General features: G+C 72.7%; 52 protein-coding genes and 1 pseudogene (2 of these 53 running past the window's edge). 32 read left to right on the plus strand and 21 right to left on the minus strand.

Annotation, left to right across the window (positions count from 1 at the left end):
- On the minus strand, positions 1-130 hold the 5' portion of the coding sequence (locus tag OG618_RS26180) for a DUF3000 domain-containing protein (RefSeq protein WP_329489983.1). 533 nt of this gene lie to the left of the window's left edge; 130 of the gene's 663 nt are visible here — the first part of the coding sequence; its start codon is at positions 128-130; its stop codon lies beyond the left edge, outside the window.
- 144 nt (positions 131-274) lie between these two features.
- On the opposite strand from OG618_RS26180, the gene hemE reads away from it, so the two are divergent.
- On the plus strand, positions 275-1,390 hold the full coding sequence (gene hemE, locus OG618_RS26185) for a uroporphyrinogen decarboxylase (protein ID WP_442906867.1): 1,116 nt from the start codon (positions 275-277) through the stop codon (positions 1,388-1,390).
- 49 nt (positions 1,391-1,439) lie between these two features.
- On the opposite strand, the gene OG618_RS26190 is transcribed toward hemE, so the two are convergent.
- Entirely contained in the window at positions 1,440-2,465 is a 1,026-nt protein-coding gene (locus tag OG618_RS26190) for a DUF4349 domain-containing protein (RefSeq protein ID WP_329489984.1), read from the minus strand.
- A gap of 323 nt (positions 2,466-2,788) precedes the next feature.
- Between OG618_RS26190 and hemG the strand changes: the two genes are divergently transcribed.
- A complete protein-coding gene (hemG, locus tag OG618_RS26195) occupies positions 2,789-4,222 on the plus strand; it encodes a protoporphyrinogen oxidase (protein ID WP_329489985.1) in 1,434 nt (477 codons plus the stop codon).
- Positions 4,219-4,944 (plus strand): hydrogen peroxide-dependent heme synthase, encoded by a 726-nt coding sequence (gene hemQ / locus OG618_RS26200; protein WP_329489986.1) that lies wholly within the window; start codon positions 4,219-4,221, stop codon positions 4,942-4,944. The genes hemG and hemQ overlap by 4 nt, the downstream gene beginning before the upstream one ends.
- 66 nt (positions 4,945-5,010) lie before the next feature.
- Here hemQ and OG618_RS26205 read toward each other — a convergent pair whose 3' ends face one another.
- From OG618_RS26205 to OG618_RS26215, 3 genes and pseudogenes are all read right to left on the minus strand, one after another.
- A complete protein-coding gene (locus OG618_RS26205) occupies positions 5,011-5,793 on the minus strand; it encodes a TIGR04222 domain-containing membrane protein (RefSeq protein ID WP_329489987.1) in 783 nt (260 codons plus the stop codon).
- Between the two features lie 86 nt (positions 5,794-5,879).
- Entirely contained in the window at positions 5,880-6,935 is a 1,056-nt protein-coding gene (locus OG618_RS26210; RefSeq protein ID WP_329489988.1) for a TIGR04222 domain-containing membrane protein, read from the minus strand.
- 36 nt (positions 6,936-6,971) lie between these two features.
- A pseudogene (locus OG618_RS26215) lies at positions 6,972-8,269 on the minus strand (DUF692 domain-containing protein).
- Between the two features lie 362 nt (positions 8,270-8,631).
- Here OG618_RS26215 and OG618_RS26220 point away from each other — a divergent pair.
- From OG618_RS26220 to OG618_RS26255, 8 genes are all read left to right on the plus strand, one after another.
- Positions 8,632-9,555, plus strand: a complete 924-nt coding sequence (locus OG618_RS26220; RefSeq protein ID WP_329489989.1) for a GNAT family N-acetyltransferase — start codon at positions 8,632-8,634, stop codon at positions 9,553-9,555.
- 167 nt (positions 9,556-9,722) lie between these two features.
- Positions 9,723-10,469: a hypothetical protein gene (locus OG618_RS26225; protein WP_329489990.1), complete on the plus strand. Its 747-nt coding sequence runs from the start codon at positions 9,723-9,725 to the stop codon at positions 10,467-10,469.
- 197 nt (positions 10,470-10,666) lie between these two features.
- Complete coding sequence (locus tag OG618_RS26230) at positions 10,667-11,692, plus strand: MBL fold metallo-hydrolase (protein ID WP_329489991.1); 1,026 nt, start codon at positions 10,667-10,669, stop codon at positions 11,690-11,692.
- 69 nt (positions 11,693-11,761) lie between these two features.
- Positions 11,762-13,714 carry an ATP-binding protein gene (locus OG618_RS26235; RefSeq protein WP_329489992.1) on the plus strand — a complete coding sequence of 651 codons (1,953 nt, stop codon included), beginning with the start codon at positions 11,762-11,764 and terminating at the stop codon, positions 13,712-13,714.
- The gene (locus OG618_RS26240; protein WP_329489993.1) at positions 13,711-14,139 is read left to right on the plus strand and encodes a roadblock/LC7 domain-containing protein; all 429 of its coding nucleotides are present in this window, start codon (positions 13,711-13,713) and stop codon (positions 14,137-14,139) included. Before OG618_RS26235 ends, OG618_RS26240 begins: the two co-directional genes overlap by 4 nt.
- Complete coding sequence (locus OG618_RS26245; protein WP_329489994.1) at positions 14,136-14,489, plus strand: DUF742 domain-containing protein; 354 nt, start codon at positions 14,136-14,138, stop codon at positions 14,487-14,489. Before OG618_RS26240 ends, OG618_RS26245 begins: the two co-directional genes overlap by 4 nt.
- Positions 14,467-15,105, plus strand: coding sequence for a GTP-binding protein (locus OG618_RS26250; protein WP_380392916.1), 639 nt, complete (start codon positions 14,467-14,469; stop codon positions 15,103-15,105). Before OG618_RS26245 ends, OG618_RS26250 begins: the two co-directional genes overlap by 23 nt.
- Before the next feature lie 197 nt (positions 15,106-15,302).
- Complete coding sequence (locus OG618_RS26255) at positions 15,303-16,475, plus strand: cytochrome P450 (RefSeq protein WP_329492281.1); 1,173 nt, start codon at positions 15,303-15,305, stop codon at positions 16,473-16,475.
- Between the two features lie 51 nt (positions 16,476-16,526).
- Here OG618_RS26255 and msrB read toward each other — a convergent pair whose 3' ends face one another.
- From msrB to OG618_RS26275, 4 genes are all read right to left on the minus strand, one after another.
- The gene (gene msrB, locus OG618_RS26260) at positions 16,527-16,937 is read right to left on the minus strand and encodes a peptide-methionine (R)-S-oxide reductase MsrB (protein WP_329489995.1); all 411 of its coding nucleotides are present in this window, start codon (positions 16,935-16,937) and stop codon (positions 16,527-16,529) included.
- The gene (gene murC, locus OG618_RS26265; protein ID WP_329489996.1) at positions 16,934-18,370 is read right to left on the minus strand and encodes a UDP-N-acetylmuramate--L-alanine ligase; all 1,437 of its coding nucleotides are present in this window, start codon (positions 18,368-18,370) and stop codon (positions 16,934-16,936) included. The genes msrB and murC overlap by 4 nt, the downstream gene beginning before the upstream one ends.
- Before the next feature lie 133 nt (positions 18,371-18,503).
- Positions 18,504-18,965: an indole-3-glycerol phosphate synthase gene (locus OG618_RS26270; protein ID WP_329489997.1), complete on the minus strand. Its 462-nt coding sequence runs from the start codon at positions 18,963-18,965 to the stop codon at positions 18,504-18,506.
- Positions 18,966-19,094: 129 nt separating this feature from the next.
- Positions 19,095-19,895: a pyrimidine reductase family protein gene (locus OG618_RS26275; protein WP_329489998.1), complete on the minus strand. Its 801-nt coding sequence runs from the start codon at positions 19,893-19,895 to the stop codon at positions 19,095-19,097.
- 87 nt (positions 19,896-19,982) lie between these two features.
- Between OG618_RS26275 and zapE the strand changes: the two genes are divergently transcribed.
- The 4 genes from zapE to OG618_RS26295 all read left to right on the plus strand — a co-directional run bounded on the left by zapE (position 19,983) and on the right by OG618_RS26295 (position 25,248).
- Positions 19,983-21,065 (plus strand): cell division protein ZapE, encoded by a 1,083-nt coding sequence (gene zapE, locus OG618_RS26280; protein WP_442906868.1) that lies wholly within the window; start codon positions 19,983-19,985, stop codon positions 21,063-21,065.
- 36 nt (positions 21,066-21,101) lie between these two features.
- Positions 21,102-23,192, plus strand: coding sequence for an excinuclease ABC subunit UvrB (gene uvrB / locus OG618_RS26285; protein ID WP_329489999.1), 2,091 nt, complete (start codon positions 21,102-21,104; stop codon positions 23,190-23,192).
- Positions 23,193-23,438: 246 nt separating this feature from the next.
- Positions 23,439-24,020, plus strand: a complete 582-nt coding sequence (locus OG618_RS26290) for a TerD family protein (protein WP_329490000.1) — start codon at positions 23,439-23,441, stop codon at positions 24,018-24,020.
- Between the two features lie 247 nt (positions 24,021-24,267).
- Positions 24,268-25,248: a TerC family protein gene (locus OG618_RS26295; protein ID WP_329490001.1), complete on the plus strand. Its 981-nt coding sequence runs from the start codon at positions 24,268-24,270 to the stop codon at positions 25,246-25,248.
- Between the two features lie 98 nt (positions 25,249-25,346).
- Here OG618_RS26295 and OG618_RS26300 read toward each other — a convergent pair whose 3' ends face one another.
- Positions 25,347-26,000, minus strand: coding sequence for an MBL fold metallo-hydrolase (locus OG618_RS26300; protein ID WP_329490002.1), 654 nt, complete (start codon positions 25,998-26,000; stop codon positions 25,347-25,349).
- 130 nt (positions 26,001-26,130) lie between these two features.
- On the minus strand, positions 26,131-26,898 hold the full coding sequence (locus OG618_RS26305) for a maleylpyruvate isomerase family mycothiol-dependent enzyme (RefSeq protein WP_329490003.1): 768 nt from the start codon (positions 26,896-26,898) through the stop codon (positions 26,131-26,133).
- 271 nt (positions 26,899-27,169) lie between these two features.
- On the opposite strand from OG618_RS26305, the gene uvrA reads away from it, so the two are divergent.
- From uvrA to OG618_RS26360, 11 genes are all read left to right on the plus strand, one after another.
- A complete protein-coding gene (gene uvrA, locus OG618_RS26310) occupies positions 27,170-30,073 on the plus strand; it encodes an excinuclease ABC subunit UvrA (RefSeq protein ID WP_329490004.1) in 2,904 nt (967 codons plus the stop codon).
- A gap of 141 nt (positions 30,074-30,214) precedes the next feature.
- Entirely contained in the window at positions 30,215-30,676 is a 462-nt protein-coding gene (locus OG618_RS26315) for a Rieske (2Fe-2S) protein (RefSeq protein WP_329490005.1), read from the plus strand.
- A gap of 51 nt (positions 30,677-30,727) precedes the next feature.
- Positions 30,728-32,854, plus strand: coding sequence for an excinuclease ABC subunit UvrC (uvrC, locus tag OG618_RS26320; RefSeq protein WP_329490006.1), 2,127 nt, complete (start codon positions 30,728-30,730; stop codon positions 32,852-32,854).
- 124 nt (positions 32,855-32,978) lie between these two features.
- Positions 32,979-33,884 carry an RNase adapter RapZ gene (gene rapZ / locus OG618_RS26325; RefSeq protein WP_329490007.1) on the plus strand — a complete coding sequence of 302 codons (906 nt, stop codon included), beginning with the start codon at positions 32,979-32,981 and terminating at the stop codon, positions 33,882-33,884.
- Between the two features lie 224 nt (positions 33,885-34,108).
- Positions 34,109-35,080: a gluconeogenesis factor YvcK family protein gene (locus tag OG618_RS26330; protein WP_329492283.1), complete on the plus strand. Its 972-nt coding sequence runs from the start codon at positions 34,109-34,111 to the stop codon at positions 35,078-35,080.
- The gene (gene whiA / locus OG618_RS26335; RefSeq protein WP_329490008.1) at positions 35,071-36,051 is read left to right on the plus strand and encodes a DNA-binding protein WhiA; all 981 of its coding nucleotides are present in this window, start codon (positions 35,071-35,073) and stop codon (positions 36,049-36,051) included. Before OG618_RS26330 ends, whiA begins: the two co-directional genes overlap by 10 nt.
- 297 nt (positions 36,052-36,348) lie before the next feature.
- On the plus strand, positions 36,349-37,353 hold the full coding sequence (gap, locus tag OG618_RS26340; protein WP_329490009.1) for a type I glyceraldehyde-3-phosphate dehydrogenase: 1,005 nt from the start codon (positions 36,349-36,351) through the stop codon (positions 37,351-37,353).
- 153 nt (positions 37,354-37,506) lie between these two features.
- On the plus strand, positions 37,507-38,712 hold the full coding sequence (locus tag OG618_RS26345; RefSeq protein WP_329490010.1) for a phosphoglycerate kinase: 1,206 nt from the start codon (positions 37,507-37,509) through the stop codon (positions 38,710-38,712).
- 4 nt (positions 38,713-38,716) lie between these two features.
- A complete protein-coding gene (gene tpiA, locus OG618_RS26350; protein ID WP_329490011.1) occupies positions 38,717-39,502 on the plus strand; it encodes a triose-phosphate isomerase in 786 nt (261 codons plus the stop codon).
- Positions 39,503-39,589: 87 nt separating this feature from the next.
- Positions 39,590-39,826 (plus strand): preprotein translocase subunit SecG, encoded by a 237-nt coding sequence (secG, locus tag OG618_RS26355; protein WP_329490012.1) that lies wholly within the window; start codon positions 39,590-39,592, stop codon positions 39,824-39,826.
- Between the two features lie 205 nt (positions 39,827-40,031).
- Entirely contained in the window at positions 40,032-40,319 is a 288-nt protein-coding gene (locus OG618_RS26360; RefSeq protein WP_030308030.1) for an RNA polymerase-binding protein RbpA, read from the plus strand.
- A 75-nt stretch (positions 40,320-40,394) separates the two neighbouring features.
- On the opposite strand, the gene pgl is transcribed toward OG618_RS26360, so the two are convergent.
- The 5 genes from pgl to tkt form a co-directional block, all read right to left on the minus strand.
- A complete protein-coding gene (gene pgl, locus OG618_RS26365; protein WP_329490013.1) occupies positions 40,395-41,183 on the minus strand; it encodes a 6-phosphogluconolactonase in 789 nt (262 codons plus the stop codon).
- The gene (opcA, locus tag OG618_RS26370; RefSeq protein ID WP_329490014.1) at positions 41,180-42,283 is read right to left on the minus strand and encodes a glucose-6-phosphate dehydrogenase assembly protein OpcA; all 1,104 of its coding nucleotides are present in this window, start codon (positions 42,281-42,283) and stop codon (positions 41,180-41,182) included. Before opcA ends, pgl begins: the two co-directional genes overlap by 4 nt.
- Entirely contained in the window at positions 42,280-43,836 is a 1,557-nt protein-coding gene (gene zwf, locus OG618_RS26375; RefSeq protein ID WP_329492285.1) for a glucose-6-phosphate dehydrogenase, read from the minus strand. The genes opcA and zwf overlap by 4 nt, the downstream gene beginning before the upstream one ends.
- A 61-nt stretch (positions 43,837-43,897) precedes the next feature.
- Positions 43,898-45,037, minus strand: coding sequence for a transaldolase (gene tal, locus OG618_RS26380; RefSeq protein WP_329490015.1), 1,140 nt, complete (start codon positions 45,035-45,037; stop codon positions 43,898-43,900).
- Positions 45,038-45,130: 93 nt separating this feature from the next.
- Positions 45,131-47,230 carry a transketolase gene (tkt, locus tag OG618_RS26385; RefSeq protein WP_329490016.1) on the minus strand — a complete coding sequence of 700 codons (2,100 nt, stop codon included), beginning with the start codon at positions 47,228-47,230 and terminating at the stop codon, positions 45,131-45,133.
- 467 nt (positions 47,231-47,697) lie between these two features.
- Here tkt and OG618_RS26390 point away from each other — a divergent pair, with 467 nt between their 5' ends.
- Positions 47,698-48,639, plus strand: coding sequence for a heme o synthase (locus tag OG618_RS26390; RefSeq protein ID WP_329490017.1), 942 nt, complete (start codon positions 47,698-47,700; stop codon positions 48,637-48,639).
- A 53-nt stretch (positions 48,640-48,692) separates the two neighbouring features.
- Here OG618_RS26390 and OG618_RS26395 read toward each other — a convergent pair whose 3' ends face one another.
- Positions 48,693-49,334: a DUF2461 domain-containing protein gene (locus OG618_RS26395; RefSeq protein WP_329490018.1), complete on the minus strand. Its 642-nt coding sequence runs from the start codon at positions 49,332-49,334 to the stop codon at positions 48,693-48,695.
- A 72-nt stretch (positions 49,335-49,406) separates the two neighbouring features.
- Here OG618_RS26395 and OG618_RS26400 point away from each other — a divergent pair, with 72 nt between their 5' ends.
- Complete coding sequence (locus OG618_RS26400; protein WP_329490019.1) at positions 49,407-49,745, plus strand: hypothetical protein; 339 nt, start codon at positions 49,407-49,409, stop codon at positions 49,743-49,745.
- A gap of 57 nt (positions 49,746-49,802) precedes the next feature.
- On the opposite strand, the gene OG618_RS26405 is transcribed toward OG618_RS26400, so the two are convergent.
- Positions 49,803-50,783: a COX15/CtaA family protein gene (locus tag OG618_RS26405; RefSeq protein ID WP_380386699.1), complete on the minus strand. Its 981-nt coding sequence runs from the start codon at positions 50,781-50,783 to the stop codon at positions 49,803-49,805.
- Positions 50,784-51,037: 254 nt separating this feature from the next.
- Here OG618_RS26405 and OG618_RS26410 point away from each other — a divergent pair, with 254 nt between their 5' ends.
- Complete coding sequence (locus tag OG618_RS26410; protein ID WP_329490020.1) at positions 51,038-52,384, plus strand: choice-of-anchor A family protein; 1,347 nt, start codon at positions 51,038-51,040, stop codon at positions 52,382-52,384.
- A gap of 299 nt (positions 52,385-52,683) precedes the next feature.
- On the plus strand, positions 52,684-53,400 hold the full coding sequence (locus tag OG618_RS26415; RefSeq protein ID WP_329490021.1) for an LAETG motif-containing sortase-dependent surface protein: 717 nt from the start codon (positions 52,684-52,686) through the stop codon (positions 53,398-53,400).
- Positions 53,401-53,483: 83 nt separating this feature from the next.
- Here OG618_RS26415 and OG618_RS26420 read toward each other — a convergent pair whose 3' ends face one another.
- Positions 53,484-54,071 carry a maltokinase N-terminal cap-like domain-containing protein gene (locus tag OG618_RS26420; protein WP_329490022.1) on the minus strand — a complete coding sequence of 196 codons (588 nt, stop codon included), beginning with the start codon at positions 54,069-54,071 and terminating at the stop codon, positions 53,484-53,486.
- Between the two features lie 257 nt (positions 54,072-54,328).
- Here OG618_RS26420 and OG618_RS26425 point away from each other — a divergent pair, with 257 nt between their 5' ends.
- Together OG618_RS26425 and OG618_RS26430 are read left to right on the plus strand one after the other, a co-directional pair.
- Positions 54,329-54,709 (plus strand): TipAS antibiotic-recognition domain-containing protein, encoded by a 381-nt coding sequence (locus OG618_RS26425; RefSeq protein ID WP_329490023.1) that lies wholly within the window; start codon positions 54,329-54,331, stop codon positions 54,707-54,709.
- A gap of 197 nt (positions 54,710-54,906) precedes the next feature.
- Positions 54,907-55,764 (plus strand): YhjD/YihY/BrkB family envelope integrity protein, encoded by an 858-nt coding sequence (locus OG618_RS26430; RefSeq protein WP_329490024.1) that lies wholly within the window; start codon positions 54,907-54,909, stop codon positions 55,762-55,764.
- Positions 55,765-55,786: 22 nt separating this feature from the next.
- Here OG618_RS26430 and OG618_RS26435 read toward each other — a convergent pair whose 3' ends face one another.
- Entirely contained in the window at positions 55,787-56,506 is a 720-nt protein-coding gene (locus OG618_RS26435; RefSeq protein WP_329492288.1) for an ABC transporter permease, read from the minus strand.
- 47 nt (positions 56,507-56,553) lie between these two features.
- Positions 56,554-56,866 carry the 3' end of an ABC transporter ATP-binding protein gene (locus OG618_RS26440; RefSeq protein ID WP_329490025.1) on the minus strand. It continues 614 nt past the right edge of the window, so only the last 313 of its 927 coding nucleotides appear in the window; its start codon lies beyond the right edge, outside the window — the gene reads right to left on this strand; it ends in the stop codon at positions 56,554-56,556.

Below are 56,866 nucleotides of genomic sequence, written 5' to 3' on the forward strand. Positions count from 1 at the left end.
CGAGCTCGGGGCGCAGCCGCGCCGCCGTCAGAGCCTCGACCGCGGCCCGGAACTCGCTCGGCGCCGCCTCCCGACCCGTTCCGCCACCTGTTCCGCCACCCTGTGCGGGGTGCCCGCCGACCGCTGCCATGCCCCGAAGACTAGGTCGAAGGCCGGGGTAATCGCCGCAACTTCTGCCCGCGCGGCGTGCCGGGACGGCAAACCGACCAGATCTTGGAGGAACCGACGAGACCGGGCGGGGAGCCGGTCCGGGGCGCGTGCGAAGATTTGAACCGTGAGCGAGACAACGGCAGACACCACGGCAGTCACTCAGGCAGGCACCCCCACCGGTCAGCAGCCCTCCGTGCGACGCGGCGCCGCGCACGACTCCGCGTTCCTGCGGGCCTGCCGGCACGAGCCGGTGCCCCACACCCCGGTGTGGTTCATGCGCCAGGCCGGCCGCTCGCTGCCCGAGTACCTGAAGGTCCGCGAGGGCATCCCGATGCTGGACTCCTGCATGCGGCCCGAGCTGGTCAAGGAGATCACCCTGCAGCCGGTCCGCCGGCACAAGGTCGACGCGGCGATCTTCTTCAGCGACATCGTGGTGCCGCTCAAGGCCGTCGGCATCGACGTCGACATCAAGCCCGGCATCGGCCCGGTGATCGCCGACCCGATCCGCACCGCCGAGGACCTCCAGCGGCTGCGCCCGCTGGAGCCGGACGACGTCCCCTACATCACCGAGGCGGTCGGCCTGCTCGTCGACGAGCTCGGCGGCACCCCGCTGATCGGCTTCGCCGGCGCGCCCTACACCCTCGCCAGCTACCTGATCGAGGGCGGGCCGTCCAAGAACCACGAGAACACCAAGGCCATGATGTACGGGCAGCCCGAGCTGTGGGCCGCCCTGCTCGACCGGCTGGCCGACATCACCTCCGCCTTCCTGAAGGTGCAGATCGAGGCCGGCGCCTCCGCCGTGCAGCTCTTCGACTCCTGGGTGGGCGCGCTCGCCCCCGACGACTACCGCCGCTCGGTGATGCCGTCCAGCACCAAGGTCTTCGACGCGGTCGCCGGGTACGGCGTGCCGCGGATCCACTTCGGCGTCGGCACCGGTGAGCTGCTCGGTCTGATGGGCCAGGCCGGCGCGGACATCGTCGGCGTGGACTGGCGGGTGCCGCTGAACGTCGCCGCCGAGCGGGTCGGCCCCGGCAAGGGGCTCCAGGGCAACCTGGACCCGGCCGTCCTCTTCGCGCCCACCAAGGCGGTCGAGACCAAGGCCCGCGAGGTCCTGCACGCCGCCCAGGCGCTCGGTACCAGCGGCCACATCTTCAACCTCGGCCACGGCGTGCTGCCCAGCATGGACCCGGACGCGCTCAGCCGGCTGGTCGCCTTCGTGCACGAGGCCAGCGCGCGCTGACCGACGGCGTGGCGGGTCCCCGGGTGCCGGGGGCCCGCCACCGTCGTGCTCAGGCCTCCCGCCGTTGCGCCTCCTCCTCGTTCGCCGTCTCCCCGCTCTCCCCGCTCTCCCCGCGCCGCGGCGGCTCGGTGGGCTTCGGCGGCAGCGCGGGCGTCCGGCGCCGCCGGACCAGCCGGAGCACCGCCACCACCGGCACGAGCACCAGCAGGAACGGCGTCGCCGCCGCGACCGCGACCGCCAGTGCGCGCACGATCGCGACCAGGACGTCCCAGCCGCCGCCGAGGCCAGAGCCGACCGAGTGCCAGAAGCCGTCCTTCTTCGCCGGGGCGGCCTCCCCGTCCGGTGCCCTGGTCTCCGTCCTCTGCCGCACGTCCAGCGTGACCGTGGAGAGCGACGTCTTCGCCGACAACTCCTTCAGCTGCTTCTGCAGCGACTCCAGATCCGCCTCGCGGCGGCTCAACTCGCCCTCCAGGCTGGTGATCTCGGCCAGCGTCTTCGCCTGCGCCATCAGCGCCCGGACCCGGTCGACGCTCGCCTGCTGGGTCTGCACCCGGCTGCCGACGTCGGCGACCTGCTGGGTCAGGTCGTCCGCCTGGCTGCGGCGGGACAGCACCTCGCCCAGCCCGGCCAGCTGGTCCAGGGTCTGCTGGAACGCCGCCGACGGCACCTTCAGCGTCAGCTGACCGCTCTGCGGTCCGGCCACGCCGTCGGCGGGCTGCCCGCCGCTGCCGGTCACCGTCTCGCTCGCCACGTACCCGCCGGCGGCCAGCGCCAGCTCGCGCGCCCGCGCCAGCGCGGCGTCCGCCTTGGCCACCCGTACCGACAGCTGCGCGCTGTACGCGATCTGCCTGGTGTCCACCACCGGCACCGCGTCCGACGCCCCGGCGGCGGCGCCCGGAGCGGGCGCGGCCTTCGGCGCCGCCGACGCGGCCAGGCCCGGGGCCGCCGCATCGCCCGCCGGGGCCGCGGCCGACCTCTCCCTCGCCCCGCCCCCGTCCGCGCCGCACCCACCGGCCAGCACCGCCACCACGGCCACCGCCGCCAGTGCCCCCGCTCCGCGCCGTCCTCGTCCCACGACCCACCCCTCCCAGTCCTCGGTTGCGGCACCGCGTCCTCCGGCGCCCGGACCATTCGACGGCCGCCGCCCCCGATCGGACCCGCCCCGGAGGTCGCAGCTCGATCACGACTCGGCCGCACGCCGGTCAAGGCCCCGGCCCGCCGTCGCTCGTTCGGGTCAGCGGAGGGCCGCGGGCCGCCTCCCACACGCCGGCCGGGATCTTCCGGGGGCGGTTGCGGCGGCCGTGCCGTTCGCCGTCGATCTCGACCTCGACGGTCTCGTGCCTGTCCGGAAGTGGGCGGATTGAGGCATTGATGTAAGGACCTGCGAGACTGCGGGACATGTCGCAAGCACAGGTCGTCGTGATCGGTGGCGGTATCGCGGGGCTGGCCGCGGCCGCTTTTCTCAGCGGGGCGGCCGGCGGGGCCGCGCGGGCGCGGGTGACGCTGCTGGAGGCGTCCGACCGGCTCGGCGGGAAGCTGTACGGGGGAGAGGTCGGCGGGGTCCGGGTGGACCTCGGGGCCGAGTCGATGCTGGCGCGGCGGCCGGAGGCGGTCGAGCTGGCGCGGGCGGTCGGGCTGGGCGGCGAACTGGAGCCGCCCACCACCGCCAAGGCCGCGATCTGGACCAGGGGCGCGCTGCGGCCGCTGCCCGGCGGCCAGGTGATGGGCGTCCCCGGTGACCTGGTGGCGCTCGCCGCCTCCGGGGTGCTCAGCGCCGATGGCCTGGAGCGGGCCCGGCACGAGGGCGCCACCGAGGTCGGGGACGATGTCGCGATCGGGCGGTACGTCGCGGACCGGCTCGGGCGCGAGGTGGTCGACCGGCTGGTCGAACCGCTGCTCGGCGGCGTCTACGCCGGGCACGCCGACGAGATCTCGCTGCGCGCGGCCGTGCCCCAGCTGCTGGAGATCGCGCGCGGCGGGGGCTCGCTGGTCGAGGGCGTGCACGAGCTCGCCAACCGGCCGCGCACCGTCGGCACCCCCGTCTTCCAGGGCCTGCGCGGCGGTCTCGGCACGCTGCCCGAGGCGGTCGCCGAGGCCTGCGCCCGGGCCGGTGTCGAGCTTCGTACCCGTACCGCGGTGGAGGGGCTGCACCGGACCCCGGGGGGCTGGCGGGTGGTGACCGCCGGGGGCGGGGCGCTGGAGGCGGACGCCGTGGTGCTCGCGGTGCCCGCGCCCGCCGCCGCCCGGCTGCTGCGCGCGGACGCGCCGGGGGCGGCCGTCGAGCTGGACGCGGTCGAGTACGCGGGGATGGCACTGGTCACCCTGGCGTTCCGGCGGGCCGAGCTGCCCACGCCGCCGACCGGCAGCGGTTTCCTGGTGCCGCCGGTGGACGGCCGCCGGATCAAGGCGTCCACCTTCTCCTCCAACAAGTGGGGCTGGCTGGCGCGTTCGGCCCCCGACAGCTTCGTGCTGCGCACCTCGCTCGGCCGGCTGCGCGAGGAGCAGCCGCTGGAGCTGTCGGACGAGGAGCTGGTGGCGCGGTCGCTGGCCGATCTGGGCGAGGCGATCGGTCTGACCGCCCGCCCGTACGACACCGCGGTGACCCGCTGGCGGGCCGGCCTGCCGCAGTACCCCGTCGGCCACCTCGACCGGGTGGCCCGGATCCGGGCCGCGGTCGGCCGGGTGGGCGGGCTGGCCGTCTGCGGCGCGGCCTACGACGGCGTGGGCATCCCGGCCTGCGTCGCGAGCGCGCGGGCGGCCGTCGCCGCGCTCGACGAACTGTTGACCCCGGCGACCGGGGAGAACGTCACGGAGAGGACAATGGGCGCATGACTGAGACCGTTGAGCAGCAGCCGGAGCAGCAGCCCGAGAAGAAGAAGGCGCGCGACCTGAACCAGGTCATCCGCTACACCATGTGGTCGGTGTTCAAGCTCAAGGGCGAGCTGCCCGAGGACCGCACCGCGCTGGCCGCCGAGGTCGACGAGCTGTTCGCGCAGCTCGCCGCGAAGGACGTCACCGTGCGCGGCACCTACGACGTCTCCGGTCTGCGGGCGGACGCCGACATCCTGGTCTGGTGGCACGCGGCGGACTCCGACGACCTCCAGGAGGCGTACAACCGCTTCCGCCGCACCGGCCTCGGCCGGGTGCTGGAGCCGGTCTGGTCCAACATGGCGCTGCACCGCCCGGCCGAGTTCAACAAGTCGCACATCCCGGCCTTCCTGGCCGACGAGCGCGCGCGCGACTACGTCTGCGTCTACCCCTTCGTCCGCTCCTACGAGTGGTACCTGCTGCCGGACGCCGAGCGGCGCGCGATGCTCGCCGAGCACGGCCAGATGGCGCGCGGCTACCCGGACGTGCGGGCCAACACGGTCGCCTCGTTCGCGCTCGGCGACTACGAGTGGCTGCTCGCTTTTGAGGCGGACGAGCTGCACCGGATCGTCGACCTGATGCGCGACCTGCGCCCGTCCCGGGCCCGGCTGCACGTCCGCGAGGAGGTCCCCTTCTACACGGGCCGCCGCAAGCCGGTCAGCGAGCTGCTCAACGGCCTGGTCTGACGCCTCCGCCCGAGGGGCCGGCCGTTCCCGTCGAGGGGAGCGGCCGGCCCCTCGGCCGTCGGCGGGTCAGCTCCGGTGCGGGCGCAGGGCCGCGCGGAGGCGGGCGTCCGGCAGCGCGACGGAGCCGATCATCGCGACGGCGGTGAGCAGCTCGCGCTCGTCGTCGTCGGTGAGGCCGTGCTGGCGGGGCGGCCGGACCTCGCGCAGCACCTCCTGGCCGACCGGCGAGGCCCAGCGGGTGTAGGGGTAGACGTCGACCCGGGCCATCAGCAGCGTGCCCGCGGTCAGCACCAGCGGCAGGGAGAACCAGGCCAGCGGTGCCAGCGCGTCGCCGCCGGAGAAGCCGCCGACCGCCAGCGCGGCCGCCAGCAGCACCAGCGTGAGCAGCATCGCCTGCCGGACCTGGCGGATCACCAGGACGGTCTGCCGCTGCACCGGCGCCGGGGTGGCCAGACCGGCCAGTGCGAGGCGGCCGCCGATCTCCAGCACGGTCGGGTGGACGGACATCACCCGGCGCAGGTCGTCCGTCCGGCACTGGCCCCCGGGCCCGACGGCGGCGACCACCGCCCGCTCCAGGCGGCTGCGGCCCCTGGGGTCGACGACGGTGGTCCAGCCGGTGTGGGCGAGGTGCAGCCGGCCCCGGGAGGCCATCAGGACCAGGGCCAGTTCGACCACCCGGTCCGGGCCGCCCGCCAGGTAGGCCGTCTCGTACAGACCGATGCCGACCGCCTCGGGCGGCCGGGGCCCCTCCTGCCCGGCGAGCGCGTCGGCGGTGGCGGTCATCCGGACCAGCCGGATGCAGGAGAGCACCGCGCTGACGCAGGCCGGGATCAGGAAGAGCAACCACATGGGCCCGTTGTAGACCTGCCCCCGCTCCGGGCGGAACGCCTTTCCGGTGCGCGATATCGAACTGTGACTCGGGAGGGCGGTGGGCCTCAGGATCCGCAGCTGCTCCCGCCGCCGCAGCTGGAGGAGGATCCGCAGCTGCTGGAGCCGCCGCCGCAGCTCGACGAGGAGGAGCCACAGCTCGACGAGGAGGAGCCGCAGCTGCTGCCGCCGCAGCTCGACCCGGACGAGCCCGAGCCCGAATCGGAGCCGCTGCCGCACCAGGTGACGCCGCCGCAGGAAGTTCCGGAGGAGCCGGAGGAGCACGAGGTGTAGGTGGAGGACGAGGAACCGCCCGTCGCCGCGGCCTTGGCGGTCGCCAGGTCGGCCGCCGCCGCGGCGAGCATCGCCTCCTGGAGCTCCGCGTCGTCCAGCCCGGAGGCGGCCAGCCCGCTGAGCGCGACCGCGCCGAGCAGGACGCCGCCGGCCGCCCGCGGTGCCAGGCCGGCACTGGGCTTCCACGGCTTGCCGACGGACATCAGGGCGAGCTGACGGCGGCCGGCCGGGGTGATCCGCCCCTTGAACGGCCAGGTCACCAGCAGCGTCACCAGACCGAGGACCACCAGCACGGACGGGAGCCAGAGGACGGGGCGGTCCGCCTCCCCGTGGTCGACCGCGTGGGCGACCACGGTGGTCACCACCACGCTCAGCAGGGCGAGCCAGAGCAGCCGACGGGCCACCTTGGCCCGGTGCATCAGGGCGGGGTTGCGCAGCAGCCCGCGGTTGGCGAGCCCGTCGCCGAGCTGCTGGACGGCGGGGGCGCGCATCACCGCGCGCCGCAGCGGGGCGAGCTCCCGCTGCCCGGTCGGCCCGACCGCCTCGATGATCGCCTCGTCGACGGCGTCGTAGGCCTTCCGGGTGGTCAGCGTGACCAGGCCGGCCCGGTTGACGACGACGCGGCCGGCCTGGTGCATCCGGACCAGGGCGGTGTCGAAGACCCGGCCGGGGCCGCCGGAGAGGAACGCGGTGTCCAGCAGCGGCAGTCCGCGGCCGGGCAGGCCCTTGACCTGCGGTACCCGCCGGACCCGGCCCTTGGTGTACGAGGCGTACGACGCGGCCGCGACCAGCAGCAGCGCCGGTACGACGAAGAAGGTGTTGTGCCACATGGGCGGTTCCCCCGGAATGGTGTGGGTGGTTCTGGTTCAGTGCCGCGGGCCGGGCCGCAGGGCCCGGCGCAGGCGGGCGAGCGGCCCCTGCGGGCGCTCGGGCGCGGGGCCGTGGAGCCACCGCTCCAGGGCCCGCCGCTGCTCGGGGTCGAGCGTTGGGTCGAGCGCGGGGCCGGGCTCGGTGCCGGGCTCGGAGCCGGGCCGCCCGGCGTCCGGGCGGGTGCCCGGCTCGTCGGTGAGCGCCCACGCGGCGAAGGCGCGGGCGTCGGCGCGGTAGCCGCCGGTCTGCGGGTGCGTCCGCGCGTAGGCGAGGAACAGCGGCCCGTACCGCCGGCCGAGCAGGCGGGGCAGCTCCGGGGCCACCTTGGCGGTGGTGTCCCGGCGCTTGGCGGCCAGACCGGCCGACTGGGCGCGGACCTGGGCCGGGTCGAAGCCGGGCGGGACGGGCCCGCCGGCCACCAGGGCGGCCAGCAGTTCCTCCTGGCGCCGGGCCAGCGCGGCGCGGGCGGCGGTGAGGCCGTGGGCCTCGCCGGTCGGGCCGGTCATCCGGCCCGTCCCCCGTCCAGCACGCGGCGGATGGCGTCCAGTTCGGCCGCCAGCTCGGCGGGCGGCGGGAAGTTGGCGTCCCGCTCCAGCAGGACGCCGGGCGGTGCGACCCGGTCGCAGAGCTCGGCCAGCACCTCCAGCACCGGTTCGGTGACGGGGTGGGCGTGGGTGTCGTGCCAGATGCCGTCGATCATGGTGCCACCGGCGACGTGGACGTAGGCCAGCGCCTCCAGCGGCAGGCGGTCCAGTTCGGCGGCCGGGTCCAGGCCGAGGTTGACCCGGTTGGTGTGCAGGTTGGCGACGTCGATCAGGAGCCGGACACCGGTGCGCTCGACCAGCTCGGCGAGGAACTGTCCCTCGGTCAGTTCGTCGTCCGGCCAGGCCAGCTGGGCGGCGATGTTCTCCAGGGCCAGCGGCACCGGGAGCCGGTCCTGCGCGATCCGGACGTTCTCGGCGATCACTCTGAGGGCGTCGCGCGAGCGGGGCACCGGCAGCAGGTGCCCGGCCTCCAGGCCACCGGCCCGGACGAACGCCAGGTGCTCGGTCACCAGCGGGGAGCCGAGCGCGCCGGCCGCCTCCGCGAGCCGGTCGAGCCGTGCCGGGTCGGGCCGGTCGGCGCCGCCGAGGCCGAGCGAGACGCCGTGCGGGACCACCGTCACGCCGCGGGCCCGCAGGATCCGCAGCGACTCGGGGAGGTGGTCGGCGCAGACGTTCTCCGCGACCACCTCGACCCAGTCCAGGCCGGGCTGGCGCTCCACGACGGTGTCGATCTCGCCGCGCCAGCCCAGGCCGACGCCGAGCGCGGTGGGTGCGGGACCGGCCGTACCCGCCGGTCGTTCGGCGGCCCTGGTCGGAGCGGCGGGCGTCCTGCGCCGGACGGCAGGAGAGGTCATGGGTTCGCCCCCTTCGGAGGGCTGGGTGGGAAGCCGTCGGCCGACGCGGGCATCGTCGCCAGGGTCGGGCCGGGCCGTGCTGCTGAGGATGTCCCCGGTGGGGGCGGCTGCCAAGCCCCATCCGGTCTTCTCAGAGCATTATTTGAGCTTGTCGACCCGGTGATGAGGGACTTTGGTCCCGTCCCTGTCACCGGCCCCCCGGACGGGGCGGAAATTCGGAGGCGAACCGGTCGGCGGGGCGGTTACGGTACCCGCCCATGACGACGCTGACCGTGCGTGACTTCCGCCCCGCCGACGCCGAGGCCGCCGCGGCCGCCCACCGGGCGGGCCGCGAGCACCTGCTCCTCACCCCCGAGGTCTTCACCTGGCTGAACGCCCGCCGGGCCACGGGGGAGCACTTCCGCACCTTCGTCGCCGAGCTGGACGGCGAGGTGGTCGGCTCGGTCCGGTGCGGTGTGGTCGTCGGCACCACCACCCGGGGCATCGGGTACGCCAACGGCAGTGTGCTGCCGGCCTTCCGGCGCCGCGGGGTCTTCACCGCGCTGCTGGCGGCGGCCGAGCGGCACCTGGCCGGGCACGGCGTGGTCGAGCTGCACAGCTGGGTGGACGAGGAGCCGGCGTCACGCGCCTTCGCCGTCGCCCGCGGCTTCACCGAGGGGCGGCTGGCCCACTTCGCCGGCCGGGACCTCGCCCGGCCGCTGCCCGCCGTCCCGGCACTGCCGCCAGGGGTCGAGCTGCGCCCGGCCACCGACTGGGCGGACGACCCGTACCCGATCTTCGTGATCGAGGCGGACGCGGCCCTGGACGAGCCGGGCGAGATCGCGATGGACGCCGCCGACTACGAGGCGTTCCTGACGGGGGACTGGGCCCGCCCGGACCTCGACCGCGAGCTGACCGTGGTGGCGGTGGTCGACGGCGAGCCGGCCGCGTTCAGCGCGGTGCAGACGGACGGCGCGGAACGCTACTGGTCGGCGTTCACCGCCTGTCGGCGGGCCTTCCGGGGCCGGGGGCTGAGCAAGCTGGCCAAGACCGAGTCGCTGCACCGGGCCCGGGCGGCCGGCTACCGGTGGGCCTACACCAGCAACGACGCCACCAACGCGCCGATGCTCGCGATCAACGCGTGGCTCGGGTACGAGCGGTGCGCGAGCGAGCGGAAGTTCACCAAGCGGTCGGAGGGGTGACGGGCCGGGAGGGAGCGGCCGGTTTTGGTCACTCGAAAGAGTGAATCCGGCGCACTTCCCCCGCGCTGCGCCGGGTGGACCGCCGTGTCGGGAGTCCCCGGCGTTCTGTGCGGGCATCACCTCACGGCAGACAGTTCGTGCCCGAGTCTTCCTCGGTGGGGGATGCTATGGAGATCCTGCTTCAGGTCCTGGTCGGGTTCGTTCCGGCCGTGATCGGCTTTCTCGCGGCCCGCTCCCTCGCCCGGACCAGACTGTTCCTGCGGTACGGCTTCCTCCGGGTGCTGCTCGCCCCGTACGGCCGGGTCCAGATCGTCACCCCCAGCATCGAGGCGGCGGCGTTCGCGTTCGCGAAGGACGGCCGCCCGCTGATCAGCCGGGGGCCGAAGAACGTCCTCTTCATGCCGATGGCCGAGGCCCGGGCGATAGCCCAACTCACCGATCTGCTGAGGAAGATCAACCGGAAGGCGACGATAGAACTGGTCACCGCCGGGGCGCAGGACCCGAGGATGCCGACCTTCTCGATCGGCGGACCGAATGTCAATCCGTACGCGGCGACCGTGCTCGGCGCGGGATTCCCGGACTTCTGCATCGAGTACCCGGACGCGGCCCGGGCCCGCTGGGGCGGAATGACCTTCGAGGCGCAGTACAACGCGGCCGACGAGTTGATCCGGGACCACGGTTTCGTCTTCGTGACCCGGACGTCGCGGCAGGCGCCCTGCGTCGTGCTCTGCGGGGTCTTCGCCTTCGGCTCGGCGATGGCCGTGGAGGCGCTGGCGGCCGCCACCCGGAAGTCGCCGCTGGCGGCGATCTTCCGCGCGGGGGAGAAAGGATTCGTCGCGGTCGAGGGCCGGGTGATCGGTCTGGACACCGCCGATGTGACCGTCGAGGTCTGCCGGTTGCTGCCGGTGGTGTGAGCGGACGGCGCCCCGGGTGCGGGGCCGCCGGCCTTTCCGGCAGCTCGGGGCGGCCTTCCCGTCCTGCCCCTTGAGACGAAGTGGTCCAGACCGCACGGGTGCGAAACGGGACAGGTCGGGAGGGTCTGGGGCGCGAAGTGGCTTGAATCGCCGGTGTTTTGCTTCACTGTCATCACATCATCGGCATAATCGCGCCCATGACGATCAGCCGCGCGAACGTGAGCGCGATTGCCGAGGACCTGTATGTGTGGCTTCCGCCGAAGCGCGGCTGGGGCCTGGCCAACTGCGGGCTGCTCACCTCACCGCGGACGGCGCTCTGGATCGACACGCCCTACGATCCCTCCCTCGCCGCGGAGTTCCTCGCGCAGAGCCGGCAGCGGCTGGCCGACGGGGTGGACATCGACCGGGTGATCGTCACCCACGCCAACGGCGACCACCTCTGGGGCGCCGGGGTGGTGCCCGACGCCGAGGTGATCGCCACCCGGGAGGCGCTGGAGCACATCCACTGGGAGCCGACGCCGAAGCAGCAGCACGCGCTGGTCGCGGGCAGCGACCCGGCCTCGCCGCTCGGCGGCTACCTCCGGGAGCACTTCGGCCCGTTCGACTGGTCGCAGACGGATCCCGTCCACCCGCACACCGTCTTCACCGGTGAACTGGAGCTGCGGGTGGGCGAGTACCCCGTGCGGATCACCGGGCTGCCGGCCGCGCACACCGGCGGCGACCTGCTGGTCCACCTGCCGCACCAGCGGGTGGTGTTCACCGGCGACGTGATCTTCGGCTCGACGCCCGAGCAGCCCGGAGACCACCCCTCGCACTGGGCCGGACCGCTGGAGAACATCATCGGCGCCTGCGAGCAGGCGCTGGCCACCGGCGCCGAACTCTTCGTCCCCGGCCACGGTCCGGTGCTCGACCGGTCCGGCGTGGAGGCCCACATCGGCTACCTCGGGTACGTGCGCGGCCGCGCCCACGCACTGCACCGCGCCGGGATACCGGCCCTGGACGCGGCCCGGCGGATCATCGCCGAGCAGCGCCACCCCGAACTCGGCCTGCCCGAGAGGCTGGTGCTCACCGTCGCGGCCGAGTACCGGCACCTGGACGGCAGCGCGGTGCCGAACGTCCTGGAGGCGATGGGCCAGGTCGCCCTGGTGGCGCGGGAGCTGGCCCAGGACGCGGGCCGGGTGTCGACGCCGCGCCCCCGGCGGTTCCCCTCCTCACCGGCCTGACCACCTGTCGCCGAGGCTCCGCCACCGGCACCTCCCCACCCCTTCGAGCGAGGACTTCCGAGGACTTCGATGACCCAGATCGCGCTGCTGGCCCTCGCGGTGGCCACGGTCGCCGCGCTCGCTGCGGCCGCCGTCCTGGCCCGCGGACGCGCCCGGGCACTCGCCCGGGCCACCGCCGCCGAGGCGGCCACCGTCCACAGCGAGGAGCGCACCCGCACCGCCGAGGGCCGGCTGGCCCGGGTCGAGCAGCAACTGCGCGAGGCCCAGACGGCCGCCCGGCGGGCGGACGAGGAGGCCCGCCGGGTCGAGACCAGGGCGCTCGCCGCCGAGGGCCGGGTCCGGGAGGCCGAGCAGCGCACCGCGGCCGCCGACCACCGTGTGGCCGAGGCGGAGCTGCACGCCCGGGCGGCCGAGGACCGCACCGCGGAGGCCGGCCGGCAGCTCGCGGCCGCCCAGGGGCGGTCGGCCGCCCTGCTGGCCGAGGTCGGCCACCTGGCCGAGGAGCGGGTGGCGGCCGCCGCGCTGCGGCTCAGCCACCCCAACGCGCCGGACACCGGGCCGCTGGACGCGAGGGCCGCCGGTCCGGAGGCGGTGCGCGCCCTCCAGGCCGTGCTGGACGCCTCGGTCGCGGCCGTCACCGGTGAGCGCGAGCGGGTCGACGCCGCCGCCCGGGCCGCTATGCGCGGTGCCACCTCCAAGATCCAGACCCTGCTGTACCAGATCCAGAGCCTGGTCCAGCAGCTCCAGCACGACAACGACGACCCGCGGCTGCTGGAGGTCGACTTCCGCAACGAGGTCGCGCTGCGCCGGATCCAGACCATCGCGGTGCTCTGCGAGGCCTGGCCCGGTCTGGCCCGGACCGACTCGCCGCTGGCCGAGGTGGTGGTCGGGGCGCTCTCCCGGGTGCCCGGCTACGCCCGGATCAAGGTGGCCAACCACCTGCGCGAGAACCGGCTCGCCGTGGTCGCCCGGGCCGCCGAGCCGCTCGCCATCACGATCGCCGAGCTGCTCGCCAACGCCGCGTCGTACTCGCACCCGGAGACCGATGTGCCGGTGACCGTCCAGCAGGGCGGCCGCGGCGCCCTGGTGATCATCGACGACAGCGGCATCGGGATGGAGGAGGACCAGCTGCGCCGGGCCCGCCGGCTGCTGGCCGGTCCCTCGGACGTGCTGCTGACGGAGCTCGGCAACCCGCCGAAGACCGGCTTCGCGGTGGTCGGCAAGCTCGCCCGGCAGTACGGGTTCTCCTGTCACATCGAGCCCTCGCCGTACGGCGGCATGCGGACCATCGTGCGGATCCCGGCCGCCCTGCTGACGGTCGTGGACGAGGAGCAGCCGCTCTCGGTGCTCACCCCGCTGCCGCTGCGGGCGGGCGCCGGCCCGGCTCCCGCGCCCACCGTCCAGGCGGTGCCGACCCCGCGTGCGGGATCCGGTGATCCCACCGGGCAGGACGTGCCGGAGTGGCACGACGTGCCGGACGGGCACGACACGCCGACCCGGCACCCGGCGCCGGCCATGCACGTCGTGCCGCCGGTACGGGGGGTGACCCCCGACGACAGCGGTCTGCCGAGCCGGCGCCGGCGCCGACCGCTCGGCCCGCAGGTGCCGGAGGCGGCCCGGCCCTCCGGCGGGGCGGCCGCGCCGGAGGGTGCCGCGGACGGCGCGGCGCGGTCCGCGGCCACCGGCCGGTCCGCCCGGACGCCCGAGCGGGCGGCCGCCTGCTGGGACGCCCTGCAGCAGGGCACGGGCTCAGGCCGCGCCGCCGTCGCGGAGGCGGCCGCCGCGGGCACCTCGCCCGGCGGGGCCCCGGCCCCGACCGCCACCGGAGCCGCCACCGACCCGGCGGGCACCGGCACGACGGGTACCGCCCCCACGAGCGCCGCCCCCACGAGCGCCGCCCCCACGAGCACCACTCGCGCCGAGGCCACCGGAGCGGAGGCCGCCGACCACACCGGCTCCGCCGACCGCTCGGACCGGACCGGCCGCCACCCCGCCCAGACCTCCGAAGGAGCCGAGCAGTGAGCACGCCCAGCCCTACCGCCACCGATGAGATCTCATGGGTGCTGACCCCGCTGCTGGAGCTGCCGGGCGTCCTGCACGCGGTGATCGCGACCGGTGACGGCCTCGTCGAGGGCGCCTCGGCCGGCCTCGGCCGAGCCTCGGCGGAGCGGGTCGCCGCGATGACCGCCACCGTGCACGCCGCCGCCCGCGCGTTCACCACCGCCTTCACCGACGTCGAGCAGCCCCGGCTGGCGCAGACGGTGGTGGAGTCCGAGCTGGGCTTCGCCATCGTCGTCCCGGCCGGGGAGAACACCTCACTGGCGGTGTTCACCACGCCGGAGGCCCAACTCGGCAACGTGGCCTACCAGATGCAGGTGCAGGTCGCCGCCCTGGGCCGCGCGCTGGCGAGCCCGGCCCGGCAGCAGGACACCACCGCCCGGTCATGACCGCCGTACCCCGCAGGCGGATGGTCCCCGCCTACCTGGCCACCGGCGGCCGGACCAGGCCCGGCACGGCGGGCTTCGAACGGCTCACCGTCCTGTACGCGGCCGGTGCGGAGCCGCCGCAGGACGTGGAGGACGAACACCGGCGGCTCTGGGAGCTGCTGCGACCGGGCGCACTGACCGTGGTGGAGGCCGCCGCCCACCTGCGCCTGCCGGTCAGCGCCACCGTCTTCCTCGCAGCCGACCTGGTCGAGGCGGGCTGCTTACAGGCCCGTGCCCCGATCCCCCGCGCACAGCAGACCGACCGCTCCATCGTCGAGAGGCTCCTCGTTGGACTCCGCACGCTCCGGTAGCCCGACCGGCCGGACCGACCGGGTGGGCTACCTGCCCGACCGGGACCAGACGCTGATGAAGCTGGTGGTCGCCGGCCCGTTCGGCGTCGGGAAGACCACGCTGATCCGCACCCTGTCGGAGATCCCCACGCTGCACACCGAGGAGGCGATGACCGAGACCGGTGCCCCCGTCGACGACGCGGAGGGTCTGCCGGGCAAGACCACCACCACGGTGGCGGTCGACTTCGGTCGCCTGACGCTGCCCGGGCAGGTGGTGCTCTACATGTTCGGCACCCCCGGGCAGCGCCGGTTCTTCCCGCTCTGGCAGGACATCGCCCGCGGCGCCCTCGGCGCCCTGGTGCTGGCCGACACCCGCCGGCTCGCCGACTCCTTCGAGATCATGGACATGGTCGAGGAGCAGGGGCTGCCCTACGCGGTCGCCGTCAACTGCTTCCCGGGCGCGCCCGCGCACCCGATCGAGGTGCTCCGGGCCCACCTGGACCTGCACGCCGCCACCCCGCTGGTGCTCTGCGACGCCCGTGAGCGCGGTTCCAGCCTCGACGCACTGATCGCGCTGACCGAGCACGTGCTGCACGGTCTGCCCGCCACACCCGACGCCGCCCCGGAGCAGCCGTGACCAGCACCGACGAAGCGACCGCCACCGACGAGGCGACCGCCACCGACGAGGCGACCGCCACCGACGAGGCGACCGCCACCGACGAGGCGACCGCCACCGACGAGGCGACCGCCACCGACGAGGCGACCGCCACCGACGAGGCCCCCACGGCCGCCGGCCCGGCCGCCGGCTCCGGCAGCGCGCGCGGCACCCGGCCGGTGCCGATCTACGGCCCGGCCTTCGCCGCCGACCCGCAACTCGTCTACGAGCGGCTGCGCCGCTACGGCGCCGTCGCCCCGGTGGAGATCTCGCCCGGCGTGGAGGCCCTGCTGGTCACCGACTACCAGGCCGCGCTGGACCTGCTGCGCGACACCGACACCTTCTCCAAGGACTCCCGGGCCTGGCAGCAGACCGTCCCGCCGACCTCCCCGCTCCTGCCGGTGCTCGGCTACCGCCCCACCGCCTTCTTCAGCGACGGCGAGGTGCACGCCCGCTACCGCCAGGTGATCACCGACGGCCTGGCCCTGCTCGAACCGCACCTGCTGCAGCGCCGGGTCGCCGAGGTCGCGCACCGGCTGATCGACGCCTTCGTGGCCACCGGTTCGGCCGATCTGATCGACGAGTACGCCCGGCAGCTGCCGGTGGCCGTGTTCAACACCTGGTTCGGCGTCCCCGAGGAGCACAGCGCCCGGCTGGTGGCCGGCATCGCCGGCATGATGGAGTCCACCGAGAAGGCCGTCGCCGCCTACGGCGACCTCGTCTCCGTGGTCACCGGCATGGTCGCCGAGCGGCGCGAGCGCCCCCGGCACGACCTCACCTCGTGGTTCCTCACCCACCCGGCCGGGCTGGACAACGACGAGGTGGTCCGGCAGATCACCCTCACCATGATCGCCGGGAACCAGCCGACCACCAATCTGATCGGCAACGCGCTGATGCGGCTGCTCACCGACGCCCGGTACGCGGGATCGCTGTTCGGCGGCGCCATGACGGCCTACCAGGCGATCGACGAGGTGCTCTGGCACGACCCGCCGCTGGCCAACCTCTCCGCCCACTACCCGCGCTACGACATCACCTTCCACGGCCGGGAGATCCCCGCCGGCTCGCTGGTGCTGGTCTCCTACGGGGCCGCCAACTCGCAGGCCGCGCCGCCCACCGACGGCACCGAGCTGCGCAGCGGCGAGTCCGCCCACCTGGCCTGGGCGGCCGGCCCGCACGCCTGTCCGGCCCGGGACCCGGCGCTGCTGATCGCGATCACCGCGATCGAGCAGCTCACCAGCCGGCTGAGCGACCTCGAACTGAGCACCGGCGCCGAGGACCTCCTCTGGCGCCCGGGCCCGTTCCACCGCGCCCTGCTCCACCTCCCGGTGCGCTTCCAGCCGGTCGGCGGATAGCCGCGGGCCCGGGCGCCGAACCGGCTCCCGGGCCCGCGTGCCGTGCCCTGCTCAGCTGCCGTCGGCCGGGCGCAGCGTCAGCGAGACGCTGTTGATGCAGTAGCGCTGGTCGGTCGGCGTGCCGTAGCCCTCGCCCTCGAAGACGTGGCCCAGGTGCCCGCCGCAGCGCGCGCAGCGGACCTCCACCCGGCGCATGCCGAGCGTGGTGTCCTCGATGTACTGCACCCGGTCCCCGGCGAGCGGGGCGTAGTAGGACGGCCAGCCGCAGTGGCTGTCGAACTTGGTCTCCGAGCTGAACAGCTCCGACCCGCAGGCGCGGCAGCTGTAGACCCCGACGGTCTTGGTGTCGGTGTACTCACCCGTGAACGGGCGCTCGGTGCCGGCTTCGCGGAGCACGTGGTACTCGTCGGGGCTCAGCTCGGCGCGCCACTCGGCGTCGCTCTTCTCGATCTCGTAGCTCATCGCAGACTCCCGGTCGGCAGGTCTCGGACGTCGGTGCCAACGCTCGCGAGGTGCCGGAGGATTTCCGGCCCGAGGTTGGTGACGTCACCGGCGCCCATGGTGAGCAGCAGGTCGCCCGGGCGGGTCAGGCCCGCCAGCAGGGCGGGGGCGGCGTCGAACGCGTGCTCGGCGGTGACCTCGGCGCCGGCCCGCTTCGCCGCGTCGATGATCAGCTCGCTGGTGACGCCGGGGATCGGGTCCTCGCGGGCGGGGTAGATGTCCAGCACCACCGAGGCGTCGGCCAGGGCGAGCGCCCGGCCCATCTCCTCGGCGAGCTGCTGGGTGCGGCTGAACAGGTGCGGCTGGAAGACCACGAGCACCCGCCCGGCGCCGTCCAGGCCCTCCCGGATCGCCTCCAGGTCGGCGGTCATCTCGGTGGGGTGGTGGGCGTAGGAGTCGATCACCTGGACGCCGGCCGCCTCGCCCTTGAGCTGGAGCCGCCGCCGCACGCCGGTGTAGGCGCCGAGCGCCTTGGCGAGGTCGGCGGCCGGCACGCCCAGGGCGACGCCGGCGGCCAGCGCCGCGACCGCGTTGTGGGCGTAGTGCCGGCCGGGCACCGAGACGGTGAAGGTCAGCTCGGCGCCGTCCAGCCGGACGGTGACCTCGCTGGTCATGCCGTGCGCGACCACCGACAGCACGCGGACGTCGGCGTCCTCGGCCGCGCCCACGGTGACGACGTTCAGGCCCTCGCGGCCGGCCACCCGGGAGGTCAGCTCGCGGGCGCCGTCGTGGTCGGCGGAGACCACCAGGGTGCCGCCGGGGGCGATCCGGCCGACGAAGGTCTCGAAGGACTCGTAGATCTCCTCGATCGAGGCGTAGTTCGCGTGGTGGTCGAGCTCGACGTTGAGCACGATCGCCACCTCGGGCGCGTACTTGTGGAAGCTGCGGTCGCTCTCGTCGGCCTCCGCGACGAAGATCTCGCCGGTGCCGTGGTGGGCGTTGGAGCCGGGCGCGTCGAGGTCGCCGCCGATCGCGTACGAGGGGTCGAGGCCCAGCTCGCCGAGGGCGACGGCGAGCATGCTGGTGGTGGTGGTCTTGCCGTGGGTGCCGGCCACGGCCAGCGCCCGGCGGCCGCCCATCAGCGCGGCCAGCGCGTCGGAGCGGTGGACCACCGGGACGCCCCGCTCGCGGGCGGTGGCCAGCTCCGGGTTGTCCGCGCGGATGGCGCTGGACACGACCACGCTGCTGACACCGTCCGGCACGTGCTCGGCGGCGTGGCCGATGTGCACGACGGCGCCGAGCGCGCGCAGCGCCAGGACGGTCTCGGACTCCTTGGAGTCGCTGCCGGAGACGCTGGCGCCGCGCACCGCGAGGATCTTCGCCAGGCCGGACATCCCGGCGCCGCCGATACCGATGAAGTGCGGGGCGTGCAGGTCGTGCGCGGCGTCGTTCAAGGCAAGGCTCCGTACGGGCGGGGGCAGACAAGGGGCAGAGCGGGTACAGCGGGTACGTCGGTCGGCGGACCAACGGGCGAATCGTCCTCGCGGACGGGCCGCAAGGACGATTCTGCACCACCGGCGGGTCGGGTCAGGAGTCGCTGGCGAACAGTCGCAGGACGGGGACACCCACCTTGTGCCGGGCCTGGGAGGCCCAGTCGCGGTGGAAGAACTCCTCCACGAAGTGCGGCGAGGTGAGCACCACGACCTCGTCGGCCCGGTGCTCCTCGACCACCGCGCGCAGCCGGTCCAGCGGCTTCTCCTCGACCAGCTCGCCGATCGCCTCCGCGCCGGCCTGGCGCAGGTGGCGCAGGCTGTGGGCGAGCGATTCGCCGGCCACCGTCGGCTCGTGCTCGGACTCGTCGTGCTCGCGCACCACCTTGTCGAGGTGGCCGAGGGCGACGTCGTCCAGCGCCCTCAGCAGCTCGTCCTGTCTGCCGCGCGGCTGCATCAGGACGACGAAGGACACCTTCTCGTCGCTGTGGAGCGTGGTGACGAGCTCCACATCGGCGTCGGAGAGCGCCTTTTCGATCATCAGTACCGTCTTGAACACGTGAGTCCCTTCCAGTGACCGGCCCCCGGGCCCCGGCATCGCATCCCATACTGCCCGGCGGGAAGCTTTCCGCATGCTGCCCCGCGACCCGGCGGGCCACGCGGGTGGAGCTCCCGAAGGAGAGCGGGATCACTGTCCGGCGGTCACGGGGGCCGGTGACGCGGCTTGCGGGTGAAGACGCAGGTAGCGGGTGAAGAGGAATCCTTTCTGCTCGATCAATGAGACCAGTCGCATCCGCTGCACGTCAGGCATTTCCGCATCGTGGATGATGCGCGGCGCGTCGCCGGCCGTGATCAGCGGTGCCACCGACAGGCACAGCTCGTCCAGCAGGTCCGCGGCGGCCAGCTGCCCCAGCAGCCGCGGACCGCCCTCGCTCAGCAGCCTCGTCCACCCCCGCTCGGCCAGGGCCGCGACCGCGGCGGGCAGGTCCACCGAGCCCTTCCCGGCCACCACCACGTCGGCCACCTCGGCCACCGCCCGGCGGCTGCGCGCCGGCGCGTCCTCGGTGGTGATCACCACCGTCCGCACCAGCGGCTCGGTGAACAGCGGCGCCGCGAGGTCAAGCCCCAGCGAGCGACTGACGATCGCGATGACCGGGGCCGGGGCCTGCCCGGCCGCCGCCCGCGCCGCGGCGAAGTCGGCGCGGGCCCGGCCCGGCCGGTACCCCTCGGCGCGGACCGTCTCGGCGCCCACCAGCACCACGTCCGACAGCGCCCGCAGCACTCCGAAGATCCGTTTGTCGGCGTCCCCCGAGAGCCCCTCGGACAGGCCCGCCAGCTTCGCCCCGCCGTCCAGGCCGGCCACCATGTTGGCCCGCAGCCACGGCCGGCCGTGATTCACCTGCTCGGGGTACGCGTAGACGGCGGCGAGCGACTCCAGCGACGCGGGATCGGCGAACGGCCGGGACAGCGGACTGATCAACTGTTGCATGCCGTCCAGTCTCGTCGCCCGGGGCCCGGCGATCCACCGGCGGCCCTCGGCCCGAGCGGTGCGCCGGCAGGCGTACCCTCTAGTACCGTGCCCGCAGCCCCACTCCCCGACGCGCCGACCGAGCCGATAGCGACCGCAGACGTGGCCACCGCTCCCCTCGCGCTCACCGACCGGCGCCCCGTCGTCCCCGCCGAGCGCCTGGTGGCCGAGATGGTCCCGCCACCGCGCTTTTCCCTCGTCAGCTTCGGAACGTACCTCCCGGACCCGAACCAGCCCAGCCAGTACGAGGCGGTCCAGGTCCTGGAGCAGTTCGCCGGCACGCTCAACGCCGGAGACGGCGGCGCCCCCAAGCGCAGCTGGTTCCGCCGTACGGCCCCCGTGCCCACCGGCCCGGCCGGCGTCTACCTGGACGGCGGCTACGGCGTCGGCAAGACCCACCTGCTGGCCTCGCTCTGGCACGCCGCCCCCGGCCCCAAGGCGTTCGGCACCTTCGTCGAGCTGACCAACCTGGTCGGCGCGCTCGGCTTCCAGCAGGCCGTCCGGACCCTCTCCGACCACCGCCTGCTCTGCATCGACGAGTTCGAGCTGGACGACCCGGGCGACACGGTGCTGGTCTCCACCCTGCTCGGCCGCCTGGTCGACAACGGCGTCAAGCTCTGCGCCACCTCGAACACCCTGCCGGAGAAGCTCGGCGAGGGCCGGTTCGCCGCCGCCGACTTCCTGCGCGAGATCCAGGGCCTCTCCGCGCACTTCCGCCCGATGCGGATCGACGGCCAGGACTACCGCCACCGCGGCCTGCCGGCCGCCCCGCCGCCGTACGACGACGAGACCGTCGCCGCCGTCGCCGCCCGCACCCCGGGCGCCTCGCTGGACGAGTTCTCCGCGCTGCTCGACCACCTCTCCGCCGTCCACCCGAGCCGCTACGGCGCGCTGCTGGACGACGTGCAGGCGGTCTGCCTGCGCGGCGTGCGGCAGGTCGACGACCAGTCGACCGCGCTGCGCCTGGTCGTCCTCGCCGACCGGATGTACGACCGCGAGCTGCCGATCACCGCCTCCGGGGTCCCCTTCGACCAGGTCTTCCCCGAGGAGATGCTGCGCGGCGGCTACCGCAAGAAGTACCTCCGGGCGGTCTCCCGGCTGGTCGCGCTGGCCCGGGACAGCGCCAAGTAGGCACCGGTTGTCAGTGGTGGGTCGTACGGTGGACACGTGCGACCCATCACGAGTATTGAGCGCTCAGAGACGCCCTTCGAGGTCGTCAGCCCCTTCCAGCCCAATGGCGACCAGCCAGCGGCGATCGCCGAGCTGGAGCGCCGGATCCGCGCGGGGGAGAAGGACGTCGTCCTGCTCGGCGCCACCGGCACCGGCAAGTCGGCCACCACGGCCTGGATGATCGAGAAGCTGCAGCGCCCCACCCTGGTGATGGCGCCGAACAAGACCCTGGCCGCCCAGCTGGCCAACGAGTTCCGGGAACTCCTGCCGAACAACGCGGTCGAGTACTTCGTCTCGTACTACGACTACTACCAGCCCGAGGCGTACGTCCCGCAGACGGACACCTACATCGAGAAGGACTCCTCGATCAACGAGGAGGTCGAGCGGCTGCGCCACTCCGCGACCAACTCGCTGCTCACCCGCCGGGACGTGGTCGTCGTCGCGTCCGTCTCCTGCATCTACGGCCTCGGCACCCCGCAGGAGTACGTCGACCGGATGGTCCGGCTCAAGGTGGGCGAGGAGATCGACCGCGACGTGCTGCTGCGCCGCTTCGTCGACATCCAGTACACCCGCAACGACCTCGCCTTCACCCGCGGCACCTTCCGGGTCCGCGGCGACACCATCGAGATCTTCCCGGTCTACGAGGAGCTCGCCCTGCGGATCGAGATGTTCGGCGACGAGATCGAGTCGCTGTACACCCTGCACCCGCTGACCGGCGAGATCATCAGCCAGGACGACTCCGTCCACGTCTTCCCCGCCTCGCACTACGTGGCCGGCCCGGAGCGGATGGAGCGGGCGGTCAACGACATCGAGAAGGAGCTGGCCGAGACGCTGGCCCGGATGGAGAAGCAGGGCAAGCTGCTGGAGGCCCAGCGGCTGCGGATGCGCACCACCTACGACATCGAGATGCTCCGCCAGATCGGCACCTGCTCGGGCGTCGAGAACTACTCGATGCACTTCGACGGCCGCGCGCCCGGCTCCCCGCCGAACACCCTGCTCGACTACTTCCCGGAGGACTTCCTCCTGGTCATCGACGAGTCGCACGTCACCGTCCCGCAGATCGGCGCGATGTACGAGGGCGACGCCTCCCGCAAGCGCACCCTGGTCGAGCACGGCTTCCGGCTGCCCTCCGCGATGGACAACCGCCCGCTCAAGTGGGAGGAGTTCCTGGAGCGGACCGACCAGACCGTCTACCTCTCGGCCACCCCCGGCGCGTACGAGCTGTCCCGCGGCGACGGCCAGGTCGAGCAGATCATCCGCCCGACCGGCCTGATCGACCCCGAGGTGATCGTCAAGCCGACCGAGGGCCAGATCGACGACCTGGTGCACGAGGTGCGGACGCGGGTGGAGCGGGACGAGCGCGTCCTGGTCACCACCCTCACCAAGAAGATGGCCGAGGACCTCACCGACTACATGCTCGGTCTGGACATCCGGGTCCGGTACCTGCACAGCGACGTCGACACGCTGCGCCGGGTCGAGCTGCTGCGCGAGCTGCGGGCCGGCCGGTACGACGTGCTGGTCGGCATCAACCTGCTCCGTGAGGGCCTCGACCTGCCCGAGGTCTCCCTGGTGGCGATCCTGGACGCGGACAAGGAGGGTTTCCTGCGCTCCGGCACCTCGCTGATCCAGACCATCGGCCGCGCGGCCCGCAACGTCTCCGGCCAGGTTCACATGTACGCGGACCGGATCACCCCCTCGATGGCGAAGGCGATCGACGAGACCAACCGCCGCCGGGCCGTGCAGCAGGCCTACAACAAGAAGCACGGGATCGACCCGCAGCCGCTCCGCAAGAAGATCGGCGACATCCTGGACACCCTCGCGCGCGAGGAGGTCGACACCGACGAGCTGCTCTCCTCCGGCTACCGGGCGGGGGGCAAGGGCAAGGCCCCGGTGCCGGCGCTGGGCGCGGACCGCAAGCCCGCCAAGAGCCTGCCGGCGGCCGAGCTGGCCGAGCTGATCCAGTCGATGACCGAGCGGATGCACGCGGCCGCGACGGACCTCCAGTTCGAGGTCGCGGCCCGGCTGCGCGACGAGGTCAAGGAGCTGAAGAAGGAGCTCCGCCAGATGCGCGAGGCGGGTATCGCGTAGGGCCGGTCGCGGCCCGCGCCGGGCTTGGCCGGATCCGGTACCGGTCAAGCCCGGCGGTGTCTCAGCCTTGCCACAAACGGGTAGACGCTGACGGACGCGGCCGACCGCAGGCCCTAGGCTGGCCTGCGGTGCCGCCCGGGACGGGCGGTCGCATCAGGGGGCCTCAGCCGGGGGACGGCAAGGGGGTGTTCCACCGTGAAGCCGGCGCGGATACCGACCGCCCGGCTGGGCAGAGAGGACAAGGCCGTGTCGGTGAACCTTGCCAAGGGGCAGCAGGTCAGCCTGCAGAAGGGTTCGGGCGAGTCGCTGACGGTCGTCCGGATGGGGCTGGGCTGGAAGGCGGCGCCCAAGCGCGGCCTCTTCGGCAGCCGGACGCGACAGATCGACCTGGACGCCTCGGCGCTGCTGTACGCCGAGCAGACCCCGTCCGACGTGGTCTTCTTCCAGCACCTGGAGAGCAACGACGGCTCCGTCCGGCACACCGGGGACAACCTGGTCGGCGGCACCGGGGCGGGCGAGGACGACGAGTCGATCCTGGTCGACCTGGCCCACGTACCGGTGCACATCACCCAGGTGGTGTTCACGGTCAGCTCGTACACCGGGCAGACCTTCGCCGAGGTGCAGAACGCGTACTGCCGGCTGGTGGACGACTCGACCGGGCTGGAGCTGGCCCGCTACGAGCTGGCCGGCGGCGGCCCGCACACCGGGCAGATCATGGCGAAGGTGTTCCGCGAGCCGTCCGGCGGCTGGGGGATGCAGGCGATCGGCGCGCCGGCCCGGGGCCGGACCTTCCAGGACCTGCTGCCGGCCATCGAGCCCTTCCTCTAGCGGGCGGGGCCGCGGCCGGCGGCAGGCGCCCCGGGTCGTTCTTTACCTTCTTTACCTTCTCTTGGTTCTTCTGTTAGCCTCGTGGGAGCGGAGGGGAGTATTCCCTCGCAGTTGTCCCGTCATCACGGGCGCCCACCTGGCGGCGTCCCGGGGCGCTGGTCCGCGGGCGCCGCACATGCGCCCGGCGGGCGGAAGAGACCTCCGGCAGTGACGATGACTGTCTCGCCTACCTGCCGGAGGAGCAGTAGTGGACGTTTCCGTAAGTTTGTGGATCGGCACGATCGGTGTGCTGTTGGCCCTGATCGTGGCCGACTTCTTCATCGGCGGCCGCAAGCCGCACGAGGTGTCGGTCAAGGAAGCCGGTGTCTGGACCACGGTCTGGATCGTGCTGGCCGCCGTCTTCGGCGGGTTCCTCTGGTGGCACTCCGGCTCCAAGCCGGCCGGTGAGTTCTTCGCCGGGTACATCACCGAGAAGTCGCTCAGCGTCGACAACCTGTTCGTGTTCATCCTGATCATGGGCAAGTTCGCGGTGCCGAAGATCTACCAGCAGCGCGTGCTGATGTTCGGTGTGATCATCGCCCTGGTGCTGCGGGCGGTCTTCATCGCCGGCGGCGCGGCCCTGGTGGCGCAGTTCTCCTGGGTGTTCTTCATCTTCGGCGGCTTCCTGGTCTGGACGGCCTGGAAGCTGATCAAGGAGGCCCGGGCAGACGAGGAGGACGAGGAGTTCGAGGAGAACCGGCTGCTCAAGTCGATCGAGCAGCGCTTCCCGTCGACCGACAAGTACCACGGCACCAAGCTCTTCATCCGGGAGAACGGCCGTCGGCTGATGACGCCGATGCTGATCGTGATGCTCGCGATCGGCACCACGGACGTCCTGTTCGCGCTGGACTCGATCCCGGCGATCTTCGGCCTGACCCAGGACCCGTACATCGTCTTCACCGCGAACGCCTTCGCCCTGATGGGGCTGCGCCAGCTGTACTTCCTGATCGGCGGGCTGCTGAAGAAGCTGGTCCACCTCTCGTACGGCCTGTCGGTGATCCTCGGCTTCATCGGCGTGAAGCTGGTGCTGCACGCGCTGCACGAGCAGGGTGTGCACGTCCCCGAGATCGGCATCCCGTTCTCGCTGGGCTTCATCGTGGTGGTGCTGGCCGTCACCACGGTGACCAGCCTGATCGCCGCGAAGAAGCAGGAGCGGGCCGACGAGGCCCCGGAGAAGATCGACGCCTGATCCCCTGATCCCCGGGACCCCCGGGACCCCCGGGGGGGCCAGGGCGGCGGGCCCGCGACCGAGCAGTGGTCGCGGGCCCGCCGTTCGTCGTACCGGGGCTACCAGCCGCGCTCGCGCCACTCCTGGAGGTGCGGGCGCTCGGCGCCGAGGGTGGTGTCCTTGCCGTGGCCGGGGTACACCCAGGTCTCGTCCGGCAGCACGTCGAAGATCTTCTCGTTGACGTCCCGGTAGAGGCTCTCGAAGGCGGCCCTGTCGTCCCAGGTGTTCCCGACGCCGCCGGGGAAGAGGCAGTCGCCGGTGAAGACGTGCGGGTGGCCCTGGGGGTCGTCGTAGACCAGCACGATGGCGCCGGGGGTGTGCCCGACCAGGTGCCGGACGGTCAGCTCGATCTGCCCGAACCGCAGCGGCTCGCCGTCCTCCAGCAGCAGCTCGGTCGGGACGTCGATGCCCTCGGCGTCGTACCGCCCGGCGGCGGTGCGGGCGCCGGTCGCCGCGACCACCTCGGCGAGCGCGCCCCAGTGGTCGTGGTGGCGGTGCGTGGTGACCACGGTGGTCAGCTCGTCACCGACCGTCTCCAACAGCACCGGCGCGTCGGCGGCGGCGTCGATCAGCAGCTGCTCGTCGGTGGCCCGGCAGCGCAGCAGGTAGGCGTTGTTGTCGTACGGGCCGACGGCCGCCTTGGTGATGATCAGGTGGGCCAGCTCGCGCACGTCCGGCGGCCCGCCGACCTTGACCGCTCCGTGGTACGTCATCCGTCCGCTCCTCGTCGTTCCGGGGCCGCCGTCGGCATCGCCCCTGCTGCCAGCATCGTCGCGCGGCCGGGCCGCGTCTTGTGGATCTTCCCGCGCCGGGGCCCGGCCCGGTGCGGGTGCCCGCCCCGCGTCAGCCCAGCGGCGGGAGCGCGGGCAGCGCGGCGCGGCCGTCGGCGAGCTGGTCGCCGCCGCGGTGGACCTGCAGGCCGTCGCCGTCGGAGCGGCCGGAGAGCCAGGCGGCGAGCGCCCGCACCGGGCCCTCGGCGGTCAGTCCGGGCCCCTCGCCGGTGGTGCCGATCACGGCCCGGTCCTCGGTGTCGTCGGCGACCAGCTCGACCGCGGGCAGGCCCTCGGCGCCCGCCAGCCGGTCGGACAGGCGCCGGAACTCGGCCACCGCGAAGAGCTCCGGCCAGTGCGCGGGGGAGTAGCCGGCGGCCAGGTCGACGTGGTGGTACTCGACCTCCATCAGCCGCTTCCACGGGATGTCGGCGGCCGGGAAGACGTAGCCGGTGCGGTGGCGCACCGAGGCCGTCCAGGCCCCGGGCGCCAGCGCCGCGGCGGCCGCGGCGAACCGCTCGTCGGAGTCGCGCAGGTCGTCGAGCTGGACGTCGAGCGGGCGGTCGGCGCCGTCCTCGATGCCCTGGTCACGGGCCTCGTCGCTGGGGTACTGCGGGATGTCGGTGGCGGTCCGGGCGCCGTCGAGCAGATTGACCAGCGAGTCCGCGTTGCGGGCCAGGTGGGCCAGGACGTGGCCCCTGGTCCAGCCCGGCAGGGCGGAGGGCTCCGCGAGGGCCTCGGGCTTCAGTCCGGCCACGGTGTGCAGCAGGTGCCCGGTGCTGGTGGCGACCAGCCGGAGCCGCTCGTCGGCGAGGTCGGCGGCGGTCTGGGGGTCGGTCATCGGTGGCGGCCTCCGTCGGAGTGGTCGGCAGCGTTGCCCGCACGGGCACTCGCTCGTTGACGAGGGTGACGCTATCTCCGATGTCACGGCTGAGCAGGGCTTTTCTCGAACAGACCCGGTCAACGTCGAGCAGGTCTCTCACTCGATCGGGTGGACTCCGCTGGACAAGGTCGAGAATCGAACGCCTGAGCTATAGGCTGGCAGGCGCATCCTGGAAGAAGCACACCTCTCACGCAAAGCCATCTCGCCCCGGAGAAAGGCGCCAGAAGCAGTGGCCGACCGCCTCATCGTCCGCGGTGCTCGCGAGCACAACCTCAAGAACGTCTCGCTCGACCTGCCCCGCGACTCCCTCATCGTCTTCACGGGCCTCTCCGGCTCCGGCAAGTCCTCGCTCGCCTTCGACACGATCTTCGCCGAGGGCCAGCGCCGATACGTCGAGTCGTTGTCCTCCTACGCCCGTCAGTTCCTCGGGCAGATGGACAAGCCCGACGTCGACTTCATCGAAGGCCTCTCCCCGGCCGTCTCGATCGACCAGAAGTCCACCAACCGGAACCCGCGCTCGACCGTCGGCACCATCACCGAGGTCTACGACTACCTGCGCCTGCTGTTCGCGCGGATCGGCAAGCCGCACTGCCCGCACTGCGGCCGCCCGATCGCCAAGCAGTCCCCGCAGGCGATCGTGGACAAGGTGCTGGAGCTCACCGAGGGCACCCGGTTCCAGGTGCTCAGCCCGGTGGTGCGCGAGCGCAAGGGCGAGTTCGTCGACCTCTTCGCCGACCTCCAGTCCAAGGGCTACGCCCGGGCCCGGGTGGACGGCGAGACGGTCCAGCTCGCCGAGCCGCCCAAGCTCAAGAAGCAGGAAAAGCACACCATCGAGGTGGTCATCGACCGCCTCACCGTGAAGAGCAGCGCCAAGCGCCGGCTGACCGACTCGGTGGAGACGGCCCTGCGGCTCGGCGGCGGCATGGTCGTGCTCGACTTCGTCGACCTCCCGGAGGGCGATCCGGAGCGCGAGCGGATGTACTCCGAGCACCTCTACTGCCCGTACGACGACGTGTCGTTCGAGGAGCTGGAGCCGCGCTCGTTCTCCTTCAACTCGCCGTTCGGCGCCTGCCCGGACTGCTCCGGCCTGGGCAACCGGATGGAGGTCGACCCGGAGCTGGTCGTCCCCGACGAGGAGAAGTCGCTGGACGAGGGGGCCATCCACCCCTGGTCCGGCGGCCACACCAAGGAGTACTTCCAGCGCCTGATCGACGCCCTCGCCGGCGAGCTGGGCTTCCGGACGGACCTCCCCTGGGCCGGGCTGCCGGCCCGCGCCAGGAAGGCGCTGCTGTACGGGCACAAGCACCAGGTCGAGGTGCGCTACCGCAACCGCTACGGCCGGGACCGCTCCTACACCACGGGCTTCGAGGGCGCGGTGCCGTTCATCCAGCGCCGGCACACCGAGGCGGAGAGCGACAGCAGCCGCGAGCGCTTCGAGGGCTACATGCGCGAGGTGCCCTGCCCGACCTGCCGGGGCACCCGGCTCAAGCCGGTCGTGCTGGCCGTCACCGTCGAGGGCCGGTCCATCGCGGACGTCTCGGCGATGTCGATCAGCGACTGCTCGGACTTCCTCGGCGCGATGAAGCTCAACGCGCGGGACAAGCAGATCGCCGAGCGCGTCCTGAAGGAGGTCAACGAGCGGCTGCGGTTCCTGGTCGACGTCGGCCTGGACTACCTCTCGCTGAACCGCGCGGCCGGCACCCTGTCCGGCGGCGAGGCCCAGCGGATCCGGCTCGCCACCCAGATCGGCTCCGGCCTGGTCGGCGTGCTCTACGTGCTGGACGAGCCCTCGATCGGCCTGCACCAGCGGGACAACCACCGGCTGATCGAGACCCTGGTCCGGCTGCGGGACATCGGCAACACCCTGATCGTCGTCGAGCACGACGAGGACACCATCAAGATGGCCGACTGGGTGGTCGACATCGGCCCGGGCGCCGGTGAGCACGGCGGCAAGGTGGTGCACTCCGGCTCGCTCAAGCAGCTGCTCGCCAACAAGGAGTCGCTGACCGGCCAGTACCTCTCCGGCAAGCGGTCCATCCCGATCCCGGCCACCCGCCGCGAGCGGGACAAGAAGCGCCAGCTGACCGTCCACGGCGCCCGCGAGCACAACCTCAAGGACGTCACGGTCGGCTTCCCGCTCGGGACGTTCACCGCGATCACCGGGGTCTCCGGCTCCGGCAAGTCGACGCTGGTCAACGACATCCTCTACACCCACCTCGCCCGGGAGCTGAACGGCGCCCGCAGCGTGCCGGGCCGGCACACCCGGATCACCGGCACCGACCAGGTGGACAAGGTCGTGCACGTCGACCAGTCGCCGATCGGCCGCACCCCGCGCTCCAACCCGGCCACCTACACCGGCGTGTTCGACCACGTCCGGCGGCTCTTCGCCGAGACGCAGGAGGCCAAGGTCCGCGGCTACCTGCCCGGCCGGTTCTCGTTCAACGTCAAGGGCGGCCGCTGCGAGAACTGCTCCGGCGACGGCACCATCAAGATCGAGATGAACTTCCTGCCGGACGTCTACGTGCCGTGCGAGGTCTGCCACGGCGCCCGGTACAACCGGGAGACGCTGGAGGTCCACTTCAAGGGCAAGTCCATCGCCGAGGTCCTGGACATGCCGATCGAGGAGGCGATGGACTTCTTCGAGGCCGTCCCGGCGATCGCCCGGCACCTGCGGACGCTCAACGACGTCGGCCTCGGCTACGTCCGGCTCGGCCAGTCCGCGCCGACCCTCTCCGGTGGTGAGGCGCAGCGCGTCAAGCTCGCCTCCGAGCTGCAGAAGCGCTCCACCGGGCGGACGGTCTACGTGCTGGACGAGCCCACCACCGGTCTGCACTTCGAGGACATCAGCAAGCTGATCAAGGTGCTCTCGGGTCTGGTGGAGAAGGGCAACACGGTGATCGTCATCGAGCACAACCTCGATGTGATCAAGACCGCCGACTGGATCGTCGACATGGGCCCCGAGGGCGGCTCCGGCGGCGGCATGGTGGTGGCCGAGGGCACCCCGGAGCAGATCGCGGCGGTCTCCGAGAGCCACACCGGCAAATTCCTCCGGGACATCCTCCCGGGCGAGTTCACCGACGCCCCGGCGCCGGTGAAGGCCCCGCGCAAGCGGGCGGTCGCCAAGAAGAAGTAGCGCCGCGAGGTCGGCGGCACGACATCGGCCCGGCCGACCCCCGTTCGGGGGGCGGCCGGGTAAGGGCCGCATAGAATCACCGCCGACCGGCGCCGCGGGGGGGACCCGCGGCGAACCGCAGCGACTCCAGGAGCGAACCACATGTCCGAGGCCCCCGAGAGCCCGCTGGGCGAGAACCCCGCCACCTCCCGCCGCACCCTGCTCTGCGGTGCCGCGGCCGTCCTCGCCGCAGGCGGCGGCACGCTGGCGGTCGCCGGCTGCTCCTCGTCGTCCTCCTCCTCCACCTCCACCTCCTCCGGGCCCAAGACCCCGGTGGACGTCGGCCCGGCCACCGCCGTGCCGGTCGGCGGCGGCACCGTCTACCGGGACAAGAAGATCGTGGTGACCCAGCCCAACGCCGGTGAGTACAAGGCGTTCAGCGCCACGTGCACCCACGCCGGCTGCATCGTCGACCAGGTCAAGAACCAGAAGATCCAATGCCCCTGTCACGGCAGCATGTTCGCCATCACCGACGGCGCGGTGCTGGACGGACCGGCGCCCACCCCGCTCCCCGCCTACTCCGTGGCGGTCGAGGGCGGCAACCTCAAGGTGACCCCGAGCTGAACCAGTTGATCTCCCCTCCGCAGCCCCGGCCCGACTCGGTACGGTGGACCCATGGCTGACCCGTCCACCTACCGCCCCGCACCGGGCGCGATCCCGACCTCGCCGGGCGTCTACAAGTTCCGCGACGCCCACGGGCGGGTCATCTACGTCGGCAAGGCCAAGAGCCTGCGGCCCCGGCTGTCGTCCTACTTCCAGGACCTCGCCGGGCTGCACCCGCGGACCGCGACGATGGTCACCACGGCCGCCTCGGTGGAGTGGACGGTCGTCGCCACCGAGGTCGAGGCGCTCCAGCTGGAGTACTCCTGGATCAAGGAGTTCGATCCCCGCTTCAACGTCAAGTACCGCGACGACAAGAGCTATCCGGAGCTCGCGGTCACCCTCGACGAGGAGTACCCGCGGGTCCAGGTGATGCGCGGGGCGCACAAGAAGGGCGTGCGCTACTTCGGCCCCTACGGGCACGCCTGGGCGATCCGCGAGACGGTCGACCTGCTGCTGCGCGTCTTCCCCGTCCGCACCTGCTCCAACGGCGTCTTCAAGCGGGCCCGCCAGGTCGGCCGGCCCTGTCTGCTCGGCTACATCGGCAAGTGCGCCGCGCCCTGCGTCGGCAAGGTCTCGGCCGAGGAACACCGCGAGCTGGCCGAGGACTTCTGCGACTTCATGGCCGGCCGCACCGGCAACTACCTGCGCCGGCTGGAAGAGCAGATGCGGGAGGCCGCCGCCGACCTGGAGTACGAGAAGGCGGGCCGGCTGCGGGACGACATCGGGGCGCTGAAGCGCGCGATGGAGAAGAACGCCATCGTCCTCGCCGACGCCACCGACGCCGACCTGCTCGCCCTCGCCGAGGACGAGCTGGAGGCGTCCGTCCAGATCTTCCACGTCCGCGGCGGCCGGGTCCGCGGCCAGCGCGGCTGGGTCACCGACAAGGTCGAGGACGTCGACACCGCGGCCCTGGTCGAGCACGCCCTGCAGCAGCTCTACGGCGGCGGCGACGGCGCCGTGCCGCGCGAGGTGCTGGTGCCCGCGCTGCCGGAGCCCGCCGAACCGGTCCGGGAGTGGCTGACCGGCCTGCGCGGCAGCCAGGTCGACCTGCGGATCCCGCAGCGCGGCGACAAGAAGGACCTGATGGCCACCGTGCAGCGCAACGCCCAGCAGGCGCTGGCGCTGCACAAGACCAAGCGCGCCTCCGACCTCACCACCCGCAGCCGCGCCCTCCAGGAGATCGCCGACGCGCTGGAGCTGGACTCCGTCCCGCTGCGGATCGAGTGCTTCGACATCTCGCACCTCCAGGGCGAGGACGTGGTCGCCTCGATGGTGGTCTTCGAGGACGGCCTGGCCCGCAAGAGCGAGTACCGCCGGTTCCAGATCAAGGGCTTCGAGGGCCAGGACGACGTCCGCTCGATGCACGAGGTGATCGGCCGCCGGTTCCGCCGCTACCTCCAGGAGCGCGAGCAGACCGGGGAGTGGGCCGTTCCCGAGGCGGACGACCCCGGCGCGCCCGCGGAGGCCGGCGCACCCGGGCCGCACGGCGCCGCCCGCGGGTCCGACGACCCCGACGGCCCGGAGGTCGTGGTCGGCCCGGTGGACCCGGAGACCGGCCGCCCGCGCCGCTTCGCCTATCCGCCGCAGCTGCTGGTCGTCGACGGCGGCCAGCCGCAGGTCGCCGCCGCCAAGCGCGCCCTGGACGAGCTCGGCATCGACGACGTCGCCCTCTGCGGCCTGGCCAAGCGGCTGGAGGAGGTCTGGCTGCCCGGCGAGGAGGACCCGGTGGTCCTGCCGCGCAGCAGCGAGGGCCTCTACCTGCTCCAGCGGGTCCGCGACGAGGCGCACCGGTTCGCCATCACCTACCAGCGCAGCAAGCGGTCCAAGCGACTCACCGCCGGGGAGCTGGACTCCGTCCCCGGCCTCGGCGAGACTCGCCGCCAGGCGCTGCTCAAGCACTTCGGCTCGCTGAAGAAGCTCCGGCTGGCCACCGTCGACGAACTCTGTGCCGTCCCCGGCATCGGACGCCGGACGGCGGAGACTGTTGCGGCGGCGTTGTCGTCCCGTCCATCCGCGACACCCGCCGTGAACACCGCCACCGGCGAGATCATCGATGACGGCGCCGTCCCGGCCGGCCCGGCGGCCGGCACCGGGACCGACGCCGCACCCCAGACCGCACCATTCCAGGAGACGCCATGACGGCCGACGCCGTCCGTCAGCCGGCGCGCCCCGCCTTCACTCGCCCGAGTGAGCAGGGGAAGCGTGGCCGTGCCGCGCGCGTTCTCCACAGCAGAACCACCGAGAGCGGGGAACCGAAGTGACGATGTCCGACGATGGCGGCACCGCCCGGCCACTGGCCGCGGGCGAGAACGTGCCGGAGCTGGTGATCATCTCCGGGATGTCCGGAGCCGGCCGGTCGACGGCGGCCAAGTGCCTGGAGGACCTGGGCTGGTTCGTGGTGGACAACCTGCCGCCGGCCCTCATCCCGACCATGGTCGACCTCGGCGCCCGTTCCCAGGGGAACGTCGCCCGGATCGGCGCCGTGGTCGACGTCCGCGGCCGCCAGTTCTTCGACGACCTGCTCACCTCGCTGGACGAGCTGGAGAAGCGCGGCGTCCGGCTGAGCGTGGTCTTCCTGGACTCCTCCGACGACGCCCTGGTCCGGCGCTTCGAGAGCGTGCGCCGCCCGCACCCGCTCCAGGCCGACGGCCGGATCGTGGACGGCATCGCCCAGGAGCGCGACCTCCTGCGCGAGCTGCGCGGCGAGGCCGACCTGGTGATCGACACCTCCAACCTCAACGTGCACCAGCTGCGGGCCAAGCTGGACGCCCAGTTCGCCGACCACGACGAGCCCGAGCTGCGCGCCACCGTGATGTCCTTCGGCTTCAAGTACGGCCTCCCCGTCGACGCCGACCTCGTGGTGGACTGCCGCTTCCTGCCGAATCCGCACTGGGTGCCGGAGCTCCGCGCCCGGACGGGCACCGACGCCGACGTCGCCGACTACGTGTTCCAGCAGCCCGGTGCCAACGAGTTCCTCAACGGCTACGCGGAGCTGCTGCGCATCATCACCGAGGGGTACCGCCGCGAGGGGAAGCGTTACATGACCCTTGCCGTAGGCTGCACCGGTGGCAAGCACCGCAGCGTCGCGATGTCCGAGCGGCTGACCAAGCGTCTGATCGCGGACGGCGTCGAAACGGTGCTGGTCCACCGTGACATGGGACGGGAGTAGCCGCCTCACCCCCTGCCGGGCCGCCGGTGGAGGCCGGCGGCGGGCAAGAGGAACGCGAGGTAGGTGTGACGGGATACGTGCCCGGGCGGCAGCTGCAGAACAAGACCGCCGACCGGACGGGGGTCCCGTCACGCGGCGCGTCGCCCAACCGGCCGCGGACCGGCCAGGTCCGCACCAGCCCGGCCCGTACCAACCAGGCACCCCGCGGCAACCAGGCGCCCCGGATCGCCGCCCTCGGCGGCGGTCAGGGGCTCTCGGCCTCGCTCTCCGCCCTCCGCCGGCTCACCACCGACCTCACCGCCGTGGTCACCGTCGCCGACGACGGCGGCTCCAGCGGCCGGCTGCGCGAGGAGCTCGGGGTGCTGCCCCCGGGCGACCTCCGCAAGGCGCTGGCCGCGCTCTGCGGCGACGACGACTGGGGCCGGACCTGGTCCGAGGTGATCCAGCAGCGCTTCACCGGCTCCGGCGGCCTGGGCGGCCATGCCGTCGGCAACCTGCTGATCGTCGCGCTCTGGGAGAAGCTGGGGGATCCGGTCGCCGCCCTGGACTGGGTGGGCCGGCTGCTGAACGTCCAGGGCCGGGTGCTGCCGATGTCGGCGGTACCGCTGGACATCGAGGCGGTCGTGCGCGGCCACGACCCGGCCAGCCCGGGCGAGCTGTCCGCCGTCCGGGGCCAGGCGAGCGTCGCCGTGACGCCCGGCACCGTGCAGTCCATCCGGCTGCTGCCGGACGGGCCGCCGGCCGTCCCGGAGGCCGTCACGGCCGTCCGGGAGGCGGACTGGGTGGTGCTCGGGCCCGGCTCCTGGTTCACCAGCGTGCTGCCCCACCTGCTCGTCCCCGAGCTCGCCGAGGCGCTCACCGAGACCCGCGCGCGCCGGCTGCTCACCCTGAACCTGGCCCCGCAGCCCGGCGAGACGGAGGGCTTCACCCCGCAGCGCCACCTGGAGGTCATCGCCGACCACGCACCCGCCCTCGCGGTGGATGCGATCCTGGTGGACGAGCGCGCCGTCACCGGCGGCGCCTTCGGCCAGGCGGACCTGGCCGGCCTGGAGAAGGCCGCGGAGCGGATGGGCGCGGCCCTGGTGCTCGGCCGGGTCGCCCGTACCGACGGCACACCGCGACACGACCCGGAGCTCTTGGCCGCCGCGTACGACCGGATTTTCCGGACACATGGAAGGATCGGGCCATGGCGATGACTCCAGCGGTGAAGGACGAGATCAGCCGGCTCCCGGTCACCCGGGCCTGCTGCCGCAAGGCGGAGGTCTCGGCGATCCTGCGTTTCGCGGGCGGGCTGCACATCGTGAGCGGCCGCATCGTGATCGAGGCGGAGCTGGACACCGGGGCGGCAGCGCGACGCCTGCGCAAGGACCTCCTGGAGATCTTCGGACACTCCTCGGACCTGGTGGTGATGGCGCCCGGCGGTCTGCGGCGCGGCAGCCGCTACGTGGTGCGGGTGGTCAAGGACGGCGAGCTGCTGGCGCGGCAGACCGGTCTGGTGGACGGCCGCGGCCGGCCGATCCGGGGCCTGCCCCCGGCCGTCGTCTCCGGGGCGACCTGTGACGCGGAGGCGGCCTGGCGGGGCGCCTTCCTGGCGCACGGCTCGCTCACCGAGCCCGGCCGCTCCTCCTCGCTGGAGATCACCTGCCCCGGCTCCGAGGCGGCCCTCGCCCTGGTCGGCGCGGCCCGCCGGCTCGGCATCCCGGCCAAGGCCCGCGAGGTGCGCGGCGTCGACCGGGTGGTGATCCGGGACGGCGACGCCATCGGCGCGCTGCTGACCCGCCTCGGCGCGCACGAGTCGGTGCTGGCGTGGGAGGAGCGGCGGATGCGGCGCGAGGTCCGGGCCACCGCCAACCGCCTGGCCAACTTCGACGACGCCAACCTGCGCCGCTCGGCCCGGGCCGCGGTCGCGGCCGGCGCCCGGGTGCAGCGCGCGCTGGAGATCCTCGGCGAGGAGGTGCCGGACCACCTGGCCGCCGCCGGCCAGCTGCGGATGCAGCACAAGCAGGCCTCGCTGGAGGAGTTGGGCGCCCTGGCCGACCCGCCGCTGACCAAGGACGCGGTGGCCGGCCGGATCCGTCGGCTGCTGGCGATGGCCGACAAGCGCGCCTCCGAGCTCGGCCTGCCGAGCACGGAGGCCAATCTGACCGACGAGATGGCGCTCAACTAGCGATCACAGCCAGTGACGACAGACCAGCCGGTGTCCGGATTCCGGGCACCGGCTGTGCCGTGTCCGGACGGTGCGGCCGGGGGGCTCCTGACCGGTCCGCGCGGGCCGTGACCAACTGCCCCCGACGGCAAGGACGGAAGCCCTGCTCGCACCCTCTTGACACGCCACGCCAAGGCGTCCGACCCGGCCTGATGTGCCCTCCCAGGCCTTGGAGAGGTAGGGTCATAGGCGGTCGGGGACCTCCCAAATTCCACCCCGTCGGCATAGCTCCGGCGTACCTAACGAGGAGATCGGTTCGTGACGATCCGGGTAGGCATCAACGGATTCGGCCGCATCGGCCGCAACTTCTTCCGTGCGGTCAAGGCTCAGGGCGCGGACATCGAGATCGTCGGTGTCAACGACCTGACCGACACCAAGACCCTGGCGCACCTGCTCAAGTACGACTCGATCCTGGGTACCTTCCCGGGTGAGGTCTCGCACACCGAGAACAGCATCACCGTCGACGGCAAGACCTTCAAGGTCATCGCCGAGCGTGACCCGGCCAACCTCCCCTGGGGCGAGCTGGGCGTGGACATCGTGATCGAGTCCACCGGCATCTTCACCAAGGCCGAGGCGGCCAAGAAGCACATCACCGCCGGTGCCAAGAAGGTCATCATCTCGGCGCCCGCCACCGACGAGGACGTCACCATCGTGATGGGCGTCAACGACGAGAAGTACGACGCCGCCAAGCACGACGTGATCTCCAACGCCTCCTGCACCACCAACTGCGTGGCGCCGCTGGCGAAGGTGCTCAACGAGAACTTCGGCATCGTCAAGGGTCTGATGACCACGGTGCACGCGTACACCAACGACCAGGTCACCCTGGACTTCCCGCACAAGGACCTGCGTCGCGCCCGCGCCGCGGCCCTCAACATCATCCCGACGTCCACCGGTGCCGCCAAGGCCACCGCGCTGGTCCTGCCGGAGCTGAAGGGCAAGCTGGACGGCACCTCGCTGCGCGTCCCGGTCCCGACCGGTTCGATCACCGACCTGGTCGTCACCCTTGAGCGCGACGTCACCGTCGAGGAGGTCAACGCGGCCTTCCAGAAGGCCTCCGAGGGCTCCCTCAAGGGCATCCTGCAGTACACCGAGGACCCGATCGTCTCCTCCGACATCGTGAACTCGCCGTTCTCCACGATCTTCGACTCGCTGATGACCATGGTCCAGGGCAACCAGGTCAAGGTCTTCGGCTGGTACGACAACGAGTGGGGCTACTCGAACCGCCTCGTCAACCTGACCACCCTCGTCGGCGGCCAGCTCTGACGCAGCGGGAGCTGACGTGAAGTAGGGGGGAGGGCCCGGACACCGCACGCCGTCCGGGCCCTCCGTCTGCGCACCCTCGAAACTCAACTCCCAGGCGGCCCGCCGTTGTGCCGCTGCCAACAGCGCAACCATCTCCCCAGGAGACCGAAGACCGTGAAGACCATCGAAGACCTCGACGTCGCCGGCAAGCGCGTGTTCGTCCGCGCCGACCTCAACGTCCCGCTGTCCGACGGCACGATCACCGACGACGGCCGGATCCGCGCCGTCGCCCCGACCATCGCCAAGCTCGTCGAGCGCGGTGCGAAGGTCGTCGTCGCCTCCCACCTCGGCCGCCCGAAGGGCGAGCCCGACCCGCAGTTCTCCCTCGCGCCGGTGGCCGCCCGCCTCGGCGAGATCCTCGGTACGCCGGTCTCGTTCGCGACCGACACCGTGGGCGAGAGCGCGAAGGCCACCGTCGCCGCCCTGGCCGACGGCGAGGTCACGCTGCTCGAGAACCTGCGCTTCAACGCCGGTGAGACCAGCAAGGACGACGCCGAGCGCGGCGCCTTCGCCGACGAGCTGGCCGCGCTGGCCGAGCTGTACGTCGGCGACGGCTTCGGCGCCGTGCACCGCAAGCACGCCTCGGTGTACGACCTGCCGGCCCGCCTGCCGCACGCCGTCGGCGACCTGATCGCCGCCGAGGTGGCCGTGCTCAAGCGGCTCACCGAGGAGGTCGAGCGGCCGTACGTGGTCGTCCTGGGCGGGTCCAAGGTGTCCGACAAGGTCGGCGTGATCGAGAACCTGCTCGGCAAGGCCGACCGCATCCTCATCGGCGGCGGCATGGCGTACACCTTCCTCGCGGCCCTGGGGCACGAGGTCGGCATCTCGCTGCTGCAGAAGGACCAGATCCCGGTCGTCCTGGACTACCTGGAGCGGGCGAAGGCGAACGGCGTCGAGTTCGTGCTGCCGGTGGACATCGCGGTCTCCGGGTCGTTCCCCGACACCAAGACCCACAAGCCGGTCGAGGACTTCGCGGTCGTCGACGCCGACAAGATCCCCGCGGACAAGGAGGGCCTGGACATCGGCCCGAAGACCCGGGAGCTGTTCGCGGCGAAGCTGGCCGACGCCAAGACGGTGTTCTGGAACGGTCCGGTCGGTGTCTTCGAGCACCCGACCTTCGCCGAGGGCACCAAGGCCGTCGCGCAGGCCCTGCTCGACAGCGACGCGTTCACCGTGGTCGGTGGCGGCGACTCCGCCGCGGCCGTCCGCATCCTGGGCTTCGACGAGACGAAGTTCGGGCACATCTCGACCGGCGGTGGCGCCAGCCTTGAGTACCTGGAGGGCAAGACGCTCCCCGGTCTCGCCGCCCTGGAAGGCTGAGGCAATGACTGAGCGTCTCCCGCTGATGGCGGGCAACTGGAAGATGAACCTCAACCACCTTGAGGCCATCCAGCACACCCAGAAGCTGGCGTTCGCGCTGGCCGACAAGGACTACGAGTCGGTCGAGGTCGCCGTTCTGGTGCCGTTCACCGACCTGCGCTCGGTGCAGACCCTGGTCGACGGCGACAAGCTGAAGATCAAGTACGGCTCGCAGGACATCTCGCAGCACGACTCCGGTGCCTACACCGGCGAGATCTCCGGCCCGATGCTGTCGAAGCTGAAGTGCACCTACGCGGTGATCGGCCACTCGGAGCGCCGCCAGTACCACGGCGAGAACGAGGAGATCGTCAACGCCAAGGTCAAGGCCGCCTACCGCAGCGGGGTCACCCCGATCCTCTGCATCGGCGAGCCGCTGGAGATCCGCAAGGCCGGCACCCACGTCGAGTACACCCTGGCCCAGCTCGACGGCGCCCTGCAGGACGTCCCGGCCGACCAGGCCGAGTCCGTCGTGGTCGCCTACGAGCCGGTCTGGGCGATCGGCACCGGCGAGGTGGCGACCCCCGAGGACGCCCAGGAGGTCTGCTCGGCCATCCGCAAGCGGATCGCCGAGCTGTACGACGCCCCGCTGGCCGAGAAGGTCCGGGTGCTCTACGGCGGCTCGGTCAAGTCCTCCAGCGCGGCCGGCCTGATGGCCAAGCCGGACGTCGACGGCGGCCTGATCGGCGGTGCCTCCCTGGACGCCGACGAGTTCGTCAAGATCGTGCGGTACCGTGACCAGGCAGTAGGCTAACGCCGCCGCAGCAACGTAGGCTTTGGGGCCGGACCGCATCGTGCGGCCCGGCCCCTTCGCCGAAGATACGAGAGAGTTGGTCCCGCCGTGGTTCTCGGGTTCTCGATTGCCCTGATCATCTTCAGCCTGCTGATGATCCTCCTGGTGCTGCTGCACAAGGGGAAGGGCGGCGGCCTGTCCGACATGTTCGGTGGCGGCGCGATGTCCACCGGCGGCGGCTCGGCCGTGGCCGAGCGCAACCTGGACCGCATCACGGTCATCGTGGGTTTCGCCTGGTTCGCGTGCATCATCGTGCTCGGCCTGGTGCTCAAGTACAAGAGCTGACGTATCTCTGACGCCCTGTCGCCCCGCGGCCTATGCTGGAACGGTCCGGGGCGGAGTCGGTGACGGTGCATCCTTAACTCCTGCTTACACTAGGACGACTTTAGCCACCGACGCGCACCGCGGCGGGTCGGCGCACCAGCACGCAGGGAGTCAGACCGTGGCAAGTGGCAACGCCATCCGTGGCAGCAGGGTCGGAGCCGGCCCGATGGGCGAGGCGGAGCGCGGCGAATCCGCCCCCCGCAACCGGATCTCCTTCTGGTGTGCCAACAAGCACGAGACCCGTCCCAGCTTCGCCGCGGAGGCGGTCATCCCGGACACCTGGGACTGCCCGCGGTGCGGGTTTCCGGCCGGTCAGGACGAGCACAACCCGCCGGCCCCCTCGCGCAACGAGCCCTACAAGACCCACCTCGCCTACGTCCGTGAGCGGCGCACCGACGCCGACGGCGAGGCGATCCTCGCCGAGGCGCTGGCCAAGCTGCGCGGTGAGATCTGAGCACCTGACCGACGCCGAAGGGCGCCACCGTGGAGAACGGTGGCGCCCTTCGTCATGCCGTCGGGCCGAACGCGGTCAGGCCGAGGCCGGCGGGTACAGCTGCGGCGGGAGCTGAGCCGCCGCCGCGCGGTCCAGCAGCCACAGGGTCCGGCTCCGTCCGTGGGCGCCCGAGGCGGGCGCCTGGAGCTCGCCCGGGCCGGACAGGGCCAGTGCCACGGCGCCGGCCTTGTCCTCGCCGGCCGCCAGCAGCCAAACCTCGCGGGCCGCCCGGATGGCCGGGAGGGTGAGCGAGATCCGGGTCGGCGGGGGCTTGGGCGCACCGCGCACGCCGACCACCGTGAGCCCGGTCTCCCGGACGCCCGGGTGCTCGGGGAAGAGCGAGGCGACATGGGTGTCCGGGCCGACGCCGAGCAGCAGCACGTCGAAGGCGGGCACGCCGAGGCGGTCACCCGGACCGGCGGCCTTGGCCAGCTCCTCCGCGTACCGGGCCGCGGCGGCCTCGACGTCCGAGCCGTCGACGCCGTCCGAGGCGGGCATCTCGTGCACCCGGGCCGGGTCGAGCGGGACGGCGTCGAGCAGTTCCGCCCGGGCCTGGACGGCGTTGCGCTCGGCGTTGTCGGCGGCGACGAAGCGCTCGTCGCCCCACCAGAGGTCCAGCCGGGCCCAGTCGACCGCGTCCCGGGCGGGGGAGGCGGCGATGGCGGCGAGCAGCGCGTTGCCGTTGCGCCCGCCCGTGAGCACCACCGAGGCGGTGCCGCGGGCGGCCTGGGCGTCCACGATCCGGGTGATCAGCCGGGCCGCGGCCGCCTGGGCCATCAGCTCCTTGTCCCGGTGGACGACCAGCTGCGGGGTCGCCGCCGTCACGAGGACGCCTTCTTGCCGGTGCGCTTGGCCGGGGCCTTCTTCGCCGGGGAGGCCTCCCCGGCCGGCTCCGACGCGTCCTGGACCTTGGCGGTCACCCGGGTCGGGTTGGCCACCGCGGCCTCGGAGACCACCGCCCGGGTGGCCTCCTCGGCCGCCTCGGTCTCGGCGGTGTCCGGCTGGCTCAGCCGCTCGACCGGCGTGCGGACGGCCGTCGCGTAGATGTCGTCCGGGTCGAGCCGGCGCAGCTCCTCCGCGATCAGCTCGGACGTCTCGCGACGCTTGAGCGCCACCTGGCGGTCCGGCGAGCCGGGCATCGACAGGGTGCCCATCAGGCCGTCCGGGCGGTCCAGGGTGATGTCCCCGTCCTTGGTGCGCAGGTGCACCGCGGTGATGCCCGGGCCGCCGGTGACGACCCGCTCGACCGGCACGTGCAGCCGGTTGTGCAGCCAGAGGCCGAGCAGCTCGACGCTGGGGTTGTACGACTCGCCCTCGACCACCGCGGAGGTGACCTCGGAGGGTCGCTGGTCCAGTGCGGCGGCCAGCATCGAGCGCCAGCCGGTGATCCTGGTCCAGGCCAGGTCGGTGTCGCCCGGGGTGTAGCTCTGGGCCCGCTGGGCGAGCTGGCCCACCGGCGACTCGGCGGTGACGGCGTCGGTGATCCTGCGCTGGGCGATCGAGCCCAGCGGGTCCTGTGCCGGGTGCAGCGGCGCATTCTCGGGCCACCAGACCACCACCGGGGCGTCCGGCAGGAGCAGCGGCAGGACGACCGACTGGGCGTGCGCGGCGAGCTCGCCGTGCATGCGCAGGACGACCGTCTCGCCGGAGCCGGCGGCGGTGCCGACCAGGATCTCGGCGTCCAGGCGGGTCTCCGCGCGCGCCCGGGGCGAGCGCCCGGCGCGCTTGATGACCGCCAGGGTGCGCGAGGGGTGCTCGCGGGAGGCGTCGTTGGCGGCCTTGAGGGCGTCGTAGGCGCTGCCCTCGTCGGTCACGATCACCAGGGTGAGCACCATGCCGGCGGCGGTGGAGCCGCTGGCCCGGCGCGCCTCCATCAGGGCTGCGTTGATCTTGCTGGACGTGGTGTCCGTGAGGTCGATCTTCATGGCCGGCGCCAGCTCCTGCCGTCTCGTGCGAGCATCTCGTCGGCCTCGACCGGACCCCAGGTCCCTGCCGGGTACTGGGCGGGCTTGCCGTGGTCGTCCCAGTACTTCTCGATCGGGTCGAGGATCTGCCAGGAGAGTTCGACCTCCTGGTGGCGCGGGAACAGGTTGGCGTCGCCGAGCAGCACGTCGAGGATGAGCCGCTCGTAGGCCTCCGGGCTGGACTCGGTGAAGGACTCGCCGTAGGCGAAGTCCATCGTGACGTCCCGGACCTCGAAGGAGGTCCCCGGCACCTTGGAGCCGAACCGCACCGTCACGCCCTCGTCCGGCTGGACCCGGATGACCAGGGCGTTCTGCCCCAGCTCCTCGGTCGCGTAGGAGTCGAACGGCAGGTACGGGGCGCGCTGGAAGACCACCGCGATCTCGGTGACCCGGCGGCCGAGCCGCTTGCCGGTGCGCAGGTAGAACGGCACCCCGGCCCAGCGCCGGTTGTTGATCTCCAGCTTGATGGCCGCGTAGGTGTCGGTCTTGGAGTCCGGGTTGATGCCGTCCTCGTCGAGGTAGCCGAGCACCTCCTCGCCGCCCTGCCAGCCGGCCGCGTACTGGCCGCGCACGGTGTGCTTGCCCAGGTCGGCCGGGAGCTTGACGGCGCTGAGCACCTTGAGCTTCTCGGCCACCAGCGCCTTGGGGTGGAACGAGGCCGGCTCCTCGATGGCGGTGAGCGCCATCAGCTGGAGCAGGTGGTTCTGGATGACGTCGCGGGCCGAGCCGATGCCGTCGTAGTAGCCGGCCCGGCCGCCGATGCCGATGTCCTCGGCCATGGTGATCTGCACGTGGTCGACGTACGACCGGTTCCAGATCGGCTCGAACATCTGGTTCGCGAAGCGCAGCGCCAGGATGTTCTGGACGGTCTCCTTGCCCAGGTAGTGGTCGATCCGGAAGACCTCGTCACGGGGGAAGACCTCGTGGACGATCCGGTTCAGCTCCTGGGCGCTCTCCAGGTCGTGGCCGAAGGGCTTCTCGATGACGGCGCGCCGCCAGGAGCCCTGGGGCGGGTCGGCCAGGCCGTGCTTCTTCAGCTGCTGGACGACGGTCGGGAAGAACTTCGGCGGTACCGAGAGGTAGAACGCGAAGTTGCCGCCGGTGCCCTGGGCCTTGTCGAGCTCCTCGATGGTCGCCCGGAGCTTGTCGAACGCGTCGTCGTCGTCGAAGGTGCCGTGGACGAAGCGCATGCCCTTGGCGAGCTGCTGCCAGACCTCCTCGCGGAACGGGGTCCGGGCGTGCTCCTTGACCGCGTCGTGGACCTCCTTGGCGAAGTCCTCGTCCTTCCACTCGCGGCGGGCGAAGCCGACGAGCGAGAAGCCCGGCGGCAGCAGGCCGCGGTTGGCCAGGTCGTAGATGGCCGGCATGAGCTTCTTGCGGGACAGGTCGCCGGTGACCCCGAAGATGACCAGGCCGGACGGCCCCGCGATGCGCGGGAGCCGCCGGTCGGTGGGGTCACGAAGCGGGTTGACGGGAGCGGCGGGAGCGTCGCTCGGGTCCGAGTCCGACGTCAACTCAGGGAAATCAGTGCTCACTGGATGTGCTCCGCTTTCGTGCGCTGGCTGTGAGCAGGGGTCACTTCTCGTCGGCGAACGAGGCGAGCGAGGCGGTGACGGTGTCGAGCAGCTCGTTCCAGGACTGCTCGAACTTCTGGACGCCCTCGTCCTCCAGGACCTGGACCACGTCGTCGTAGTCCACGCCGGCGGCGGCGATGGCGGCCATCACCTCGGTGGCGTCGGCGTAGTTGGCGACGATGGTGCCGCCGGTGATCACGCCGTGGTCGCCGGTGGCCTCCAGGGTGGCCTCGGGCATCGTGTTGACGGTGCCGGGGGCGACCAGCTCGGTGACGTAGAGGGTGTCCGGCAGGGCCGGGTCCTTGACGCCGGTGGAGGCCCAGAGCGGGCGCTGCGGCTTGGCGCCGGCGGCCTCCAGGGCCTTCCAGCGGTCGCTGCCGGCGGTCTTGCCGTCGACGCTGCCGAAGACCTCCTCGTACGCCTGGTAGGCCAGGCGGGCGTTGGCCAGGGCGGCCTTGGAGCGCAGCTGCTTGGCGTCGCCGCCGACCTCGTCGAGGCGCTTGTCGATCTCGGTGTCCACACGGGAGACGAAGAAGGAGGCGACCGACTCGATCTGCGAGAGGTCCAGGCCCTTGGCCTTGGCGGCCTCCAGACCGGTCAGGAAGGCGTCGATCACCGCGCGGTAGCGCTCCAGCGAGAAGATCAGCGTGACGTTGACGCTGATGCCCTTGCCGATGACCTCGGCGATCGCGGGCAGGCCGGCCTTGGTGGCGGGGATCTTGATGAAGACGTTGGGGCGGTCGACCAGCCACCAGAGCTGCTTGGCCTCGGCGACGGTCGCGGCCGTCTCGTGGGCCAGCCGCGGGTCGACCTCGATGGAGACCCGGCCGTCGCGGCCGTTGGAGGCGTCGTAGACCGGGCGCAGCACGTCGGCGGCGTCCCGGACGTCCGAGGTGGTGATCATGCGGACGGCTTCGTCGGTGGTGACCTTGCGGACGGCGAGGTCGCGCAGCTGGCCGTCGTAGGAGGAGTCCCCGCCGCCGATGGCCTTCTGGAAGATGGTGGGGTTGGTGGTGACGCCCACCACGTGCTTGTTCTGTACCAGCTCGGCGAGGTTGCCGGTGTTCAGTCGCTTCCGGCTGAGGTCGTCCAGCCAGATCGCCACGCCTTCGTCGCTGAGGCGCTTCAGTGCGTCAGTCATGGTGCTCAGTCCTTCTTCTGTCTTCATCTGTCTGTGGGGTCGTCAGACGGGCCGCGTACCCGCTGTGCGGGCGGGCACGCGGCCCAGGCGGTACTAGCGGTTGACGGCTTCGAGCGAGCGCAGGGCGTTGTGCGCCTCCGCGACGACCCGCTCGGCGGTCAGACCGAACTCCTCGAAGAGCACCTGGTAGTCGGCGGAGGCGCCGAAGTGCTCCAGCGAGACGATCCGGCCGTGGTCGCCGACCAGCTCGCGCCAGCCCTGGGCGATGCCGGCCTCGACCGAGACGCGGGCCCGGACCGACGGCGGCAGCACGCTGTCGCGGTAGGCCTGGTCCTGCTCCTGGAACCACTCGAAGGACGGCAGCGAGACCACGCGGGTCGCGACGCCCTCGGCCTCCAGGACCTCGCGGGCCCTGACGGCCAGCTGGACCTCGGAGCCGGTGGCGAGCAGGATCAGCTGCGGGTCGCCGGTCGACGCCTCGGCCAGGACGTAGCCGCCCTTCGCGGTGCCCTCGGCGGAGCCGAAGACCTCGCGGTCGAAGGTCGGGACGTTCTGGCGGGTGAGCGCCAGGCCGACCGGGCCCGGGTGGCTGCTGTGCCGCTCGACGATGGTGCGCCAGGCGACGGCCGTCTCGTTGGCGTCGGCCGGGCGGACCATCGACAGGCCCGGGATGGCGCGCAGCGAGGCGAGGTGCTCGACGGGCTGGTGGGTCGGGCCGTCCTCGCCGAGGCCGATCGAGTCGTGCGTCCAGACGTAGGTGACCGGCAGCTTCATCAGCGCGGCCAGGCGGACGGCCGGGCGCATGTAGTCGGCGAAGACCAGGAAGGTGCCGCCGAAGACCCGGGTCCCGCCGTGCAGCGCGATGCCGTTCATGGTCGAGCCCATGGCGTGCTCGCGGATGCCGAAGTGGATCGTCCGGCCGTAGGGGCTGGCCGACTTCAGCGGGTTGCCCTCGGGGAGGAAGGAGCTGTCCTCGTCGATGGTGGTGAGGTTGGACTCCGCGAGGTCGGCCGAGCCGCCCCACAGCTCCGGGATCACCGCGCCGAGCGCCTTGAGGGTCTCGCCGGAGGCCTTGCGGGTGGCGACGTCCTTGCCGGCCGCGAAGACCGGGACGGCCTTCTTCCAGCCGTCGGGGAGCTCGCCGGCCTGGATGCGGTCGAACTCGGCGGCGCGGTGCGGGTGGGCGGCGCGCCAGGCGTCGAGGGAGCGCTGCCACTCGTCGCGGGCGGCCTTGCCGCGCTTGATCACCTGGCGGGCGTGCTCGATGACCTTGTCGCTGACCTCGAAGGTCTTCTCCGGGTCGAAGCCCAGGACCTTCTTGGTGGCGGCGATCTCGGCGGCGCCGAGCGCGGAACCGTGCGCCTTGGCGGTGTTCTGCGCGTCCGGGGCCGGCCAGGCGATGATGGTGCGCATCGCGATGATCGACGGGCGGGAGGTCTCGGCCTTGGCCGCGGCCAGCGCCTCGGCCACGAGGGCCACGTCGATGTCGCCGTTGGACTTCGGGGCGACCCGCTGCACGTGCCAGCCGTACGCCTCGTAGCGCTTGAGCACGTCCTCGGAGAAGGCGGTCTCGGTGTCGCCCTCGATCGAGATGTGGTTGTCGTCGTAGAGCGCGACCAGGTTGCCCAGCTTCTGGTGGCCGGCCAGCGAGGAGGCCTCGGCGGAGATGCCCTCCTCCAGGTCGCCGTCGGAGACGATGGCCCAGATGGTGTGGTCGAACGGCGACTCGCCGGCGGGGGCGTCCGGGTCGAACAGACCGCGCTCGAAGCGGGCGGCCATCGCCATGCCCACGGCGTTGCCGATGCCCTGGCCGAGCGGGCCGGTGGTGGTCTCGACACCCGCGGTGTGACCGTGCTCGGGGTGGCCCGGGGTGCGGCTGCCCGCGACCCGGAACGCCTTGAGGTCGTCCAGCTCCAGGCCGTAGCCCGAGAAGTAGAGCTGCGTGTAGAGGGTCAGGCTGGTGTGCCCGGGAGAGAGGACGAAACGGTCGCGGCCCACCCAGGCCGGGTCGGTCGGGTCGTGGCGCAGGAAGCGCTGGAAGATCAGGTACGCCGCCGGGGCCAGCGACATGGCCGTCCCGGGGTGTCCGTTGCCGACCTTCTGGACCGCGTCCATGGCCAGGACGCGGGCGGTGTCGACCGTCCGCTCGTCCAGCTCGGACCACTCGAATGCATTCGTCGGCGTCGTGCTCACCCTGTCTCAGGGCTCCTTCCGTTGTGAAGAGTGACCCCGTGAAGGGGACCGGGTCGGCCACGTCGATGGGGCCGGACGCTGGGTGGTGCCGGTCACGGAGGGTAGATCCCGCTTCTCGGTGCGAGCCTACCGTCCGGGTCGGGGATCACCCTCCGTGCTGAGACAACGGGCATTTCCGTATGGCGATTCCCACGAGGGTTCGAAGGGTTCTTTTGTCCCAGCCTCTCCCGGTTTCACGGCCTCTGCCCGTTCGGGGGCCGGGACGGGGGACCGGTATCGCAGCAGGTCGGCTTCGTGTGTTCGCCCAGGGGTTCACCCAGGGGTGTGCGTTCCGCCCCGCCCGGGGGACCCCGGAGCCGGTGGGGAGATATGGAGCGTCTAAGGTGGCGTGGTACGCGCAGAGCGGACGATTCGGGAACATCGTTCCGGTGGACGCCTGCGAAGATTCATCTTCAGTTGGGGTGTTAGTGACCGCCGTCGAATCCCGTCCCGCCGGGGTCACCGGGGCGACGCCTGCGCACCGGCCGTTCGGGGCCCGTGTCGGCGCATTCGTCGCACTGACCAAGCCTCGGATCATCGAACTGCTGCTGATCACCACCGTCCCGGTGATGTTCCTGGCGCAGCGCGGTGTCCCGGATCCGCTGCTGGTCCTCAAGGTGGTCATCGGCGGCTACCTGTCGGCCGGTGGCGCCAACGCCCTCAACATGTACATCGACCGCGACATCGACGCGGTGATGTCGCGCACCGAGCGGCGGCCGCTCGTCACCGGGATGGTGTCACCGCGCGAGGCGCTGGTCTTCGGCATCGCGCTGGCGGTCGGTTCCACGCTCTGGCTCGGCTTCCTGGTCAACGCGCTCTCCTCGCTGCTGGCGCTGTCGGCCCTGCTGTTCTACGTGTTCGTCTACACACTGGGTCTGAAGCGGCGCACCGCGCAGAACATCGTCTGGGGCGGGATCGCCGGCTGCATGCCGGTCTTCGTCGGCTGGGCGGCGGTCACCGGCTCGGTGTCCTGGTCGGCGCTGGTGCTCTTCCTGGTCATCTTCTTCTGGACGCCGCCGCACTACTGGCCGCTGTCGATGAAGGTGCGCGAGGACTACGAGCGGGCCGGCGTGCCGATGCTCCCGGTGGTCAAGGGCAACCTGGCGGTCGCCAAGCAGATCGTCCTCTACTCCTGGGTGATGGTCGCCGTCTCGCTGGCGCTCTGGCCGCTGGCGGAGACCAGCTGGCTGTACCCCGTCTCGGCGGTCGTGCTGGGCGCGGCCTGGCTGAAGGAGGCGCACGGACTGTACGCCCGGGCCAAGGCCGGGGTGGTCGGCGCGAAGCTCAAGGAGATGCGCCTCTTCCACTGGTCGATCACCTATCTGACGCTGCTGTTCGTGGTGATCGCGGTGGATCCGTTCGTGAAGTAGCCGCCGACGCGGAGAAGGGGCCCCGGTCTTCGGACCGGGGCCCCTTCCGCGTCTCAGCGCGGGGGCAGTTCGGAGGGTCCCACCCGGTCGTCCAGCCAGTCCCGCAGGGGCTGGGAGGCCCGCAGGAAGCCGGTGATCCGGTCGTGGGCGGCCCGGGTGCCGAGCCACGCCGCCGGCGGCCACTCCTGCCAGGCGACCAGCCCCTTGTGGCGGAGCAGCTCGATCCGCGGGTGGTCCCGGGGGTAGCCGCGCGGGGCGGACCTGAGGCTGTCCCGGCCGACCACCTCCGGCCCGGCCGCGCGGACCCGGGCGATCACCCGCTCCAGCTCGGCGCCGCCGACCTCCTCGGCGACGGCGGCCCGGTAGCGCGCCAGCTGGTCCGGGGCGAGCCGGTACAGCCCGTTGCCGCAGGCCAGGCCGTCGGCGGAGAGCTGGATGTAGCCGCCGCTCTCCAGGTGGGCGCCGATGTGCGTCTTGTACGGGGACTTGTCGGCGCTGAACCGGACGTCCCGGTTGGGGCGGAAGATCTTGCCCGGCCCGAACCCGGGCTCCAGCTCGGCGAGCAGTCGCTCCATCGGCTCCCGCACGGCGTGCTCGTACCGGTCCTTGTGGGACTGCCAGAAGGTCCTGGAGTTGTCGGTCTCCAGGTGCTCGTAGAACTCTAGGGCCTCGGCCGGCCAGCCTTGGAAGGTCACCGCTCCAGTATGTGGTCCGGTGCACAGCCCGGTCCCGTCGCCAGCTCCGCTACCGATCGGTAGCATGCGGGCATGAGCAGCGCAGAGACCGCCACCCCCGCCGCGCCGGACGCCCGCGTCGAGCGCCGCGCCAAGCGCATCGCCAAGCACCTGACCGCCTTCGCCAAGCAGCACGGCGGCAGCGCCGACGGCGTCGTCGAGTACGTGGGCACCGTCGCCACCCGGATCGTCGTGGTCGGCGCGGACGGCGCCTGGGGCGACCAGGTCGCCCCGAGCTACGCCGTCGGCCGCCGGGCCGCCGAGCTGGCCGGGGTCACCCTGCACGACAGCTTCGAGGGCGAGCTGGGCCTGAAGGTCAGGACCGGCCCGTACGAGTGGAAGCGGATGGCCGGTATCCAGATCGGCGGCTGAGGCCGCGCCGAGTACGCGAGAGGGGCCCCGGGTTTCCCCGGGGCCCCTCTCGCACGCTCAGACCGCTGCGGTCCGCGGCGCCTGGGCGGGCAGCGGCGCGGTGGGCGCGGCGCCCTCGCGCACGCGCAGCGCCAGCGGGATGCGCAGGACGGCGATCCAGGTGAGCGTGGCGCCCAGCATGTGGATGCCGACCAGCAGCTCCGGGACGTCCGTGAAGTACTGGACGAAGCCGAGCACGCCCTGGAGCAGCAGCACCGCGAGCAGCTCGCGGGCCCGCGCGCGGGCGGCGGGCGGGGCCTTCACGGCGGCGAACACGAAGAGCACCGCGACCGCCAGGCCGACCGAGACGAACGCCAGGTCGGCGTGCACCTGGGCGAGGCGGTCGTAGTCGAGGGGGATCCGCGGCACCAGCTTGTTGTCCTTGGGCGTCCCGGGGTGGTGCCCGGCGCCGGTCACCAGCGTCCCGGCCGCCACCAGCAGGCCGATCACGGTGACCAGGACGTAGGAGAGCCGGACGATCGGACCGGCCACGGCCGGCCGCGGCGGGCCGTCGCCCTCGCGCGAGCGCTCCCACATCAGCAGCGCGACCCAGACCAGGGCCATCGCGGAGATCAGGTGGACGGCGACCGTGTAGGGGTTGAGGCCGGTCAGCACGGTGATGCCGCCGATCACGGCGTTGCTCATCACCAGCCAGAACTGGGCCCAGCCGAGCCTACTCAGGCCGCGCCGCCAGGGCCGGTGGCAGCGGGCGGCGAGGATCGCCCAGCCGACCGCGGCGCTCAGCACGTAGGTCAGCATCCGGTTGGTGAACTCGATGATGCCGTGGAGGCCCATTTCGGGAGTCGGCGTGATGCTCTCGCCGGTGCAGCGGGGCCAGGTGGTGCAGCCGAGGCCGGAGGCGGTGAGCCGGACGGCTCCGCCGGTCACGACGATCACCACGCTCATCACCAGCGCGGCGAACGCGGCGCGCCGGACCATGGCGGCGGACGGCTGCCAGCGGTCGGCGAGCAGGGAGAAGGGGGTAGGCACGGGGTCAATCGTAGGCGGCCTTACAGCCGATCTTGGGGCGGGGCGGGGTCGCGCCGGGCGGGCGCCGTCCGGCCCGTCGCCGGTCCGTCGCCCCGGGGGCCGTCCGACGGGCCCCGGGGCGGGCCGTTCGGCCCGAACGGGACTGTTCGGGCAAGGCGGACATTGGTCTTGACCAATCACTCGGTTGGCCGAAAGAGTGCGGCTTGGTCCATACCTTTTTCCGGGACCGCACCCACCCCCGCACGTAAGCGGAGATCCTGCACATGCGCATACCCACACCCGCCGCAGCGCTCGCTCTCGGCGGATCCCTCGCCCTGGCCGGTCTGATCGCCCCGGCCGCGCACGCGGCCGAGCCCGGCCGGCAGTGCCAGAGCCTCGGCGTCGCCAATCTCTACGGGGAGTTCATCGAGGGCGACGACACCCACACGCCGGACGCCGAGGGCGCGGTGGCGGTCGGCGGCAACGCGGACTTCACCGGCGGCTTCTCGGTCGGCCAGGAACTGACCGCGGACCAGGTCGCGGCGCTTCCCGGCGGCAACGCGCTGGTCGTCGCCGGCAAGATCACCGGGCACAACACCCAGGTGATGAAGGGCAACGGCGTCTACGGCTCGAAGGCCCCCGGCGCCGTGGTGGACGCCCACCAGGGCAAGATCAGCCGGGGCGCCTCCCCGATCGACTTCAAGGCCGAGTTCGCCAAGCTCCGCTCGGCCGCCACCGCCCTCGCGGCCGGGGCGCAGACCGCCGGCGCCAAGGTCGAGGCGAAGGGCGCGCAGCTCTACCTGAGCAGCGCCGACGCCACGCTCAACAGCTTCACCGTCAGCGCGGCGACGCTCCAGGGCGCCACCGACGTCTTCGTGAAGGTGCCGGTCGGTTCGGTCACCGTCGTCACCGTGACCGGCGACAGCTACGACATGGCCGCCGCCCGGACCACGGGCTTCCACCTGTGGGACGAGGGCAAGAAGGCCTACGTCCTGGACGACAAGCTGCAGAGCGCGTCGGGCGGGGCGGTCCGGGCCAAGCTGCTCTGGAACTTCCCGACCGCCACCAAGGTGGTCAAGAACAGCCAGGCCGCCTGGGCCGGCACCGTGCTGGCGCCGAACGCCGCCTTCGACCTCGGCAGCGGCGGACCGGTCAACGGCTCGGTGATCGCCAAGTCGCTGACCGGCAAGGGCGGCGCGGAGACGCACCACTACCCGTTCACCGGCTGCCTGAACACCGAGGTGCCGCCGACCACCGTGCCGACCGTGCCGCCGGTGGTGCCGAGCGGTTCGCCGTCGCCGTCCTCCACGCCGAGCGCGTCGTTGACCCCGAGCACGCCGGCGACGCCCGGCGCCTCGGTGACCCCGGGCGGCTCCGGCAGCCCGTCCGCCCCGACGACCGGCACACCGGGCCCGGGCGCCACGGGCAGCCCGGCGGCCTCCGCCTCCCCGTCGGCGGCGGTGGTGCCGAGCGCCTCGGCCGGCCCGTCGGCGGAGGCGACCACCGGAGGCGGCCTCGCCCACACCGGCTCCGGCCCGGTCGTCCCGCTGACGATCGCCGGCGCCGTCGTGATCGCCGCCGGTGGCGCGATCGTGGTGGCCACCCGTCGCCGGGCGGCCAGGAAGGCCTGACGGCCCGCCGGGCGACCGTAGTGCTGCCCCCGGTGGTCGGATTCGACCGCCGGGGGCAGTGCGTTTGCGCCACTGTGACGGAATACGTTCAAGTTCGCCGAACGGGTGTCGTGCGAGGTCGCCGCCGTGATGGGCTGCTCCTTGCACAACCGAGGCCGGACGGACAGTCGAAATCCGGTCGTACGGCGGGGTGTGGGGAGGTGAGGGTGTGCCGGTAGAGTCCCCCGGACAGTCGTGGCGGGCCACCGCGAGCCTTTCAACAAGCCTGCTGCGCAAGACCGTTCGGAGGGGACAACGAAATGGCGCGACAGCGGCGGCAGATCGGCATCAGGAACGCGGCACTGGCGGGGACGGCGGCAGCCGCCGTCCTGCTGCCCTTGGCACTGGCGACCAGCGCCTCGGCGCACGCGCCCAAGTGGCAGGTGACCTGCGACAAGATCGTGATCGATCTGACCAACTACAGCGACGCGAGCGGTGTGAAGAACGTCGTCAGCCTGACCGTCGACGGCGAGAAGGTGCTCGACCAGAAGCCGTTCGGCAAGGAGTTCCACGGGACGTTCCCGGTGAAGGACCACGCCAAGCCGGTCAGCGCGACCTTCGTGGTCACCACCACCGAGGACCCGAAGAACGCCGACTGGAACAAGACGGAGACCAAGACGATCGAGGTCTGCCAGACCCCGACGCCCACCCCGACCCCCACGCCCACCAAGACCCCGACTCCCACCCCCACCCCCACGGCGACCCCGACGCCGACGCCCACCCAGACCCCCACGCCCACCAGGACCCCGACGTCGAGCCCGACGCCGACCCCCACCAAGACCCCCACGGCGACGCCCACCCCGACCCGGACGCCCACCCCGGCGCCGAGCACCGCCACCCCGGGCCCGGTGCTCGCCCAGACCGGTAGCAGCGACGCCACCCCGATCATCGCCGCGGCCGGCGGCGGCGTCGTCCTGCTCGGCGGCGCGCTCGTCCTGCTGGCCCGCAAGCGCCGCAGCGGCGGCAGCGAGAGCTGACGCCCGCGGCCGATCGCACGGTGGCCCCCGCTCGCACGACGAGCGGGGGCCACCGTGCTCTGTGCCGGGGCCCGCGTGGCCTGCTAGCCCGGGGTGACGGTCGCGAAGACGCCCCGGGCGGGTGTGCCGTCCGGCCAGGTCCACCCGGCGACCAGGCGCGCGGCAGGGCCCTTCGCGGCATCCGCGGCCTCCGTGGGCCGCAGGACGCGGTTGAGCCGGACGTCGAACGCCTCGGCGGCCGGTGCGCCGTGCACGGTGACGCCGGGGTCGGGGGTGTCGCTCAGGCTCTGGTGCTGCGGGACGGCCCCGCCGCGCAGGAGTGCGCGCGACTGCGCCGTCACCACCGGGTCGTGGGCGCCGTCGTAGATCCACCGGGTGCCGAGCACCCCGTGCTCGGAGGTGCCGATCAGCGCCTCGGCGGGGGCGTCCGCCAGCGCCGTACCCCGGTAGGCCAGCGGCACCAGGTACGCGACCGGTTCCGGCGCGGAGGTGTCCACCACGACCATGAACTCGATCCCGACCTCGCCCGCCGGATCGTCCAGCCGGAACCCGCCGGCCGTCGTCAGTTCCGGGGCGCCTGCGGTGCCCACGTACCAGCTCTGCTTCGGCAGCCAGCCGGTGAGCAGCTCCAGTTTGGTGGGCTTCATGGTGGTGCGGTGGATGGCGGCCATGACTTCCCTCGCGCGTAGATCCGGGCCCGTCCTGCCACGGGATGCGGTCGAACGTATCGGACGGCATCACCCGGTGCGGGCGGGGGCGGTGCCGAACCGGGCCGGGCGCTCGGCGCCGGGCCGAACAAAACGGATTGCCGCCCCTGCGGGGGTGTGTCACTGTTCGGCCGGGACCGAGCAGTTGATCAACGTCGGCAGGTCGGTCGGGCCCCGGGGAATTCGCCGACGGGGCACAGGGAATCACGGGAATCGGTGCCATGGGGAATCAGTACGAGGACGAGTGTCGCCGGGCGTTGGCCGGGGAGCAGGCGAAGAGCCTTGCCGAGACCGACCACTGGGAGCACGTGGACCGGGACCGGGTCCACCAGGACTGGGATGTGCTGTACAAGGAGATCGCGGCCGTTCTGGAGGGCTCCCTGCCCGGGGACCCGCAGATCCAGGAGTTCGTCGGCAGGCACTTCGACATCGCCTGCCGGTTCTACGTCCCCACCAGGAAGGCCTACGTCGGCATGGCGCTCTTCTACGCGGAGAACGACGACATGAGGGACTTCCACAACTCCTACCACCCCAGGATGGTGGAGTTCCTGGGGGAGGCGATGGGCGTCTTCGCCGAACGCGGGACCGGCTTCGCCCCGTAGAGCGGGACCCGCCGGTAAGGCCGCGTCGCGGGCTCCCGCCGACGGCCGGGCGGGCTACGCTCGCAGCCAGCACGGGACCGAGGAGATCCGAGGAGGGCGCGACGGCCCGGACCAGCCGCGAACGCGTCATCAGAACGCTGACGTTCTGGCTTCGCCCGGCCTTCGCCCTGCGCTGCGTCAGCCGTTTCCAGAAGCTCGTGGGCTTCGACCGCTCGATGGCCCTCGCCGCCGGCGCGCTGGCGGCGACCGTCCCGCTCTCGATCCTCACCGGCGGCGTCCTGGCGCGCACGGGGCACGCGGACACGGCGGAGCGGATCATCGGCCGCTACCAGCTCACCGGGGAGGGCGCCGATGCCATCCGGCAGGTGTTCGCGCCCTCGTCCGGCACGGCCGCGACCATCGGTGTCTTCGGAGCGGTGTTCCTCGTGATCTCGGTGCTGAGCTTCGCCCGGGCGGTCCAGCGCCTGTTCGAGCAGACCTGGGAGCTCAGACCGCTCAGTGTGCGCAACACGCTGAACGACCTGTGGTGGGTGGCCGGTCTCACCGGCTACCTGATGGCCACCGGTCTGGTCTACGGCTTCCTCGGCCGGGGGCGCCTGCAGCTGGGGGCGGCCGCGGCCGAGGCGCCGGTGACCGCGGCCTTCCTCGTCTGGGGCGGCTGGATCCTCACCGCGCGGCGGGTCGCCTGGCGGGCCCTGCTCCCGTTCGGTGTCGTCGGGGGCGTCCTGGCGGCGGTCTACTCGGTGGGTGCGACGGTCTACCTGCCGCACCTGTTCAGTTCCTCGGCCGCCCGGTACGGCGCCGTGGGCGCCGTCTTCGCGACGCTCTCGGGACTCTTCGGCGCCATGCTCGTCACCGTCGGCTCGGCCGCGCTCGGGCGGGAGGTGCGTGACGAGCTCGTCGGTATCGCCCGGGGTGAGCGTCCGCCCGACGACGAGATCCGCCGCGAGTGGCACACCGTGATCGAGCAGGCGCGGTCGCGGTGGCACACCACCCGGCGGCAGATCGCCCGCTACCGCCGGTCCAAGGACCCGGACGAGCCGGGCGGGCCCTGACCCTCGGGGCGCGCCCCGAGGGTCACTCCCAGCGGAAGAAGCGGGCGGCGGCGGCCAGGGCCACGACCGCCCAGGCGCCCAGGATGCCGAGGTCGGCCCAGGGCACACCGGCGCCGGTCTGGAGGACCGAGCGGAGGCCGTCCGACAGCGCGGCGATCGGGAGCAGCTCCAGCACCGACTGGACGGCGGCCGGGAACCTGCTCAGCGGCACGATCACGCCGCCGGCCAGCAGCAGCAGGACGAAGACCAGGTTGGCGGCGGCCAGCGTGGCCTCCGCCCTGAGGGTGCCGGCCATCAGCAGCCCGAGGCCGGAGAAGGCCGCGGTGCCGAGGACGAGCAGGGCGACGACGCTGAACGGGTCGCCGTGCGGGGACCAGCCGAGGGCGAGCGCGATCACGCTCAGCAGGGCGACCTGGAGCGCCTCGGTGACCAGCACGCAGCCGGTCTTGGCGGTGAGCAGCGCCCAGCGCGGCAGCGGGCTGGCGCCGAGCCGCTTCAGCACGCCGTAACGGCGTTCGAAGCCGGTGGCGATGGCCTGCCCGGTGAACGCGGTGGACATCACGGCCAGCGCCAGCAGGCCGGGTGCCAGGAAGTCGACGCGCTTGCCGGGGCCCTCGACGGCGACGATGTCGACGGCGGAGAAGAGCACGAGCAGCACCGTCGGGATGATGACGGTCAGCAGCAGCTGTTCGCCGTTGCGCAGCAGCATCTTCGTCTCGAAGGCGGTCTGCGCGAGCAGCATCCGGCCGACCGGGGCGGCGCCGGGCGCGGGCGAGTAGTCGGTGGTCGTCACGAGCGGAGGTCCCGTCCGGTCAGGTCGAGGAAGACGTCTTCGAGGCTGCGGCGCTGCACGGCGAGCCGCTCGGGGAGGATGCCGGAGGCCGCGCACCAACCGGTGATGGTGGCCAGCAGCCGCGGATCGACGGGCGCCTCGATGCGGTAGCTGCCGGGCGAGGCCTCGGTGGCGGTGGCGCCGTCGGGCAGCTCCTTGAGCAGCGGGGCGAGGTCGAGCCCGGGCGGGCCGTCGAAGCGCAGCGAGGACTCGGCGCCGCCGCGGCAGAGCTCGTCCGGGGTGCCCTCGGCGATCACCCGGCCGCGGTCG

Source organism: Kitasatospora sp. NBC_01246 (genome assembly GCF_036226505.1).
GTDB lineage: Bacteria > Actinomycetota > Actinomycetes > Streptomycetales > Streptomycetaceae > Kitasatospora.

What these genes read in the sequence shown, in the direction of transcription:
- hemG (WP_329489985.1), top strand. Translation starts at nt 2,789, where the DNA reads ATGTCGCAAGCACAGGTCGTCGTGATCGGTGGCGGTATCGCGGGGCTG.
- hemQ (WP_329489986.1), top strand. Translation starts at nt 4,219, where the DNA reads ATGACTGAGACCGTTGAGCAGCAGCCGGAGCAGCAGCCCGAGAAGAAG.
- OG618_RS26205 (WP_329489987.1), bottom strand. Translation starts at nt 5,793, where the DNA reads ATGTGGTTGCTCTTCCTGATCCCGGCCTGCGTCAGCGCGGTGCTCTCC.
- OG618_RS26210 (WP_329489988.1), bottom strand. Translation starts at nt 6,935, where the DNA reads ATGTGGCACAACACCTTCTTCGTCGTACCGGCGCTGCTGCTGGTCGCG.
- OG618_RS26220 (WP_329489989.1), top strand. Translation starts at nt 8,632, where the DNA reads ATGACGACGCTGACCGTGCGTGACTTCCGCCCCGCCGACGCCGAGGCC.
- OG618_RS26225 (WP_329489990.1), top strand. Translation starts at nt 9,723, where the DNA reads ATGGAGATCCTGCTTCAGGTCCTGGTCGGGTTCGTTCCGGCCGTGATC.
- OG618_RS26230 (WP_329489991.1), top strand. Translation starts at nt 10,667, where the DNA reads ATGACGATCAGCCGCGCGAACGTGAGCGCGATTGCCGAGGACCTGTAT.
- OG618_RS26235 (WP_329489992.1), top strand. Translation starts at nt 11,762, where the DNA reads ATGACCCAGATCGCGCTGCTGGCCCTCGCGGTGGCCACGGTCGCCGCG.
- OG618_RS26245 (WP_329489994.1), top strand. Translation starts at nt 14,136, where the DNA reads ATGACCGCCGTACCCCGCAGGCGGATGGTCCCCGCCTACCTGGCCACC.
- msrB (WP_329489995.1), bottom strand. Translation starts at nt 16,937, where the DNA reads ATGAGCTACGAGATCGAGAAGAGCGACGCCGAGTGGCGCGCCGAGCTG.
- OG618_RS26275 (WP_329489998.1), bottom strand. Translation starts at nt 19,895, where the DNA reads ATGCAACAGTTGATCAGTCCGCTGTCCCGGCCGTTCGCCGATCCCGCG.
- OG618_RS26300 (WP_329490002.1), bottom strand. Translation starts at nt 26,000, where the DNA reads ATGACGTACCACGGAGCGGTCAAGGTCGGCGGGCCGCCGGACGTGCGC.
- OG618_RS26305 (WP_329490003.1), bottom strand. Translation starts at nt 26,898, where the DNA reads ATGACCGACCCCCAGACCGCCGCCGACCTCGCCGACGAGCGGCTCCGG.
- OG618_RS26315 (WP_329490005.1), top strand. Translation starts at nt 30,215, where the DNA reads ATGTCCGAGGCCCCCGAGAGCCCGCTGGGCGAGAACCCCGCCACCTCC.
- uvrC (WP_329490006.1), top strand. Translation starts at nt 30,728, where the DNA reads ATGGCTGACCCGTCCACCTACCGCCCCGCACCGGGCGCGATCCCGACC.
- rapZ (WP_329490007.1), top strand. Translation starts at nt 32,979, where the DNA reads ATGTCCGACGATGGCGGCACCGCCCGGCCACTGGCCGCGGGCGAGAAC.
- whiA (WP_329490008.1), top strand. Translation starts at nt 35,071, where the DNA reads ATGGCGATGACTCCAGCGGTGAAGGACGAGATCAGCCGGCTCCCGGTC.
- tpiA (WP_329490011.1), top strand. Translation starts at nt 38,717, where the DNA reads ATGACTGAGCGTCTCCCGCTGATGGCGGGCAACTGGAAGATGAACCTC.
- OG618_RS26360 (WP_030308030.1), top strand. Translation starts at nt 40,032, where the DNA reads ATGGGCGAGGCGGAGCGCGGCGAATCCGCCCCCCGCAACCGGATCTCC.
- opcA (WP_329490014.1), bottom strand. Translation starts at nt 42,283, where the DNA reads ATGAAGATCGACCTCACGGACACCACGTCCAGCAAGATCAACGCAGCC.
- tal (WP_329490015.1), bottom strand. Translation starts at nt 45,037, where the DNA reads ATGACTGACGCACTGAAGCGCCTCAGCGACGAAGGCGTGGCGATCTGG.
- OG618_RS26400 (WP_329490019.1), top strand. Translation starts at nt 49,407, where the DNA reads ATGAGCAGCGCAGAGACCGCCACCCCCGCCGCGCCGGACGCCCGCGTC.
- OG618_RS26410 (WP_329490020.1), top strand. Translation starts at nt 51,038, where the DNA reads ATGCGCATACCCACACCCGCCGCAGCGCTCGCTCTCGGCGGATCCCTC.
- OG618_RS26415 (WP_329490021.1), top strand. Translation starts at nt 52,684, where the DNA reads ATGGCGCGACAGCGGCGGCAGATCGGCATCAGGAACGCGGCACTGGCG.
- OG618_RS26420 (WP_329490022.1), bottom strand. Translation starts at nt 54,071, where the DNA reads ATGGCCGCCATCCACCGCACCACCATGAAGCCCACCAAACTGGAGCTG.
- OG618_RS26425 (WP_329490023.1), top strand. Translation starts at nt 54,329, where the DNA reads ATGGGGAATCAGTACGAGGACGAGTGTCGCCGGGCGTTGGCCGGGGAG.
- OG618_RS26435 (WP_329492288.1), bottom strand. Translation starts at nt 56,506, where the DNA reads ATGCTGCTCGCGCAGACCGCCTTCGAGACGAAGATGCTGCTGCGCAAC.